This window comes from Cypionkella sp. TWP1-2-1b2 (genome assembly GCF_049896245.1).
Lineage (GTDB): Bacteria > Pseudomonadota > Alphaproteobacteria > Rhodobacterales > Rhodobacteraceae > Cypionkella.
In genome coordinates, this window is record NZ_JAFCTX010000026.1 from 9255 (window position 1) to 66925 (window position 57671).

Sequence of the window (57671 nt, forward strand, 5' to 3'; positions counted from 1 at the left end):
GCTGGGACTTCCCCAAAACGCTCGATAGGGCCGTGGTGGTCGCCGTTGGCATTGGTTCTCATCCGCGCCTCTTGCTGCAAAGACCGGGGGCTTCACGCCCCCGGACCCCCGTGGAGTATTTCTGCCAAGATGAATTGGCAAGTCGGGTTTAGGCCACGTCGAATTGCAGCGCTTTCACCGATTGGAACATGCCGGTGGATTCGAGGGTTTCCAGCACCTTGGGGTCGATGGCTTGGTCAAGATACAGGATGGCGATGGCCTGTTTGCCGATGCCTTCGCGACCAAGCGTGAAGTTCGCGATGTTGACGTTGTTTTTCGACATTGTCATGCCGAGAAGGCCGATGATGCCGGGCACGTCATCATTGGTGGTGTAAAGCATGTGTTCGCCGATTTCAGCGTCAATGTTGATGCCCTTGATCTGGATGAAGCGCGGCTTGCCATCGCTGAAACAAGTGCCTGCGACCGAGCGTTCGCGCTTTTCGGTCACCATGGTGACTTTTATGTAAGCGTCGAAGGTGCCGGTTTTGTCTTGACGGGTGGTTGAGATCTGGATGCCTTTATCTTTCGCCACGATGGGGGCCGAGACGAGGTTTACATCGGGGTTTTGGGTTTTCAACACACCTGCGATGACGGCGGAATTGAGGGCTGCAAGGTTCATGCCCGCGACTGTGCCGTCATAGAGGATGTTGATGGCTTTGATCGGTTCTTCGGTCATCTGGCCGATGAAAGCGCCCAAATGCGACGCGAGTTTGATCCACGGGCCCATAATCGCGGCTTCTTCTGCGGTGACATTCGGCATGTTCAGCGCGTTAGAGACGGCACCCGTCAGCAGGTAATCTGACATCTGTTCAGCCACTTGCAACGCGACGTTCTCTTGGGCTTCAGTCGTGGCCGCGCCCAAGTGCGGGGTGCAGACAACGTTGGGCATGTTGAACAGCGGGGAGGAGGTGGCGGGTTCAACCTCAAACACATCCAGTGCTGCCCCGGCAACATGGCCGGATTTAAGCGCATCGACTAGGGCTGCTTCGTCGATCAGACCACCACGGGCGCAGTTGATGATGCGCACACCCTTCTTGGTTTTCGCCAGATTTTCGGCGGACAGGATATTGCGGGTTTTATCGGTTAAGGGGACGTGCAGGGTGATGAAATCGGCGCGGGCGAGGAGTTCATCGAGGTCTACCTTGGTGACGCCGAGGGTCTTGGCACGGTCATCCGACAGGAAGGGATCGTAGGCGACGACCTTCATATGCAGGCCGACAGCGCGGTTGCAGACGATGCCGCCGATGTTGCCCGCCCCGATCACACCGAGGGTTTTGTTGAACAATTCCACGCCCATGAATCGGGATTTCTCCCATTTACCGGCTTGGGTGCTGGCGTTGGCTTCGGGCAGTTGCCGCGCCACAGCAAACATCATCGCGATGGCGTGTTCGGCGGTGGTGATCGAGTTGCCGAACGGCGTGTTCATCACAATCACGCCCTTTTTCGACGCAGCGGGGATGTCAACGTTATCGACACCGATGCCTGCACGGCCGATGACTTTCAGCTTTGTGGCAAGGCTGAGCAGCTTGTCGGTGACTTTGGTGGCCGAACGGATCGCAAGGCCATCGTATTGGTCGATGATCGCGGCGAGCGCGTCTTTGTCTTTGCCGAGTTTGGGCATGTAATCCACCTCGACCCCACGGTCGCGGAAGATTTGCACGGCGGTTTCAGAGAGTTCGTCAGATACGAGAACGCGGGGGGCCATGGGGACTCCTATGATTTGCGAGGGGGATGGCGGGGTGAGCCCCGCCCTACGGATTGGGTAGGGCGGGGTTCACCCCGCCATCCCGTTCAAACTTGCGCGGCGATTTCCGCATCAAAGGCATTGGCGATCCATGGCATCAGCGCCGTCACATCGGCGGTTTCCACCGTCGAGCCGCACCAGATCCGTAGGCCCGCGGGCGCATCGCGGTAAGCACCGATATCATAGGCGACCTTGGCCTGCTCTAATCGTTTGGCGACGGCTTTGGCGAAAGCCTCGCCGTCTTTGATACGGGGATCGTTGAATTTCAGGCACACGCTGGTCGTCGAGGCAATCGCGGGGGTTTCGGCAAGGTTTTGCAGCCAAGGGTTGGCGGCGCAGAAATCCCAGACCACTTTGGCGTTGGCGGTGGCGCGACCCACCAAGCCGTTCAGCCCGCCCACCGACTGCGCCCATTTCAGTGACACAAGGTAGTCTTCCACCGCGAGCATCGAGGGGGTGTTGATCGTCTCACCCACGAAAATGCCTTCAATGACTTTGCCCTTGCTGGTCATGCGGAAAATCTTCGGCAAAGGCCATGCGGGGGTGTAGCTTTCCAGCCGTTCCACCGCGCGGGGCGACAGCATAATCATGCCATGCGCACCTTCGCCGCCCAGCACTTTCTGCCAGCTAAAGGTGGTGACATCCAGCTTGGCCCAGTCGAGATGCATTGCGAAGGCAGCAGAAGTGGCGTCGCAGACGGTCAGGCCCTGACGATCCGCCGGGATCGCATCGGCATTCGGCAGGCGGCAGCCAGAGGTGGTGCCGTTCCAAGTGAACACAATGTCCGAATTGAAATCGACCGTGGCGAAGTCAACAATCTGGCCGTATGGGGCAATTTTGACTTTCGCGTCGAGTTTCAGCTGTTTGACCACATCAGTCACCCAGCCTTCGCCGAACGACTCCCACGCCAGCATTTCAACCGGGCGGGCACCCAGCAAGGACCACATTGCCATCTCGACAGCACCCGTGTCAGAGCCGGGGACAATGCCGATACGGTAATCGGCAGGAACGTTCAGAATCTCACGGGTCAGGTCAATCGCCTGTTTCAGCTTGGCCTTGCCAACAGAGGCACGGTGCGAGCGGCCCAAGGGCGCATCGCCAAGCATATCAAGGGTATAACCGGGGATTTTGGCACAGGGGCCAGACGAAAAGCGCGGGTTTGCCGGGCGCGTTGCCGGGGCGGTCAGATCGCTCATGGTATCCTCACAGATAAATGCCCTTCGTTGGGGAAGGGTGTCCCGCCGCCGCGCATATTGGCCCTGCCGGGGTGGCGCAAGCCAAATAATCGCGCTATTCCGGCGCGTCATCTGCAAAAACCGACACAAATCTCCACTATCGGAAACATGCCATGTTCGTAGCCACTTTGCTGACCAACCCCAATCGCCCTGTGCTTGACCGTGTGACGGTTGAATCTTTGCGCAATGCTTGGGGTGGTGGCGATGCGGTGTGGCTAGACCCCGGTGTGGCGGCGGAATTCTCGGTTGCGGCGATGCCTGTAAATCGGTGGGATGTCTGGCAGGGCTTGCAGGGCATCGGCGTTGATCTGGTGGTGCAAAGGGCTGAAGGGCGGCGCAAGAAACTGCTGATCGCCGATATGGACAGCACGATGATCGAGCAGGAATGTATTGATGAGTTGGCCGATGAGGCGGGCGTCGGGGCCTATGTCGCCGGGATCACCGCGCGGGCGATGAACGGCGAGTTGGATTTTGAGGATGCTTTGCGGGAAAGAGTAGGCTTGTTGAAGGGCCTGCCTGCCACGGTGATCGCCCAAGTGGTGCGCGACCGGATCACTCTTATGTCGGGGGGGCCGCAGTTGCTGGCGACGATGAAGGCCAATGGCGCGCATGCGGCACTGGTGTCGGGTGGCTTTACCGCCTTCACCTCGGCGATTGCCGGGATGTTGGGGTTTGATGAAAACCGCGCCAATATCTTGCTGATCGAGGACAATAAGCTGACGGGCCAAGTGGCGGAGCCGATCTTGGGGCGGGCTGCGAAGGTGACGGCGCTGGAGGAGATTTCGACGCGGTTGGGGATTTCGATCGCCGATGCGATAGCGGTGGGCGATGGCGCGAATGATCTGGGGATGCTCGGGCTGGCTGGGGCCGGGGTGGCGTTGCACGCCAAACCCGCCGTCGCTGCGCAATGCGATTTGCGGGTCAATCACGGTGATCTGACGGCTTTGCTATATATGCAGGGCTATAGCCGCGAGGAGTTCGTGGCATGATTGTTCGGCCTGCGACCGCACAAGATGCCGAAGCCATGACCGCGCTTCAGAATGAGATTATCCGCATCGGCGGCACCACCGCCTATCAACAGCCGCGCGCGCGTGGTGAAGTGTTGGAAAGCTACGTCACCGGACTCGCAGTGATTGGGTGTCAGTTGGCCGAGGAGAAGGGCCAAGTGCTGGGCTTTCAGGTTGTAGGCCGCTCGCCGGAACTGCCCGAAGGCTGGGCGGATATCGGCACGTTCGTGCAGCCGGGACTGCAAGCGCGCGGCATTGGGGCGGCGCTGTTTGCGGCCAGCCTGACGGCGGCGCGTGTAGCGGGGGTGCGGGTTCTGAACGCCTCTATCCGCGCCGACAACGTGCCGGGGCTTGCCTATTATGCCCGGCGCGGGTTTGTGGATTATGCCAGCAACCCGGATTGGGCGCTGGCAGATGGCCGCAAGGTGGGCCGGATCAGCCGCCGCTTTGATCTGTAAGCGGGGCGTTTGATGTTTGAAATTGCCACAAATCTGACCCTGTTGCTGGTCTGCGCCGCTTTTGTCGCAGGATTTGTCGATGCGATTGCGGGCGGGGGTGGGTTGATCTCGGTCCCTGCCCTGCTGCTGGCGGGGGCGTCGCCGATCGAGGCTTTGGCCACAAATAAACTTCAGGGCAGTTTTGGCGCGGGCACGGCAGTGCTGGCCTATGCGCGGGCGGGACATGTGAAACCCTTGCAGCAGTTGGGAATGGCGGCGGTTGCGGCGATGGCTGGGGGGATGGGCGCGCTGGTGGCGCATCTGATGCCCGCCGAGGTGCTGCGAATCATCATGCCGGTGATATTGGTCGCGGTGGCGCTGTTCTTTGCCTTCAAACCGGGGCTGAGCGATCTGGATCGGGTGGAGCGGATCAAGCCTGCGGTGTTTACTTTCACAGCTGTGCCTTTGATTGCCGCCTATGATGGCTTTTTCGGGCCGGGGACGGGCAGTTTTTTCATGCTGGCCTTTGTCATGCTGGCAGGGTTTGGGGTGTTGAAGGCGACGGCCCATACCAAGATGCTGAACTTCGCCTCAAACATCGGATCTTTGGCGGTGTTTGCGTGGAGTGGGGCGACTTGGTGGGGCGTGGGGCTGGCGATGGCTGCGGGTCAGGTCGCGGGGGCGTCTTTGGGGGCGAGGCTTGCGATGCGGATCGGGGCGCGGTTGATCAAGCCTTTGCTGGTGGCGACCTCGACAGCGATGGCATTGCGGTTATTGTGGCAGGCGTTTGGCTGATGGTCCCAACTCGGGACAAAATTTTGTTGTTTTATATCAGACTGTTGGCATAGGCGTTTTAAGGGATTTTTAACGTTTGCGCCTGTGCAGAGGTGGAACTGGGGGTTTCACACCCCCAGACCCCTGCGGGATATTTAGGAACAGATGAAACAATTTGACTAAAATTTGCTTTCACATTGGCAGAAATACTCCACGGGGGTCCGGGGGTGTGAAACCCCCGGCTTGGCCAGCCCAGCGCGCAAGCTGCTGGCTATTGACCCCAATCCGCCGCTTGCATTTCGCGCAATCGGCTGGCGGTGCGCTCGAACTCAAAGCTGCCGGAGCCTTCGATGTAGAGGCGTTCTGGCTCGTCTGCGGCAGAGCAGATCAGTCTGGTTTTCGCCTCATACAAAGCGTCGATCAGGATGACGAAGCGTTTGGCTTCGTTGTAGTTGCTGGCGGAAAGCTGCGGGATGTCCTCCAGGATCAGCACCCGCACGGCGCTGGCGATGGCGAGGAAATCGGCGGGGCCGAGGGGTTTGGCGCATAACTCCCAGAAGCTGGCGCGACCGATGCCATTGGCAAAGCGCGGCAGCACGGTTTCGCGGCCATTGACGGGCAGGCGCAGGGGTTCGCCTGCTGCCCCCCCGGTCAGGTCGCGCCAAATTGCATTGATCGCGTCTTTCGCGCGGCCTGCGGGGTGGAAATACACTTGCGCGCCAGTCAGGCGGTGTTGGCGGTAGTCGTTGGGCGAGGCGATCTCGGACACCTGCAGCCGTTCGCGCAGCATGGCGATGAAGGGCAGGAACAAAGCGCGGCTGAGGCCGTCTTTGTAGAGGTCTTCGGGCGGGCGGTTGGAGGTGGTGACGATCACCACGCCAGCGGCCAGCAGTTTTTCGAACAAGCGCCCCACAATCATCGCATCGGTGATGTCGGTGATCTGCATTTCGTCAAACGCCAGCAGTCGCACGTCGCGGCTGATCGCATCGGCCACCGGGGCTATGGCATCGTCAACACCGGTTTTACGGGCATCAAACATGGCGTGGTGGATTTCCTGCATGAAGGCGTGGAAATGCACCCGGCGTTTTTGTGGGATGCCGAGGTTTGCGTAGAACAAATCCATCAGCATGGATTTGCCGCGACCGACGCCGCCCCAAAGATACAGGCCCTTTGGCGGGGTTACAGGTTTGGCAAACAGGCCCGCGAACAGGCCAACTTTGCGGTTGGCGCTCGCTTCCAACCAGAGCCGCAAATCTTCCAGCAGCGGCAGCAAAGCCAGTTGGGCTGCGTCAGGGCTCAGGCGGCCTTTGGCCACTTCGGCGTTGTAAATCTCGGTCAGGGTCATTCGCATACCGTTGTATACCAGCGCCCTCGGTGCGAGGGAAGTCTGGGACAGCTTAGGGTGCAAAACCGATATGGCAATCTCGGGCTTGATCCGGCGCGGTTGCCGCTGCAAACTGCGCTAAAGTTTTTCCCTGAGGCCGCCGTCGTTTTTTCTAGGTGGCAGATTTAGAAGCGCTATTGTGGGCCTATGGCTCGGTAAATTGAGGTTGGCATGTCTTGGTATAGCAAGGTTGCGTGGAAGGAAGGGCTGTTCTTGCAGCCGCACCACTTGCAGCAAAGTGATCGCTATGTAGAAAAGCTGATCGAAGCGCGGGTGCGGCATGTCTCGCCCTATCCTTGGGGCATCGAGGAAATGAAGGTCAACCGCGACCGCTTGCAGCAGGGGCGGATTGAATTGGCCTCGGTGGCGGGGATTTTTCCTGACGGGACGCCGTTTGAAGCGCCGGGGATTTCGCCTTTGCCACGGGCAATTGAGGTGCCCGGCGGTTCGGATGGGCTTGGCGTGTGGTTGACTCTGCCGGATCAGGTTATGAACGGGCGCGAGGTGGCGATGGAGGCTGAGGCTGGCTCTCGCTATGTTCTGGGGGCTGAGACGGTGGCGGATAGCGCCTCGGCGTTGCGGTTGGAGCAGCAGATTGAGGTGGCATCGCCCCGGTTGGAGCTGGATGTGCGGGCGACGGCGAAGCCCGGCTATCAGTGCATCAAGATCGCGCGGATCGTGGAAGTGCGCGACAATGTGGTGATCTTGGACGATGCCTTCCCGCCGCCCCTGCTGACGATCTCGGCGCATGGCGTGGCTTTGGGCTGGCTGGACCGGGTGATCGGCTGGGTGGAAACCAAGCTGGATAGTTTGGCACGCTATGCGGCGGACCCTTCGGCGGCAGGCGGGTTGCAGGCGACGGATTACTTCATGTTGCTATGCCTGAACCGGCAGATCAACGTGCTGCGGCATTTGCGGCAATCGCGCTATGTGCATCCAGAGCGGCTGTATGAGGAGTTGCTGCGGTTCTCGGGTGAGTTGTGGACGTTTGATCAGGATAAGCGCTTGGCGCCGCCCTATGACGCCTATGACCATGCTGATCTGAAGGGCTCGGTCGAGCCTGTGGTGCGGGATATTCAGCGGTTGCTGAGCCGCGATGTGGGCCGGGCAACGCGGTTGGATTTGGTTCAGGTGCGGCAGAATTCCTATCTGGCGCAGGTGCCGGATAGGAATTTGTTCCGCGATGCGACGTTTGTGGTCGAGGTGGAAAGTTCGCGGGCGTTGACGCTGGTGCAGCAGCAGTTTCCTCTGCTCTGCAAGGTCGGCCCGAACACCCGGATGTCGGAAATTGTGAACAATAACCTGCCGGGGATCGAGTTGATCCATATTCCAACACCGCCAAGGCAAATCCGGGCGGTGTCGCGCAATGTGTATTTTATCTTGGAGAAGAACTCGCCGCTGTGGCGGGAGTTTTCGACCGCTCCGGCCATCGGGATGCACTTTGCCGGGGATTGGCCTGATCTGAAGATGGAGTTGTGGGCCATCGTGGAGACCAAGGCATGAGCGGCAGCGGCGATGGCAAAGACAAGACCGTCATTGGCGGCATGGGGATGCCGCAGCCTTTGTCGGGTGGGGTATCACCGATGCCGGGGGGGAAGCGGCAGGTTAGCCCCAATGAGCGAACGGTGATTGGTGGCGCGCTGCCGGGGGCTGGCGGGGCGTTTGGGCCGGGCGGGTTTGGGCCTGCTGCGGGGGGGATGCCTTCGGCTTCGTCGCCGGGGTTTTCGGGTGAGGCGGATGCTTGGGGCGTGCCTGCGCCTGCGCCCGCAGGTGGCGGTCAGGGCGGTTTTGCGCCGATTCCGTCTGCATCGACGCATCCGGGGGTGAATTCTCCGGGCTTTGGCGGGCAGCCATTTGGGCAAGCGCCTGCGCCGCGCCCAGTGGCGGGGGCGTTTGCACAACCAGATCAGTTTTTTCCCGATGCCTCGACTGCCCAGCCTACGAATTACGCCAATACCGGGCCGAAGATTGATCTGCGCAAAGCTCTGGTGGCCAAGGGTCTGGGGGCTGGCGGGCCAAAAAGCCCGATGCTGGCGGCAGCGGCCAACCTGTTGATTTTGTTCGGGCGCTTGCGGACTCAGATGGTCGAGATGGAGGCGGTTCCGTTGATGGAATACGTCACCCGCGAGATTGAGGGGTTTGAGGAGAACTGCCTGAAAGGCGGGGTGGACGCGCATCAGACGCAGGTGGCAAAGTACCTTTTGTGCGGCACGGCGGACGATATTGTGCAGAATATCCCCGGCACGGATCGGCATTTGTGGATTCAATATTCGATGGTTGCGCGGTTTTTCAATCGGCGCACCTCAGGCGTGGGGTTTTTTCAAGAGGTTGAAAAGGCGTTGCAGGCCCCGGCGCAGAATTTCCAGCTTTTGGAATTGGCGATGAGCTGTTTGTCATTGGGGTTTGAGGGACAATATCGAAGCGCCCCGAATGGGGCTGTGGAACTCGCGCGGGTGCGGGGGATGATTTATGACAGCCTGCGCCGGGTGCAGAACCGCCCCGATGATGATATTTCGCCGCGCTGGCAGCCGGTTATGGTCGGCGGGCGGCGGCGGTTTGGTGGCACGCCGCTGTGGGTGATCGGATCGGTGCTGGGGGTGGTGCTGATGGGCGCTTACTTTGGCCTCTCGACACTGATCGCGCAGGAAGGCTCTGTGGTGTCGCAACGGCTGTTGTCGCTGACGCCGACCTCTAAGATTAGCCTCGTGCGGGCGGTGGCGTTTACGCCGTTGGAGGTGGTGCCTGTCACCGAAAGCAGCCAGTTGGACCGTCTGCAACAGAAGATGAAAGACGATATCGCCAGTGGCTTGGTGGCGGTCGATATCAAGGGTGATTTCATCTTTATCCGCGTCAGCAACGCGGCGCTGTTTGCTTCGGGTAAGGCCGAGACCAAGAAAGAATTCAACGACTTGGCTGCGCGGATTACAGCGGCTTTGGATAAGGAGCCCGGGCCGGTTTATGTCTGGGGCTATACCGACAACGTGCCGATGTCGGGGCGCGGGCGGTTCAAAAACAACCACGATCTGTCGCAGGCGCGGGCCGAAGCGGTGCAAAAGGTGCTGGCGGTGGGTATGACTGATCCGAGCCGCTTTGAGGTTGAGGGTAAGGGCGAGGCCGAACCGATTGGCGACAATGCCAGCGATCAGGGCCGCAGTGCCAATCGTCGGGTTGAGATTATGATCAAGCGGGAAGAGACTTTGCAATGAAATGGCTAAAGTTGACGCTGATTTTGATCGGGTTTCTGGCGTTTTCTGCCGTGGTCTGGTTCGCCGGGCCGCTGATTGGCTTCGGCGAAGCACATCCGTTTGATCCGGTTTGGGTGCGGGCGCTGATCATTGGTTTGCTGGCGCTGGTGCTGCTGGTCTGGGGGCTGGTGGCACTGTTGCGGCGGCGCAAGGGCAGTGCGGCGCTGGAAAAGGCGATTGTGGTGGATGCGCCTGCGGGCGATGGGCGGGAACTGGCCAGCCGGATGACGGCGGCTTTGAGCACGTTGAAGAAGTCTGGTAATTCAAAGACTTATCTTTACGATATGCCTTGGTATGTGATCATCGGGCCGCCAGGTTCGGGCAAGACGACCGCCCTTGTGAACAGTGAAATCAAGTTTCCGCTGTCGGGTCAGCAGGGCGGTTTGCAGGGCTTTGGCGGCACGCGCTATTGCGATTGGTGGTTTGCCGAAGACGCCGTGATGATCGACACGGCGGGGAGGTATACCACGCAGGATAGTGATGAGGGCACGGATAAGGCGTCGTGGACCAGCTTCCTGAATTTGTTGAAGAAAAACCGACCTAAGCAGCCGATCAACGGGGTTATCCTCGCGATTTCGGTGGCCGATCTGATGAACGCGGGGCCGGATAAGATCACCGCCCATGCGGAAACGATCCGGGCGCGGCTGGGGGAAATTCACGAGACGTTGAAGGTCGATTTCCCGGTTTATGTGATGTTCACCAAGGCGGATCTGATCGCCGGGTTCCGCGAGTATTTCAGTTCTTTCGCGGCGGGGCGGCGGAAAAAGGTTTGGGGCGCGACCTTCCAGACTGAAAACCGCAAAGAGCAGACGTTTGATCGGGTTGCGGGCGAGTTTGATGCGCTGGTGGCGCGGCTTTCGGATGAGGTGATTGATCGGTTGTCGGAAGAACCCGACGGCGTGAACCGCATCGCGATTTTCGGACTTCCCGGCCAGATGGCGATGCTGAAGGACGAGGTGGAATCGTTCTTGCGGCAGGTGTTTGAGCCGACGCGCTATAAAACTTCGGCCATGCTGCGTGGGTTCTATTTCACCTCTGGCACGCAAGAAGGCACGCCGATTGATCAGGTTTTGGGCGCGATGAGCCGGTCTTTGGGCGTGCAGGCGCAGCTATCCGGCAAGGGCAAAAGTTTCTTCCTGCATGATCTTTTGACCAAGGTGATTTTTGGCGAACAGGGCTGGGTGTCTTATGATCGCAAGGCGGTGCGGCGGGCTTCTGTGCTGCGGATCGGGCTGACCACGGCGATGTTTTTGGCCTCGGCGGGTATTTTGGGGGCCTGGGGGTATAGCTATCTGAACAACCGCACGCTGGTGGCTTCGGCCCAAGCGGCGATGGCGGATTATGAGTTGGCGGCGACCGAGGATTTGCAGGCGATTGAGGTCAAGGACACCGATTTTCTGCGCATCAGCAATGAGTTGAAGCTGCTGCGCACCATGCCGTCGGGGTTTGAATCGCCCGAGGAGCCGGAAGGGGATTGGACGCGCGGCTTTGGGTTGTCGCAGCAGGGCGCGATCCGGCAGGCGGCGCGGGATTCTTATGCGCAGGCGTTGGAGCGGTTGTTGCGGCCTCGGTTGGTGTTGCGGGTCGAAGGCCAGTTGCAGCAGTTCGTTTTGGCGAATGAGCCGATCCCGATTTATGAGACGTTGAAGGTGTATAAGCTGCTGGGGGGGGCGGCCCCAGCGCCGCAGGATGATCTGGTGAAGACGTGGTTCCATGATGATTGGGAGCAGGTCTTGTTCCCCGGCATCAACGAAGAACCGGCGCGGGATATGCTGAACAAGCATTTGGCGGCGATGCTGGAGTTGGATGATACCACAGCGCCGACGGTGGAGTTGAACGCCGATCTGGTCGCCAAGGCCGAAGTGATCTTGGCGCGGATGTCAGTGGCGGATCAGGCGTATTCACTGATCGTCGCGACCGCCCCGGTGTCGGGTCTGCCGGATTTCAATGTGGTGGAACGGGCGGGGCCGGATGCGCGGCTGGTGTTTGAAACCGTGGACGGGTCCGACCTTGGCACGCTGACGGTGCCTGCGCTGTATACCTATGCCGGGTTCAATGATTTCTTTCTGGAGCAGTTGGCGGCGGTGGCGCATAAGCTTGAGACCGAACAATGGGTTATGGGCGAACAGGCGGCTGCGGCGAAGGTGGATGAGCAGTTGTCGCGGCTGGGCCCGCAACTGCTGGCGCGGTATCGTGAGGATTATCTGGCGGCTTGGGATGCGGTGTTGTCGAATATCAAGCTCGCGCCGATGGCGGCGGATAAACCGGCTTATATGGCGTTGTCGGCGGCATCCTCGCCCACGACCTCACCGATTTTGAAGCTGGTTGAGGGGATTTCGGCGGAAACCAAACTGACGCAGCCTTTGGTGCCAGAGGGTGCTGTAGAGCAGGCTGCGGGAGAGGCCGATGCGGTGGCAGGGGCGATTTCGCAGGCGGGCAGTGATGTGACGCAGATGATCGCCAGCCGGACCAGTGGCTTGCAGCGGATTGGCCTTGATATCGCGCTTGCGGCAGGCAAATCGCAAAAGCGCGCGGGGGCGGCTGCGGGCTCTGCTCCGACGATTCCGGGCGCGGATATTGAGGCGCAGTTTGCCGAGTATCACGCGCTGCTGGAAGGCACCCCGGGGACGCGGCCGATTGATGCTTTGCTGAACTCGCTGGGCGCGATCCAGCAGGGCTTGGTGATTGCGGCGGGGTTCAATCAGGCGGAAGCCAATGCGCAAATTCCGGCGCTGATCGGGCAGTTGAAGACGGCGGCCAGCCGTTTGCCGCCCGAGTTGTCGCGGATGGTGAATGAGGCGGTGGATAATTTTGAGGGCGATGCGGCCTCGACGGCGGTGGCGCAGATCAATGCCGATCTGACCTCGCAGGTGACGGCGGTGTGCGAGGGCATCGTTGACGGGCGCTATCCGTTCAGCAAAAGCCCAGGCAGGCAGGTGCCTTTGTCGGAGTTTGCGCAGTTGTTTGCCCCCGATGGCGTGCTGGATCGGTTCTTCAATGCCAATCTGGCGATCCACGCCAATATGGGCGCGGGGGATTGGACGTGGCGGGACGATAGCCCACTGGCGAAGAAGCTAAGCCTGCAAAGCCTGCGGCAGTTTCAGAAGGCGGCGGCGATCAGGGACGCGTTCTTTCCGGGGCGATCCCCGGTCGTCAAGCTGGATGTGACGGTGAACCAGATCACCGCGCATGACCGGATCAAGCAGTCGATTCTGGTGATTGACGATCAGCCGATCCAGATGCGCAAGGCGGGGAATACGCCGGTAACTGTGACCTGGCCGGGGGGGGCGGGGAACACTTCGGTGCAACTGCTGCCTGAGATGAACAACCGCGAAAGCCAGATCATGTATCAGGGGCCGTGGGCGCTGTTGCAGTTCATCCGCGATGGCAATCCGCGCCAGATCGGCGATGTGATGCAGGTGGATTATGTGATCGGCGGGCGCAACATCACCTATGAAATCCGGGTCAATGCGCTGGTCAACCCGTTCAACATGGCAGAACTGCGCGAGTTCCGCTGCCCTACCGGTTTGTAGATGGGGGGGCTTTAGATGCTGGCGCTGTATGGCAAACATCCGTCGAAGGGGGATTTCATCGGCGGCGGTTTGCCGGTTCAGACTGGGCTGGAGGGCTGGCTGGATTCTGTGTTGGCCGAGGCGCGGCATGGATTGGATGCCGAGTGGGAAACGGTTTGGGGATCAGCGCGACCCTTGCGATTTTGGATTGGGCCCAGTGTTTGGGGTGAGGCTTGCGCGGGGGTTTTAAGCCCGAGTGCAGATAAGGTCGGGCGGCGCTATCCGCTGCTGATCGCAGGGTTTGGCGCGGAGTGCCCGCCCTGCCCGGTGATTGATCCGGCGCAGGAGTGGCACGCAGGTGTGGAGGCGAAGCTGATCGAAATGCTGGCGGGCGAGACTGCCGAGTTGAACGGGTTTTCAGCCCCCTGCCCCGCCGCGTTGCCCGCTGGCCCACCGGAGTTTTGGGCCGCTCGGCCCGGTGCAGACGTTGTGGGGCTGCTGGAGGATATCGCGATCACCGACCATCATCGCGCCAGCCACCACCGCAGTTATTGGTGGATTGCCGGGGACGACTTCGGCCATAGCCAAGTTTGGGCGGGCGAAGGTTTGCCATCTGGCCATGTTATGGCGTGGTTTTTGCGGGGCTATGCTGAAAATGCTTAAGCAGGTTGGGGCTAGGCAGTTGCATAGGTTTCCGCCTAAGCTGGCCAAATGTTTTCAGCCCGCCTGTAATAAGCCCGGCGGGCAAGGTTGTTTCAAATGGGTGGGTCGATGATAGAGGCTCCATTTCAATTCGAGACTGGCGCTGCGACCGATACGGGCCGCGTGCGCGATCACAATGAAGACAGTTATCTGACGCTGCCCGAGGCCGGGGTTTGGGTGGTGGCCGATGGCATGGGCGGGCACCATGCGGGCGATTTTGCCAGCAAGGCGATTGTGGAAAGTGTGGGGTCTTTGGGCCGCCCGGTTTCCGCGCCGGATTTGCAGGCTCGGTTTATGGATCGGTTGCTGCGGGCGCATCAGTTGATTCAGGATCAGTCAGCGCTGCTGAATGGTGCGACAGTGGGGGCAACCTTGGTGGCCTTGCTGGCGTTTGATCAGCATTTCGCTTGTGTGTGGTCGGGCGACAGCCGGATTTATCTGCTGCGCGCGGGCCAATATACCCAAGTCACAGTGGATCATACCGAGGTCAATGAATTGCTGCGCACTGGTGCGATCACGGCGGAACAGGCGCTGACTTGGCCGCGCCGCAACGTGATCACGCGGGCGATTGGGGTTCATGCGACGCCGCAGACCGATGAGCGTTCGGGGGGGGTGGCGGATGGCGATGTGTTCTTGTTGTGCTCGGATGGGCTGACCGAACATGTTGAAGATCACGAGATGGCCGAGGCTTTGGGCCGCTTTGCACCGCAAGCCGCCTGCGATGCGCTGATACAAATGACGTTGGCGCGCGGGGCGCGTGATAATGTGACTGTGGTGGTGGTGAAAGTCAGCGCCGCGAGGGCGTGGCAATGAGCGACACGCCAAACTCTGGCCCAAACCATGCCACAACGGTTTCTTCCGGCACCCTGATCATGGGCACCTATGAGATTGAGCGTCTGATCAACTCGGGCGGTATGGGCGAGGTTTACCGGGGCCGTAATATCCACAATGACGAGCCTGTGGCGATCAAGATCGTGCTGCCATCGTTGGCGCATGACCCAAAAATCGTGGCGTTGTTCCAGAAGGAAAGCACGACGCTGTCGCGGCTAAGCCACGAAGCGATTGTGCGGTATCATGTGTTTACCGTCGATCCGACCATCGGGCGGCCTTGCATGGTGATGGAGTTTGTCTCGGGCACTTCGATGTCTGACCGCATCGAGCAAGGGCCGATGCCGGTCGACGATGTGCGGGTGATGCTGCGGCGGGTGGCCTCGGGGTTGGACAAGGCGCATCGGGCCGGGGTGGTGCATCGGGATCTGTCGCCGGACAATGTGATTTTGGAAGACGGCCATGTCGAGCACGCCAAGCTGATTGACTTTGGCATTGCGAAAAGCACCGCTTTGGGGGCGGGGACTTTGTTGCAGGGGCAGTTTGCCGGCAAGTTCAACTGGGTGTCGCCCGAGCAGTTGGGCGCGTTTGGCGGCACGGTCGATGGGCGGTCGGACATATACTCGCTGGCTTTGGTGACGGCGGCGGCGAGCAAGGGTGAAGTGCTGCCGATGGGGGCGTCGATTGTCGATGCTGTCGGCAAGCGGTCGGCTGTGCCGGATTTGAACGGCGTGGATGAAGCGCTGGTGCCACTGCTGTCTTGGATGTTGCAGCCCGATCCGGCGTTGCGGCCTGACAGCATGGCGAAGGTGATGGCGGCGGTGGATAACCCGGCTTTGGTGCCGCAGATTGCTGCGCCTGCGCCGAAAGCGCCCGATCCGAACCGCACGGTGATCGGTGGGGCATTGCCGATCCAACAGCCGAAGGTGGTTTCGGTCGCCCCCGTTGAGCCTTCGGTTTCGGTGGCTCCGGTATCCGTGGCGCCTGTGGTGAATACTTCGGCTCCGGTTGCGGCGACGGTGATTGCTGCGGTGACGCAGGCCCCGGAAAGCGAAGATGTCAGCCCGTTTGGTGCGCCGGGAATGGCGGCTGCGGTGAAGCCTACGCTGGCCGAGCCGCTGGTGGTGAAGAACAGCAAAAGCGGTTTGATCGCGGTGGTGGCGCTGCTGGCTTTGGGCGGTGGGGCTGCGGCGGCGTATTTCGGCGGGGTGTTTGACGGCAAAGTGGTGCCTGTGGCGGGGGAGACTCAGGCAGACGCCGAGACGCGGGTGAAGGCTGAGACGGCTGACGCGGAACGGGCTGCTGCCGAGGCGAAAGCGGCAGCGGATGCTGCGGCGGCGAAGGCTGCCGAGAATGCGGCGGCTATTAAAGCTGCGGCGGATGTTAAAACCACAGAGGACGCGGCCAAGCAGGCCGAGGCGGATGCGGCAGCGCGGAAGGCGGCGGACGAGCTTGCCGCGCAAAAAGCCGCTGATGAAGCGGCGGCGAAACTCGCGGCGGATCAGGCGGCGGCGCGGAAGGCGGCGGACGCGGCAGCGGCGCAAAAAGCCGTCGAGGAAGTCGCGGCTCAGCAAACAGCAGCGCAGAAGGCTGAGGCGGATGCGGCAGCCAAGCAGGCTGCGGATGAAGCCGCCACGAAACAGGCGGCAGATGCGGCAGCGGCGCAGAAGCTGGCCGAGGAAGCGGCGGCGCAAAAGGCGGCGGATGAGGCAGCGGCTAAGCAAGCGGCGGAAGCGCAACGGCTGGCTGACGAGGCGGCGGCTAAGCAGGCGGCGGACGAAGCGGCAGCCAAGAAAGCTGCCGATGAGGCAGCGGCAAAGCAGGCGGCGGAGGCTGAAGTTGCTGCGGCGGAGGCTGCGGCGCAGAAGGCCGCCGAGGAAGCCGCAGCGGCACAGCAATTGGCGGATGAGGCGGCTGCCAAGAAAGCCGCTGAGGAAGCTGCGGCCAAGGCCGATCCCGTGGCGGCTCAGTTGGCTTATTTGGCGGGCGTGAAGCCGCCGCTGTGTGCGATGGTGACGCTGAAGGATGCCAAGGCCGCAGGTTTTGGGCTGGACGGCTATGCGGCGGACGCAGCGGCTTTGGCCAGCTTTGCGAAAGACTGGCAGGTGGCCACGCAGACCACGCCAGACCTTGCCGTGCATGCAATCAACGCGGCTCAATGCCCGCTGATTGAATTTGCCTCGCACTACCCCGCGCCGGATGTTGATCCCTTGGCGGTGGTGATGCAGACACCCGGCGAGGTGGTGAAAAGCGGGGCCAATGTCAGCGGCAAGGTCGAAGGGCTGGAGGGGCGGAATTTTGCGCTGTTTATCTTCTCGGAGGGCGGCGGCGCGACCAACCTCAAGCCTTGGACCACGATGGGCAGCGATGGCACCGCCAATTTTGAATTCAATCTGACGCTAGAGGCAAACGCCCCGCCCGCGCCGCAAATTCTGCTGGCGATGGTGACAGACAAACCACTGCCTGCGCTGGATAAGGTGCCAGCGGGGGTGACGGCACAATCGCTGATGCCGTTCCTGGAAAAACAGTTGGAGAAAGCCGGGGTGAAGCCGACCCTTAGCTTCGCTTATTTCCGGCTGGAGAACTGAACGGGATGAGCGCGCGCAGCTTTTCTTGCCAGATTGGCGTGGCTTGATGTAACGTTGCAGGTATCCGGGGTTATTTTCCCCAGCCTGACCGTTTTACGCCTATTTTTGAAAGCGATATCCAGATGCCCACAAGCTTTTCCCAAGACAATCGCATCGGTCGGATGTTCACGCCTTTGCAGGCGAACGACTTGGTGCTGATTGAGTTTTCTGGCAGCGAGGCGGTTAACGCGATCAGTCAGTTTCGCGTCAAGGCGCTGTCCGCCAAACCGATTTCAGAGATCGAGCCCTTGCTGGGTGAAGCGATCGCGGTTCAGATTGTTACCCCCTTGGGCGATGTGCGCGATTTTCACCAGATGGTGGATGCGATCCGCTATCTGGGGCCCGAAGGCCAAGAGCATGTCTATGAGTTTGAGCTGCGGCCGTGGTTCTGGCAGTTGTCACGGCGGATCAATTACAGGATTTTCCACGAGGTGAACGTCGTCGATGTGATCCGAAAAATCGTTGACGAATATGGCAATTCGGATGTGGCGGGCTTTATTGACCTGACCGTCGGCAACTTTCCTGAAATGGAATATGTCGTGCAGTACAACGAATCCGATATGGATTTCCTGTGCCGCCTGATGGAGCGGTTCGGCATCAACTACCATTTCCAGATGGAGCCGACGCGGCACACGTTGGTGCTGACCACCGGCGCGGATGCGTTCAACGATGCCCCAGCCTCGCCGCGCGCGTTCAGCCCTTTGGGCAGCCGGGGCGATGCCACGGCAGAGCATTTTGATGCCTGGTCGCCACAACGGCAGCTGACCACCGGATCGGTGCGATTGACCGATTACAACTTCAAGACCGTCTCGGCGCAGATGGAAGTCACCCGCGAAAATTTGCGCGGCTTTGTTAACGCGAATATGGAAAGCTTCGGCTATCCCGGCGTCTATCTGACCACAGGCGAAGGCAATCCGATTGCGCAGCGACGTTTGGATGGCTACCGGATGGGCGATGCCACCGTGCGCGCGAATGGCAATGCCGCAAGCCTTGGCGCGGGGATGAAGTTTCAGCTTTCGGCCCATTCCGATGCCGGGCAGTTGGACGAATATGCGGTGCTGGCGGCACAGCATTTTGTCTCGAACGGCACGTTCCGCTCGGGGGGCGGCGTGTCGGCTGACACCGCCTATCAAGGGGCTTATGTGCTGACCCGCAGCACCAATCCGATTGCACCGCAGCGCTTAACCCGGCCACCGCGTATTTCCGGGCCACAAACGGCGCTGGTGGTAGAGGGTGCCGAGGGGAACATCGACGAATTTGGCCGCATCAAGGTCAAGTTTTTCTGGGCCCCGGATGATGTGTCGATGTTTTGCCGCGTCTCGCAAATCTGGGCGCATGAAAATTGGGGCACGATCTTTGTGCCTCATGCCGGGATGGAAGTGATTGTGGAGTTTCTGGACGGCGACCCGGATAAGCCTTTGGTGACAGGCTGCGTCTGGAACGAGAAGAACGGCCCGGACATGCCGGCAAATCATCTGACCAGCGGCTTCAAGACGGTGCGCAACAACCAACTGTTCTTTGACGACACCGAGGGTCAGGAAAAGATCTACATCCGGGCGCAAAAGGATATGACGCGGGATGTGATGCACGACGACAAATCCACCACCCACGGCAAGCAGACCCTGAAGATCGACGGCAGCAAAAGCGAAAGCGTCGGCGGCAGCTCATCGTCCTCGGTTGGCGGCGACAAGTCTACCTCAGTCAGCGGCGCTGAAACCCATAAGGTGAAGGGCAGCCTGTCAATCGAATCCAAAGAGAAGATCGAGTTGAAGGTGGGGAGTTCCAGCATCACCATTGATCAAACCTCGATCAAGATCAAAGCCTTGACGGTAGAGGTCGAAGCCACCGCCGAGCTGAAAACCAAAGCGGGCGCGATGGCCACGCATGATGGGGGGGCGATGATGGTGATCAAAGGCGTTCTGGTGACGATTAACTGATGGGCAGCGCATCTGATACCACTCCGCCCGTCACAATCGCCGCCGCACCCGGTCTTCGGGTGCAACTGGGGCGTCAGCTGTTCGGCACCATGCCGGAAATGGCGGATGATATTGTGGCAAGGCCGGGGGAAGGTGAGCATGTGTTCGACTTTTGCCGTCGCCTGCGCTTGGGCGAGACACCAGAGGAGGCGATCTCGCTGATGGCTTTTGCCTTGCAGCCGCGCCCTGCGGTGTGGTGGGGGCATGAATGTCTGAAGGCAGCACCCGATCTGCTGACCGATCAGGACCATGAGATGATGCAGATTTGTGCGGCTTGGGTCGGTGAGCCGAGCGAGGCCAACCGTTATCTGGCACTGGATGCAGGGCTGCATGTGGCGGTGCGGGGGCCGGGGGCCTGGCTGGCATTGGCGGTGGGCTGGGCTTCGGGCTCGATGGCACCGGAAGGTTTGCCGCCTGCGCTGGTTCCGATGTTTGCGATTGGGCGGGCGCTGAACGCCGGGGTGTTGACGGCGCTGGCGCGGGTGCCGCAGGACAAGCGGCGGCGCATGCTGGATCATTACGTTGGGATGGCCGAGGTGCTGGCAAAAACCGTGTAAGCCGCCTATCTTAGGTCTAGTCCCTGTTGGAATACCCCGAAATGAAACTGACCCTGCGGATTGAGAATTTGGATAGCCTGCCGGATGGTGGGCCGCTGGAGTTTTCGGCCGTGGCGCGCGGCTTTGAAGTGGGCCGCGATTCGGCGATGGATTTGTCTTTGCCCGATCCGAACCGCCATATCTCAAGCCGGCATTTTGAGGTGACGTTTCGCGATGGTCAGTTCTGGCTGAACGACATTTCCACCAATGGCACCTTCATCTATGGCGCGGCGATGCGGGTGTCGTCGCCGTTGGCTTTGACGCATAATGAGCGGCTGCAAGTTGGGCAGTACATCATCCGGGTGTTGGTGGTGGACCCGGCAGCCTCGGCCTTTGCCGCGCCGCCACTGACTGCCCCGGTGTCAGATCCATGGAGCCTTGCGCCAAGCCCCTCGCCGATGCCGCAGTTTTCAACCACGCCTTTGCCGCCACCAACGCGGGCTTCATCGGCGCTGGCAGGGCAGTTTGGCGACAGTTTTGTCGAAAACCCGCGTCCCGCCAGTTTTGTGCCCACCACGCCGCCGATGGATGCGCCGATTGCCCCACTTGCCAGCCCTTTGCCGCAAGCGGTAACAACGCCGCCTGCGCTCGCGACCACACCGCCGCCTGCCCCGCCCGCCTCTGAACCGTTTCCGCTGCGGCCCGTTCCCGCGCAGATAGAGGCCCCGGCAGACGCTTTGCCATTGCTGGACGCGATCTGCAAAGGCGCGGGGCTGCCTGCGGGAACTCTGTCGAAGGTCGATGTCACGCAACTGGGCGAAGACATTGGCAAATCTTTGCGCATCGCGGCCGAGCAGTTGATGGCGCTTTTGGGTGCGCGGGCGGCTGCGAAGCAATTTGTCAAAAGTTCTAGCCGGACGATGATCGGCGGGATCAACAACTCGCCCTTAAAGTTCAAGCCCAACCCGACCGAGGCGCTGAGCACGATGTTCGGCCCGAAAACCGAAAGTTATCTGGGGGCAGTGGCCGCGTTCACCCAAGGCTTTGACGATGTAAAGCGCCACCAAACGGCGGTTTATGCGGCAATGCAGCCTGCGTTGGCGCGGTTGCTGGAAGACCTTTCGCCCGAGTCGATTGAAGAACGATCCACCGGCGGAATCATGTCATCGAAAAAGGCGCGGGCTTGGGAATTATTCGTTGAACGCTGGGATGCCAAGACACATCCTTATGAAAACGGCATGTTGGATGTGTATTTAGCCTACTTTTCCGATGCCTACGACGAAGCGGTGAAGTCCGCCACCCCGAAAAACGGCGGTTGACCATGCCGCAGCGCGGCGGTAGCCTTCACATAAGTTTTGCAAAGGACCGACAATGACTGCTGCATTGATCACCCTTCTACTTGGCACTGGCGTGATGGGCCTTGGCCTGCTGGCAGTGCTGCCGAAACCGCAGCCCGTGCGTGTTGCTGCAAACCGCAAGTAATCTTCCAAAATGCGGCTGGATGATCTGATCAAGCCGATCTCGCCGGATGCGCCCTGCGGTGAAGACCTGCTTGCGCTGGATGACGCGGATTATTGCGATTATTACTTCAACGTCGAAGACCGCCTGCCCACCAGTTATTTCAACATGGTGCGCGGCACGCTGTTTGACCCGAAATCTGTCGATCAAAAGGCCGAATCAGCGCAGCTTGACGCGCTGCTGAAACGCAGCCGCGATTTGCGCCTGCTGGGGCTGGAGGCGAAATTTCAAATCCTTGCCGGACGCTTCAAAGGCTTTGCCGATGCGGTGATGGGTTTCGCCGGGCTGATCGAGGCTTATCCCGGCGAAGTGCATCCGGTGGACCGCGTGGATCGGCAGAATGCGATTGAGGAACTGAACGCGCTGGCCACCATCGCCGCGCCGCTGGACTATGCGATTTTGCTGACCGACAAGCGGGTTGGCGACATTATCTATCGCGGCTACGGCACCGCCTCGGGCAAAATTCCGACGCGGGAAGGTGAGCAACCGGGCGACGTTGGCAGCATCACTGGGGCGCTAAGCTCATCTGAGAACGCCAAGACGGTCGATGCTTTGTACGAGCAGCTTACGGGCCTGCGGGGGGCGCTCAAGACCATCATTCAGCTCTGCCAATCCAGCACGCCGCCGTTCTCGCCGAAGCTGGACCGGCTGGATGATAAGCTGGCTGATATTCTGGCGATGGTGGTTTCCGCGCGCGGCGATCTGGGGGCAGAGGCGGCCCCGATTGTTGAGGGGGCCGAGGGCGAGGCTTTCGCAGCAGGTGCGCCGGGTGCTGCCACCACGATCACGGTGCAAACCGGCACGGCCGAGGTGCCAAACCACCGTGTCGCCTATCAGCTGTTGCGAGCGGTAGAGCGGTATTTTGCCACCACCGAACCTGCGTCTTTGGCCTTGGTTCTGGTCACGCAATCGCGGTTGCTGATCGGGCGGCCCTTGGTGGAGGCGTTGGACGCTTTGCTTGAAAACTCCGCGGGTTACGCCTCGATCAGCTTTGGCACCGAGACTGGCTTTGCGATTTCGATGGCGCGGATGCGCGATCTGTCGGGGCAGGCGAACATCACTTCGGATGATTTCTCGACGCCCGGTGAAAATGATCCGCCCGCCCCCGAAGTGGTCAGCCGCGATCATGCCGGGCAGATTCTGAAGCAGATCGAAGATTTCTACCGGATGCGCGAACCGGCCAGCCCGATTCCAATCCTACTGTTCAAAGCCCGAAATATGCTGTCTAAAGACTTCCATGCGCTGGTGCGCGAATTGATTACGCCTTCCTGATTTTGTCTAATTTCGCTTGACTGACCACGGTTTCCTTTGACCAAATGCCCGTTTCGGGCGCAGAGTTGAAATCTGTTGACTTGTAGCGCCGGTGCGGCTTTTCTTTTCGTATTTAGAACAGGAGAATTGTTATGGCATCTTCCGATTCAGCCACCGGCTTTATCAAGCGCAATCGCCCGCCGCGTGTGCAAATTTCATACGCCGATCCGATTGAAGCCAACAAACAGGTCGAGCTGCCGTTTGTGATGGGCATCATGTCGGATCTGTCAGGCAACGCCAGCAAGGTTGAAAAGCCCCCCGTTGCCGACCGTGAATTTACCGCTGTGTCCTCGGATACGCTGGATGACTATATGGAAAGCGTCTCGCCCGGTCTTGCGATCAATGTGGATAACAAGCTGGACGCGGAACAAGGCGGCAAGCTTTCGGTCAACCTGAACTTCAAGAAAATGGCCGATCTCAGCCCCGGTGAGATTGCCCGGCAAGTGCCCGCGCTGAACAAACTGCTGGAAGCCCGTCAGCAGCTGGCGAACCTTGCCCGCTATATGAACGGCAAATCCGGTGCCCAAGAGCAGTTGAAGCAGTTGCTGGCTGACCCGGCGCTGATGGCGGCCTTGGATGAACGCCGTGCTGCCGCCAAGCCCGAAGGCGAAGAATAATCCTGAATGGCCGCCGTTGCAGGCTGCTGATTACACAAGACATTTTTTAGGAAATCGACATGGCAACTGAACTGCAACAAGACGGCGGAGCCGGTGGCGCCCTGCACGAGCTGGATGAATTCTCAGCGATCCTGAAGCAAAACTTCAAACCTCGCAGCGATGTCGCCGCGCGGGAAGTGGAGAATGCCGTAGGCACGCTGGTGCGTGAGGCTTTGGCCGACGAGACGGTGATCACCGACGATATTCTGGACACCATCGACAAGATGCTGGCCAAGATCGACGAAAAGCTGTCGCAGCAGGTCAATGAGATCATCCACAACGCCGAATATCAAAAACTGGAAAGCGCGTGGCGCGGCTTGGCTTACACGGTGAACAACACCGAGTCGGATGCGACGCTGAAGCTGCAAGTGATGAACATCTCGAAGACCGAGCTGGACAAGGAACTGCGCGGCTATCCGGGGGCGAAGTGGGACCAAAGCCCGCTGTTCAAGAAGATCTACGAGGCCGAATTTGGCCAGTTGGGTGGCCAGCCCTTCGGCGCGCTGGTGGGTGACTTTGCGTTTGACCACTCGTCATCGGATGTGCGCCTGCTGCGTGATCTGGGCAAGATTGCCGCCGCAGCCCATGCGCCTTTTATCACCTCGCCCGCGCCGACCCTGATGGGGATGGACAGCTGGAACGAGTTGGGCAACCCGCGCGATCTGTCCACGGTGTTTGATACGCCGGATTATGCAGGCTGGAACTCGCTGCGCGATTCAGAAAACTCGCGCTATATCGCGCTGGCAATGCCGCGGGTGCTGGCACGCTCGCCCTACGGTCAGAACGGCGAGCCGGTGGAGGAGTTCAACTTTGAAGAAACCACCGACGGCCATGAAGGCAAGCAATACGCTTGGATGAACGCCGCGCATGCGATGGCGGTGAACATCAACCGCGCGCATAAGGAATATGGCTGGACGGTGCAAATTCGCGGTGTCACCTCGGGCGGTGAGATTGCCGCCCTGCCGGTGCATAATTTCGATACCGGCGATGGCTCGACCGATATGAAATGCCCGACCGAATTCGCGATCAGCGACCGGCGTGAGGGCGAGCTTTCCAAATCGGGGATCATGCCGCTGATCCACCGCAAGAACACCGACCGCGCCGCATTCTTGGGCGCGCAATCGTTGTACCGACCGAAGAAATATCAGAACGAAGAGGCCACGGCCTCGGACAATCTGTCTTCGCGCATCCCCTATATCTTCGCGATTTCGCGTTTCAGCCATTATCTGAAATGCATGGTGCGCGACATGGTCGGTTCAAACCGCGAACAGGCGCAGTTGGAAAAAGAACTGCAAAACTGGATCAACCAGTATGTTCACGGCAACCCTGGCACCGCATCCGAGCGGGAAAAGGCTCTGATGCCTTTGGCTGCGGCCAAGGTGGAAGTGATCGCGGACGAAGAAAACCCCGGCTACTACGTCGGAAGATTCTTCCTTCGTCCGCACTACCAGTTGGAAGGCATGGATATCGGGATGAGCCTGGTCTCCAAGCTGCCGTCCGGCAAATAAGTCGCGGTCTTGGGCGGGTGTCCAAGGCAGCTAAAGTTACATTCAAAGGAGAGTACAGATGGCCGGAACAGACATTTTTCTGAAGGTTGGCGGAAATATCAACGGTGAATCCACCGATGACCAGTTCAAAGAGCATTTGAACATCGACAGCTATGGTTGGGGCGTGACGCAGCAAGGTACGTTCAGCGCGGGTTCAGGCGCTGGCGGTGGTGCTGGCCGTTCGATGGTGCAGGACATGCATTTCACCAAGCTGATCTGCAAAGCCTCACCCGAAATCATGATCGCTTGCGCCACTGGCAAGCACATCCCGGATGCGACGCTGTTCGTGCGCAAAGCCACTGGCGACAAAGCGATGGTTTATTTCCAGTTTGAGATGAAAGACGTGCTGGTATCGTCGTATCAGACCGGTTCGGGCGGCGGCCAAGGCGCTTTGATCAACGAGCAATTCTCGTTCAACTTCCGCGAATTGACCCTGACCTACTGGCAGCAGACCGCAGCTGGTGGCCAAGGTGCGAAAGTGCAGAAGAAATACGACCTCGCCACTAACAAAGGCTCCTGAGTGCAAAGGCCGGGCGAGCGCGCTTGCCCGGCCTTCCCCTTCGATCACCGCTTGACCTATCACCGCTCTCAGGCGACCTGATCCTAAGAAAGTCGGCCTATGGCAGAGCGTGACGGTATTTTCCAAGTCTCTTTGATGAACGTGTTCCGCCAAGCCGCGCGCGAGCGGGATGCTTCGGCGCGTGATGATGTGGTGAGCGACGGCGATGGCCGGGTGCTGTCGGCGCGCAGTATTGAGCGCCGCGAGGGCGCGGGGCAGGCGACATTGCGCGATCATCTGGCGATTGATCTGGGCAATCTGATCGCCACGGTGCATCTTGAGGCCACTATCCCATTGCATGGCTTGGATTATGTGAAGAAGTCGATTTTGAATTACGGTATCCCCGATATGTCGCGGCTGACGGTGGACGATCACCGCCATAGCCAAGTCGCCCGCGATCTGCGCGACGCCCTGCTTGCGCATGAGCCGCGTTTGATCGCAGAAACGCTGGTGGTGAAAATGCGCCGTCCCGAGGCGGATGCCGCCCAGCGCATTGCCTTTGACATCACCGCCGAGATGGCCGCGCGCCCGGTCGATGTGCCGCTGGAGTTTGTTGCCGAGATCGACACCGGGGCGGGCAAAGTCGCACTGTCAAGCCTTGTGGTGCGCGGATGAACCGGGGGTTTCTTGAAGCGTATAACCGCGAACTGGCCCTGCTGTATGAGGGTGCCAAGGAATTTGCCGAGGATTTTCCGGGTATTGCCGAGCGTTTGGGCGGGCTGACGCAAGACAATCTTGACCCGGCTGTGGCGGGCTTGCTGGAAGGCGCGGCGTTCATGGCGGCCCGCGTGCAGTTGAAACTGGACACCGAATTTGAGACGTTCACCGGGGAATTGCTAGACCAGTTATTGCCGAATTTCATGGCTCCAACGCCCTCGGCGATCCTCGCCCAAGCCGATCCGAACTATGCCGAGGATGAGTTGGAGAAGGGTAAGAATTTCCCTGCCGGTGCCTATCTCGATGCCCGCTATGTCGATCGCGATCAGCGGATTTCCTGCCGTTTTCGCCTGTCGGCCCCGCTGACATTGTGGCCGCTGCGGCTGACCACGGCGCGGTTTGCCTCTGGCCCTACCGGATTTCAGGCTTTGGGGCTGGATGTTGGCGCAGATACCGCGGGCGGGCTGATCCTGTCGTTCCTGCGGCCCGCGTCCGTTGCGCAAAAAGACAAACCCGGCAAACCTGTAAGCGCCATTCAGGCTGATACGCTGCCGATCTATCTGACAGGCGATCTGGGCGAGCAAATTTCGGTTTATGAGCATCTGTTCACCAACACCACCCGCGCCACGATCCGATATCTCGATGCGCGCGGCGATCCGGTTTTTCTGCGGCTGGAACCCGGTTGGCTGGAACAGATCGGCTTCGAGGATACCGAAGCGATCTTCCCGGAAGATACTCGGGTGTTCCGGGGTTTCACCCTGCTGCGCGAGTTTTTTCTGTTTCCGCAGAAGTTTTTAGGGTTTCGCCTGCAAGGTCTGCGCAAGGTTCTGCCCCGCATTCCGGCGGCGGGCTTTGATCTGATGATCGAGATGAACGCGGTGCGGCCCAGCCTGCCTGCCCGCATTACGGCCGAGAATTTCCGCCTGTTCGCCGCCCCCGCGATCAACCTGTTTGAAGAAAACTGCGCGCAGGTCAAACTCGACACTTTGCGGCATGACTATCTGGTCAGCGCTGATTCCAGCCCCGCCTCGCATTACGAAGTGCACCGCATCACCGAGGTTTTTGCCTATTATGCCGGGGTGAAAACCAAGATCCCGGTGCATCCGCTTTATGGCCTGCCCGCCGATGTGATGGCCCCGCGTGAGGCGCTTTATTACACCGCAAAGCAACGCCCCCGGAGATTGACGGCGAAAGAAAAACGCTTCGGGCAGGTGCAGGGCTATACCGGGACCGAAAGTTTTATCTCGATTTATGAGCCCGGCCATCTGGACAGTGCCGAGCGGGTGAAGCGGTTGCAGATCAAACTGCTCTGCTCGAACCGTCATCTGCCGCAGTATCTGCCGATTGCCCAAGGCGGCGCGGATTTCCGGCTGAACGACGACACCGCGATCCCGCTGCGTTGTATCGCGGGCCCGACCAATCCACGTGAGTCGGTGCTGGAACTCGATGAAAGTGCTGCGCATCGTGCCAAGGCGGGCCCGGTGCATTGGCGGTTGATTTCCTTCCTGTCGCTGAACTTTCTGGGCTTAGATAATCGCGGCAGCCGGGATGAAGCAGCGGCGCTGCGCGAACTTTTGACCCTGTTTGCCGATGTCTCGGCGCAGATCACCGAACGGCAGTTGCAGGGGCTAAAAGCGGTGACAAGCCGCCCCGTCACCCGCACCATCCAGCGCGCGGGCGGCTATCATGCGGCGCGGGGCACGCAAGTGACCCTGCGGTTTGATGAGCGGGCGTTTGAAGGCTCGGGCGTGTTTTTGCTCGGCGCGGTGCTGGATCGGTTTTTCGCCGAATACGCCAGCATCAACAGCTTTACACAACTGGTGCTGGCCTCTGACCAGCGTGGCATGATCAAAACCTTCCCGCCGCGCACGGGGCAAGGACCGCTGCTATGAGCGCGCGCCGCGATGATCTGAAGGCCGACCCTGCCGGCTTTGGCTTTCTGGCGCTGATGCGTGAGGTCGAACGTGGTCAGCCCGCGCGGCCAAGGATCGGGCGGAATAGCAATCTGCCCGAGGAAATCGTGCGGCTGGGGCAGGAACCGTTTCAGGCTTTCCCGGATCGCAACGTCAGCCAAGTGACGGAAAGTGCTGAGGGAAAGCTGCGGGTGCGCTCGAATTTCCTTGGCTATTTCGGCCCGCAGGGTGCTTTGCCGATGAACACCACGGCGGAAGTGCAGCAGTGGTACATGTTCAAGGACGAGGCGTTTGTCCGGCTTGCCGATCTGTTCACCAATCGGTTTCAGCAGTTGTTTTTCCGGGCTTGGTCGGATTCGCGCGGCATCACGCAATATGACCACCCCGGTGATGATCGGTTTCAGGGCTATGTGGGGGCCTCGGTGGGGCTGGCCTCGCCGTCACTGCAAAGCCGTGGCACGGTGCCGGATATGGCGCGGCTGCCCTTGGTCGGCATTGCGATGGCGCGGGTGAAAAGCCCAGTGCGGTTGCGGCAGATTTTGGAAAGCCTCTGCGGCGTGACGGTGGAGATTGAGGAAAACGTGCCGGTTTGGCTGGGGTTTGAAGCTTCGGATTTGACACGGCTGGGGGCGGCGAATTCTGGTCTTGGCCGCGATTGTCGGCTGGGGTCACGCGTGCAATCGGTGAATGAGAAAATTCGCGTGGCGGTGAAAACCGAAAGCCTGCCGGAATATCAAAGCTTTCTGCCCGGTGGCTCCAGCTTTCAGCGGCTGACCGAATTGCTGTTCAGTTATCTGGGGCATGAGACAGAGGTGGAAATCGCACCGTCTTTGCCCGCCGATCAGATCAAGGGCGTCGCCTTGGGCAAGGGCGGCGCTTTGGGCTGGACGGGGTGGATCGCACCGCCCGCAGCCCCGCCCGGAACCTACCGATCCGACGCCGTTTTCGCCTCGGACCGCCGCACAGCCTGACTTCGCCCCACCTGACTTCACACAGCCTGCCATTTGAAAACTGATTTGAAGGGAAACACTATGGCCGATATTAGCCTTGAGACCGTCGCCGGAAAGCTGAACCGGGTGGGCTATGATGCGTTTTTGCAATCTCTGCGCCACGCCAAGAACGAGGGCAACCGCAATGTGGAACTGTCGCATTGGCTGTTCCACATCGTGCAAAACCCGAAATCGGATATTTCCGCCACGCTGAACCATTTCAAACTGGATCGCGCAAAGCTGGAAAAAGATTTGGCTTTGGTGATCGACAGTTTCCGCAAAAGTGCCACCGAAATGCCCTCGGTTTCCGAGTCGATGACGACGGTGATGGATCACGGCTGGCGCTATGCGACGCTGCTGTTTGGTGAGGCACAGATCAGAACCGGGCATATCTTGATTGCAGCGCTGAAGGACAAGGAGGCGCGCGCCAAGCTGGTGCAGATGTCGAAAGTGTTCGGCGAGATTAACCCGGATACTTTGGTGAATGAGGCGCGGGGGGCGTGGAAGGATTCCGACGAGGAAGACATGCGCCCGATGGATGGCACCGGGATTGGCCGCGCTCAGGCAGGCGCTGCGGCGGCTGGCGGGGCTACCGGGACGACCGCGCTGGACCGGTTTGCGGTGGATATGACCGCGGTTGCCGCATCGGGCAAGATGGACCCGATTGTCGGGCGCGATGAGGAAATCCGCCAGATCATCGACATCCTGCTGCGCCGCCGTCAGAACAACCCGATCCTGACAGGTGAGGCTGGGGTGGGCAAAACCGCCGTGGTCGAAGGCTTTGCGCAGCGATTGGCTGCGGGCGATGTGCCGCCGAAATTGCAGGGCAACAAGCTGTTCATGCTCGATCTGGGGCTGATGCAGGCCGGGGCCAGCATGAAGGGCGAGTTTGAGCAACGCCTGCGGAGCGTGATTGACGAGGTGCAGGGCAGCCCGGTGCCGATCATCCTGTTTATTGATGAAATCCACACGCTGATGGGGGCCGGGGGCGCAGCAGGTACAGGCGATGCGGCGAACCTGTTGAAGCCCGCTTTGGCGCGCGGCACCCTGCGCACCGTGGGGGCTACGACATGGATGGAGTATGCGAAATACTTCGAGAAAGACCCGGCGATGACCCGGCGTTTCCAGCCGATCACCATTGACGAGCCGTCGATTGACCGCGCCTGCTACATGCTGCGCGGCATCTTGGCCCCGATGGAAAAGCACCACGGCGTGCGGATTTCGGATGAGGCCGTGGTGGCGGCGGTCAACCTGTCGGCGCGGTATATCCCGTCGCGGCAACTGCCGGACAAGGCGGTGTCGCTGTTGGATACGGCCTGCGCGCGGGTGGCGATCAGCCAATCCACCACGCCCGCCAAGGTGCAGGATTTGCGGGTGAAGATTCAGGCTTTGGCGTCAGAGATCGCCGCCAAGGAATCGCAGCGCGATCTGGGCGAGGTGAACGAGGACCGCATCAAGGAAGCACAGGCCGAGCAGGCTGTGGCCGAGGGCGAACTCGCGGTGACCGAAGCGATGTATAGCGGCGAAAAGGCGATGGTTGATGAGATTTTGGCCCTGCGCGCGTCACTGACCGAAGACGGTGCCGATACCGTGGCGCTGCGCGGCCAACTTGCGGGCAAGATGACCGGGCTGGAGGAAACCAAGCCGGATGACCGCATGGTGTATTCCCATGTGGATGAGCAATCCGTCGCCTCGATCATTTCCGACTGGACCGGGATTCCGGCCGGGCGGATGGTTTCGGACGAATTGCAGATGATCTTGACCTTGGGGGATCGGCTGAAAGAGCGGGTGATCGGGCAGGATCATGGGCTGGAGATGATTGCCAAGCGGATTGAAACCTCAAGCGCCAAGCTGTCGAACCCGAACAAGCCGATTGGGGTCTTTATGCTCTGCGGGCCTTCGGGTGTGGGGAAAACCGAAACGGCTCTGGCCTTGGCCGAAGCGGTTTATGGTGGTGAGCAGAATATCATCACGATTAACATGTCGGAATTCCAAGAGGCGCATACCGTGTCGCTGCTGAAAGGCGCGCCCCCCGGCTATGTCGGCTATGGCGAAGGCGGGCGGCTGACTGAGGCGGTGCGGCGCAAGCCTCATTCGGTGGTGCTGCTGGATGAGATCGAAAAGGCCCATTCTGATGTGCATGAGTTGTTCTTTCAGGTGTTCGACAAGGGCATCATGGAGGATGGCTCTGGCCGGCCGATCAACTTCAAGAACACGCTAATCCTGCTGACCTCGAATGTCGGCACCGAGGTGATCATGGATATGGCGGAAAAGGGCGAAACCAAGCCCGCGGTCGAAGATCTGACCGAGGCGATGAAGCCTTACCTGACCCGCGTGTTCCCGCCTGCTTTGCTGGGCCGCATCGTGACGATCCCGTATTTCCCGCTGTCTACCGAGGTTCTGACGGGCATCGTGAAGCTAAAACTAAAGGCGATCGTGCGCCGGATGAAGGAAAACCATGGCGCGGTGATGACAGTTTCGCCCGAGGTGATGGCGTATATTGTCGAGCAGTGCAAAGACCCGGATTCGGGTGGGCGGATGGTTGATAACATCATCACCAACACCATTTTGCCGGGTCTGAGCCGCGAAGTGTTGTCGCGGATGGTGTCGCAGACCGAGATGAAAACGGTGGAAATCGTGATGAAAGACGGCAAGATCGGCTATGAATTTAGCTAGTGTGTGGTGCGTGCAAGCACGCGCCTTACCTGCCGTCTGTTGTTCCCAGCGGGGAATGACTTGTGTGGTTTGATAGTGTGCCCACACCATGTTGTGTCCCCCAACGCCAGCCTTTGCAAGGGCTGGCGTCTTGGCTTGCGTGAAAACCCAGCCGCGCGGGCCTGTTTTGGCCAACATGACGCGAAATGGATGTTCACAAAATCAAACCCCAGACTGCTCTCAATCGCGCATACACACAACATCTTGTGGAAAATCCCTCTGAAATCGGTCAAAACCACAAACCTCTCCCAGCGGGGAAAGTGGCTAAAGTGCAGCCGCATCGTTTCAGATCAAAGCCATCCCGCTTTAGATCGGGGTGCCCAGCAATCCCGCGATGATCTTCTGATAGGCCAAAACCTCGGGCGGGGTGGCGGCGACGGCGGGCAGGCTGGCGCCGCCCTTGCGGCTCATCTTCAACTCGGCCCATTCCTTGACATAGGCAATCGTGCGCCCGGCAAGGAACGGGTTGGCTTTGACCACCCCACCCCCCATCACATCGGCGACAAGCTGATCGTCCTGCGCGCTCAGCACCATATTCGCGCCTTCTGCCCCAAGGAAATGGCACAGATACAGTCGCCCCGCCGTGATGTCATGGCCGCGCGCGCGCAGATAGCTTTCGCCTTCGCGCGCAAGGGCCGTGACCATATCGCGGCTGATGGTGGGATCGGTGCGCAGCGCCAGAAGGCTGGCGCGGTCCATCGTGCTGGCCAGATCGGGCCGGTATTGCTGCATCATCCGCAACCATGTGCTTTCGATAAACTGGCCTAAGCCCACCGCGCTGGACAGCGGATTGGCCGCATCCGCCTTGCCGCCCGATTCCACCCGGATGATCTGATCGACCAGCACTTCCACCGCCGAGCCGCCACCATCCGCCACCACAGTCACGCCCCCTACCAGCGGATCAACCGCCACGCCGTTCTCATACAATTCAAAATGCAGATGCGGCCCGGTGGATTGCCCCGTGGTGCCGATATAGCCGATCAACTGGCCCGCCGTCACAGCCACCCCCGCCTTGATGCCATCGGCAAAGGCCGACAGATGCGCGTAGCGGGTTTCCAGATTGCCGGGATGGCTGATCTTGATCAGGTTGCCATAGGTGCCACCATCGCCCGCAGCCAGAATGGTGCCACCAAAGGCCGCAACTACGGGCGTGCCAACCGGGGCGGCCCAATCGGTGCCCTTGTGCAGCTTCAGCACTTTCAGGATCGGGTGCATCCGGGGGCCGAAACGTGAGGTCAGCACACCCTTGGCGGGCGTCACAAACCCGGCGCGCAAAGAAATACCGCCGCCCGCAGCACCGCCACCGCTGTTGGTGCCGGGACCAAAGCAAGTATAATCCTCTTTGCCAGCGGGCTTGTAGACATGACATTCCAGCACCTTGCCCTCGCCCTTGATCGCGGCATAAAGCACCTGACCGGGGCCGGAACCGCCGCTGCCTGCATCGCGGGAATAGAGCAGCGTCATCTTATCGCCGGGGGCGGCGAAGCTATCCATGTCGAAGGCTTGGCTCATCATCACGATGGTTTCAGCCACCACCGCCGAGGGCACACCATTGCGGATGGCCGCCGAATAGAACGCATCCAGCATGCGGTATTTGCGGCTGGTATCGACATTGGCCGCCACCTGATCGCCCGCAAAGCTGAACAGATCTTCTTCAACCCACGGGTCGGCGGAAGTCACAACTGTGCCCGCGTCATTCAGTGCCACCGCGCCGAAATAGTCGGTCTTGGTGTAAAGCGAAGCCTGCACCGGCACCATCACGCCGCTACGATTCGCCGCCCGCATCGCAAGGATTTTCCCCGGCCCAAGGGTGCCAAACTCCGGCACCAGCAGGGCTGCCGCATCGGCAAAGCGCTTGGCGGCAGCGGCGTCCATGCCATGCTCCACCATCAAACCCGTCAGATCGGTGGTGTCTTTCAGCCGCAGGAATGTGTCCTGATAGGGCGGCTTGCGCTGGGCCTCGGGCAAGATGAAATTGACGCTGGTGGTGTTCTCGATCCGGGTTTTGACATAGGTTTCCGGCGTGGTGGTGCCGTCCATATTCTCACCCCAACTGGCATCACCATCAGCGACCACCACCGTCTCGGCGGGCTGTTCTGACGGCTGCTGCGGCTTCGGGAGAGCGGTGGGGGCCGAACGCTGGGCTTGGAAATAAGCGAAATCCTCGCGGCTGGAGGGCAGCGTGGTGATCAGCTTTTCCTCGCCCGTGATCAGATCATCGCTGAGCAGCGACAACTCGTCCCCGGCACGATCCGCAGGAATATCAACGGGTCGCAGCAGCAGCTTGGTTTTCTGTGCAGCCCCGGTATCAAACCGCAGCAGCATCGGATCGCCCGCAAGATCGACAAAGGCCGAGACATAGGCGGCAGGTGGCGTGTCATCGGCCACATCCACCGGATCTTCCGGCGTGCCGACCGTCACGACGCCGCCCAGATACAAGGCCACCACCACGCCACAAACCGCCACCAGCCCCGCGATCCATAGCACCGCGCGCACCGCAACCGCATTGCTGCGCCGCTGCGCAGATCGGTCGCGCGCCGCTTTGAATCGGGGGTCGATTTCCATGCTGACCTTGCCGGGAATACGCTGAAATAACTGCCAAGAACTCCGCCAACCTAGCGCAGCGCAAACCCACTGGCTAGCGGCTCAAAAACCCTTAAAACTTGTCTAAAAGTGTCATCCTCTCTGCTCAAATATCCTCGGGGTGAGGCCGCAGGCCGAGGGGCGGAAAGCCCCTACTGCGTCGCCGCCAGAAACAACGTCCACCTTTGCGTCTTCAACGTATCGACCTCAATAAACCCCGCCGAAATATCGCCGCGCGACCAACATTCCGAAATCCCCCGGATCGAAAACTTGCGTGGTGAGACGCACATCTGCGTCGTGCCGTTCAGGATCGGCTGACCGAACACGTCTTGCGCATAAAGATAGATGTAACGGCTGCTCAACTCCTCTTTGATCACGTTGGCGCATTGGTTCGGGCCAATGGTCCACCAGCCTTCGGTCTGAAACTCGCCGTCAACATCCTGCCCGATGGCGACGTTCACCACGTCGAAACTTTGATTGCAGACGGCAAATTCCGCCTGCGCCGGGGTGGCGAGGCAGAGGCCGACGAACAGGGGCAAAGCGCGGATCATCCTTTCAGCATAGCCGCCCCGGGCCCTGCCGCAAAGTGGCAAGCGGCGACTTAATCTGTCGCAAACGCACCCGACAGCGCGCCGATCCTGCGCCACCCTAGCCACAACCAAGGAGCCGCCATGCAGATCAAAGCCATTCGTGCCACGCCCGTGCTGATCCCGCTGGAAGCGCCGTATCTGTGGTCATATGGCGCGCTGGATGGCTTTACCAAGACGATTGTAGAGGTAGAGACCTCGGACGGTCTTATCGGTATCGCCGAAGCGCCCAGCCATGGCTCTGCTGCGATCATCGCGCGGATGGCCGAGGCTTTGGTCGGCCATGATCCGCTGGATATGGCGGGACTGGAGCGGCGGGTTTTGCCATCGATGCCCGCCAATCATTCGGTGACGGATTACGCGACGCGGGCGGCTTGGGGCGGGATTGAGATTGCTTTGTGGGATCTGCGTGGCAAGCTGTGGGGGCAGCCAGTGGCGAACCTGCTGGGCGGGATTCAGCGCACTGAGATTGCCTTCACCGATTACTTTTCTTACCGCCTGCCGCAGGATGGCAAGGGTGGCGAAGCCAGTATTCAGGATGTGGTCGATTACTGTCTATCGCTGCGCGAAGCCCATGGTACGACATGGTTTGAGGGCAAGGTCTCGGACCCCGATCTGAACGCCAATATCCGGCTGATGCAGGCTTTGCGGGCGGCTTTGGGCGAGGATTCCATGCTGCGGATCGACAGCAATCAGGCGTTCTCGCTGCCGTCCTGCTTGCATCTCGCCCCCGCGTTTGAGGAATTGAATATCCGCAACTGGGAAGACCCAACCCCGGATTGGACGGCGATGAAACGGCTGCGGGCGCGCACGACGATTGCGTTTTCGGGGCATAATACCGACATCGGCAAGGCGGTGGCCTACGGCGTGCCGGATGCGATTGTGTCGGATGTGGCGGGGTTTGGCGGCTTCTCGGCGATGCTGCGGTTTGTCAGTGCTTGCGCGGGGGCTGGGATTGATTTCTGGTGCTATTCTGGCGGATCGGGACTGGAAACCGCCGCCTATCTGCACGCCTGCGCTGCTCATCCGCATATCCGCGAGCCGAACCAATCTTTGCTGCGCCAGCAGCCGCATGATGTGATCGCGGAAGGGCCGTTCAGCCCGAAGAACAATCACCTTCCCCTGCCGAAAGGCCCCGGTCTGGGCGTCACGCTGGATGCCGACCGCATCGCCCATTGTGCGCGGCTGTTGGTGGAAAATGGCGTGCCAAACAAATACCGCGACCCGGATGCGCCGGGGCAGATGCGGCGGATGCCGCTGGTTTGAGGTGTCGGCGCAGGCCGAAGCGCTGGCTTGAGTGGCAAAAATCGGCTAGGCTGTGCGGTATTATTGACATGAGGTATTGCGATGGCCCCCCGGATCGAGCTTAGCCGTCGGCAGGTGTTGCTAACGGCATCTGTTGTGATGCTACCGCTGCCGATCCGGGCAGCCGCTGATGTCGGCGTGGTGGAAACCACCAAGGGCAAGGCTTGGGCTGCGGGGTCGCCCACCCGAGATCTTGTGGCGCAGGCGGTGGTGTTTCTGGGTGATGAGATTGGCACCGGGGCGGAGTCTCGTCTTGCCATGCTGCTTGCGGGCACCACGCGGATTCTGATGGGGCCGCAGACCACGCTGACCATCGACCAATTCACCGCCGAAGCGGGGGGCGAGTTGGTGCTGGGAGACGGCGCGATGCTGTTTGACCGCGATGAGGGTGCGCAGAAAACGCCTGTGCAACTGAGCACCGCGTTTGGCCTGATTGCGGTGCGCGGCACTCGGTTTTTTGCGGGGCCAAGCAAGGGCAAGTTCGGCGTGTTTGTCGAGCGTGGCGAAGTGCGTCTGTCGGGTGGCGGGGGAGAGGTGGCACTTTTGCCGGGGTTTGGCAGCGATATTGCGGCGCCCGGACAGCCCCCGTCGCAGCCAGCAGCTTGGAAGCAGGCGCGAATTGAAGCGGCAATGGCCTTGGTTGGGGGTTAGCGGATGGGCGGAAGCGTGTAGGCGGCAACCGCACCGAAGCCGCGCAACTCGACCTCTCCCATGCTGCGCCATGGCAGCGCGGGCAGTGCTGCCCGCAAGCCAGGCCCGGCCAAAAGCGTGACGCCAAGGCTTTTACCTGCCTGTTCCAACCGTGCTGCGATGTTCATGGCGCGGCCATGGGCGGTGTAATCCAGCTTTTTTCCCGCCCCGACATCGCCGACCACCAGCACGCCACATTCCATCCCGACGCGGGTGATGCCGAGGCCTTGGTTCTGCGGATCAGCGGCAAATGCAACGCCGTAGGCCTGCAACGCTTGGCCCGCCTGCACCGCGCGGGCGCAGTGGTCGGGCAGATCGAAGGGGGCGTTGAACAGCACATGCGCCGCATCGCCGACAAACTTGTCCACCATGCCGCCCTGGGCGTGGACGATCAGGGTCAGCCCGGCGAAATAGCGGTCGAGAATGGCGATCAGATCGGTAGGCGACAGAGCATCGGCATAGGGCGAGAAGCCGGCGATGTCGGTGAACAACGCGGTGATCTCACGCGCCTCACCGGGCAGGCGGGACAGGCCCGGTTGCGCCGCGATTCGCGCCACCACGGCAGGCGAGAGGTGCCGCTCAAACCGCCGCCGCAGGACTTGGGCATGACGCCGCGCGGCCAGCATCGCGGCGGTGGTGGCAGTCAGGCCAGTGGCGAGCGGCAGCAGGGCGGGGTTGATCGGGTCAAGTGCAAGGCCCGCGCGCAACCAGAGTGTTGTGGCGATGACGGCCCAGAGCAAGGGGAGAGTGAGTGTCACGGCCAAGGCTATGGTCGCCAAGCCACGCGCGGCGATCCACAGCGCCAGCAAGGCCATCGCCACAGCGGCCACAATCTCGGCCCATGCCGCCCAAGCCGGACGCAGCAGCAGGTGGCCCGAAAGCATGGTTTCAAGCGCATCGGCCTGAATTTGCACCGAAGGCGCAAGCGGGGTGACAGCCGTAGGGCGCAAGGAGGCCGCCTGCGGCGCGCTGAGGCCCAGCAAGACGATTTTTGCGGAAAAATCGTGGTCTTGGGACAAAGCTTGCGCCAAGCTGATGGTCCGGTTGCTCCATTTCGCGGGATCGGTCGGGCGGATGCGCAGATCGGCTTGGGTGCCGAGGGGCAGCACAATCGCACCGAGGCTCAAGTTGCCCTGCCCGATACGCAGCGTGCTTGCGCCTTGGGCCAGTCGCAGCACTTCGGCGGCAAAGCCGGGAGCTGCGGTTTCAGCGGCCAACAGCAGCAGCGGCACACGGCGCACCCTGCCCTGCGCCTCACCGCGCAGCGCACTGATGCCAAGCCCTGCGGCAGTCAGGGTCGAGGCTTCTAAGCCATTGGCAGACCATGGCTGCGTCGGCACGGGCGGGCCAGACGACAACAGCGGGGCCAGCGGCGGCACCGGGCTGGCCTGATCAGACAAAGCGGCGGCGAGAACCGTTGGCACGCGGGACAAAACGATTTGCAGTGCGGCATCGCCGTCAGTCAGGGCCGTACCGCCCGGTACATCGGCCAAGGCCAGCGGTCCGGCAGGATCGGGACCGGAGAGCACAAGATCAAGGCCCAGAACGGCGGGGCTTTGCGCAGCAATCTGATCCACCACCCGCGCCAGCCTTGTGCGGGGCCAAGGCCAGCGGCCAAGCTGCGCCAAATCTTGTGCCGTGATCTCGATTACCCGCACCTGACCTGTGGGCGCTGCGGCGGTCGCGGCCAGACCCGCATCAAGCGTCGCCTCGCGCAGATCACGCAAGCGGTCGGGCAGGATCAAGGCCAAAGCACCTGCGATCAGCAGCGCGGCAAATCCGGCGCGCAGGGCGGCGGGTTCAATCCGCATCGGGTTCGGCCAAGGCTTGCAGGGCGGGAATGTCGCAATCCCAACCATGCGGGCCTTTGTTCAACGCGCCCGCTTCGGCCAAAGCCAGCAGCGCGCGGTTGACCTTGGGGCGGCTGGCCCCCAGCACGGTGGCAAGTTCGGTCTGGCTGATCTCTAGCCGCAAGGTGGCGCGGCTGGGCAGATCAAGGCCGTTCAACTGCCGCAAGGTGAACAGCAGGAACCGCGCGGCACGGGCTTCGAGCGGGTAAAGCGCGATGGATTCCAACTGCTCGGTGGTTTCCCGCAAGCGGCGGCTGAGGTAGCGCGCCACGCCCATGGTCAGCGCCGGATGCTTGCTGGCCAGTGCCTCGTAGCTGCGCCGGGCGAGGACGTAGCCTGTGGTGTCCAGCACCGCTGTCGCATCCGCCGAGCGGGGGTCTTGATCAAACAGCGCCAATTCGCCCAACGTGTCGCCGGGTTCGGCGTGGCGCAGGGTCAGTTCCCGCCCGGCTTGGGTGATCAGCGACAACCGCACCCGCCCGGATTTCAGCGCCAGCAACCATGCACCCGCATCGCCGCGCTGAAAGATCACTTCCGCCGCCGCCCAGCGTTGCAGGGTGGCTAGGGCGTCAATGTCGGCCAGCACCGCATCTGGCAGATCCTGAAACAGCGGGAAAGACCGCCAGAAGCTTGGTTTTTCGCGTGGGGGCGGTGCAGGGCTCATCCGGGCTCCGTGGCTTTTGGCAAACTTCGCCTGCCCGGTGATTTCACGCAAGGGTTTGCACACATCTCCCCTGTTCCGCAGGGAACAGCCGCCCGTGCCGCCGCATGGCATTCAAGCCATACGACGGCAATCACGCCGCGTGACACAGTTTTGATGGAGATTAAAATGGCATCCCTTTTTGGCAAATCCGGCACCTTGGGCAATGACTCGGAAGTCACCGATGGCACTTTGGGCGTCTTGAATGATGTGATTTCCGGTCTGACCGGCAATGATACGCTGTTTTCCTACGTTGGCGATGACACGTTATCGGGCGGCGAGGGCAATGACGTGCTGCACGACGAGGCTGTGTTGGGGGTTTCCGGCAACGACAACCTGAACGGCGACGATGGCAATGACACGCTGTTTGGCGGGCTTGGCAATGACACGCTGAACGGTGGCGCGGATACCGATACCGCCACTTACAGCAACTCGACCGCTGCGGTGAATGTCGATCTGAATCGCACCACGCAAATTGGTGGCTATGCGCAGGGCGACCGTCTTGTCAGCATCGAGAATGTGAATGGTTCGGGTTTCGGCGACCGTCTGGTCGGCAACTCGGCAGCCAACCAGATGCAAGGCTTGGCGGGCAATGACGCCATCTTTGGTGGCTCGGGCGCGGATAGCCTGTTTGGCGGCAGCGGGCGTGATGCTTTGGATGGCGGCAATGACAATGACCTGATCGACGCGGGGTCTGACAATGACAGCGTGTCTGGCGGTGCGGGCAACAATCAGATGTTTGGCGGTTCGGGGCGCGATGCGATGAGCGGCGGCAGCGGCAATGACCGGATGGATGGCGGCACCGATGCCGATACGATGGCGGGCGATGCCGGCAACGACAGCATCACCGGCGGCAGCGGCAATGATGTGCTGACCGGCGGCTTGGACAATGACTCGCTGGACGGCGGCGCGGGTGATGATCGGCTGGATGGTGGGTCGGGCAATGATCTGGTGCGCGGCGGCATTGGCAACGATACCGTGCTGGCAAGCGCAGGCGACACGCTGTTTGGCGACAGCGGCACCGACACGCTGGATTTCACCAATATGTCGACCCGCTTTCCGGTGATCGGGGCCAATAACCAGATCAACCTTGTGACTGGCACTTTTGGGACCACCACTTTCTCGGGGTTTGAGAATGTGATTGGCACCAGCAATGTGGACACCATCACCGGCAGTTCAGTGGCAAACCGGCTGGAGGGCGCGGGCGGCACTGACACCATCCTTGGCGGCTTTGGCAATGACAGCCTTTTGGGCGGTGATGGCGCAGACAGCCTCGACGGCGGCTTTGATGCCGACCAACTGTCTGGCGACGCAGGCAACGATCTGATCTTCGGCGGCAGCGGCAGTGACACGCTGGACGGCGATGCAGGCAATGATGTGCTAAGCGGCGGTTCCAGCAATGATCGGTTGAACGGCGGTTCGGGCGATGATCAGATGCATGGCGACAGCGGCAACGATGTGATGAACGGCGGCACAGGCAATGACGTGATGGCAGGCGATAGCGGCAATGACGCGATGACCGGCTTTCTGGGCAATGACACCATGACCGGCGGCGAGGGCAACGACACCATCGACGGCAGCTTTGGCGATGACCGGGTAGAAGGCGGCGCGGGCGTCGATCTGCTGAGCGGCGGCGTGGGCAATGACGTTCTGATCGGCGATGCCGGGGCGGATGTGCTGACTGGGGGCAGCGGCGCGGATGTGTTTGTGTTCCGTGCCAGCACAGACTCGCTGAACCAACTCGGCGGGGCGGATCTGATCACCGATTTCCAGATTGGCATCGACAAGCTGGATTTCACCGGGCTGGACGCCGATGCGGTTGCTGCCGGAGATCAGGCCTTTGCCTTGGTGCTGGGCGGCAATGCGGCAGGCACCATCCATATTGAGAAGTTCGGCGCCGGGGCCGATGCGATCACCCAGATCGCGGTCAATCTGGATGGCGACGGCAACCCCGATCTGATCGTGCAACTGGCCGGAAACCTGAACTTCGGTGCAGGTGACTTCCTGCTCTGACCCCCGCAAAATGCAAACACAACGCCCCGGTTTGGTCCGGGGCGTTTTTTTTGGTCTGAGCAGGCCTTAGACGACCAAGTATCCTTCAAGCGTCTGGACCGAGTCATATCCTCCGGTCAGCAGCACGCCGCCGACCACAACCGAAATAATCGCGTTGAAGATTTAGGATTTCCGTCGATGCAGATCCGAAGCTTTACCGCTCGGCGTCTCGGGTGGGTCAGATCATGGCGCTTGAAAGGTCCGGCCCGCCGCAATCTTGCGGGGCCGGATGGCGGGTGAAAGTTTAGCGGAACCCAGCCGCAGCACCAGCGATGGTGGCGTCACCATTGGCGGTATCGGCAATGCTCGGACCGGTCAGCACCAAAGCGGTGGCAATCGCGGTGCCAAAGCTGACATAGGCATCCGCCATCGACACGGCGAGAAAGCCTTGCAGCCATGGCTGTTGATCGACCGCAAACAGATGCGTGCCCGCCTTGATCCGGTCCAGCCCCGCACCGTCCATATCGAAGGACGCGAGATGCACCTTGCCGGTCAGGGCGGCCTGTTCGATCCCGGTGGCCGCCGAATTGGCATCTGCGACCGAGATGGTGGCCACGCCATTGATCGTGGGGGTTTTCATCAGCGTCGCCTTGATCGCTTCGGCCACAGCCGTCGGGTCGCCAAAACTAGACGCTGGCAGCGGCAGTTGCGTCGATACGCCGCCTTCCTTGGCGATGCCGTCCGCCACGCATTTGCAGCGATCCTCTAGGTTCTGCGCGCCCGGAACCGTATTCACACAGTTCACGTTCTTGAAACCATGGCTGCCGAAATAAGCGCCTGCTACCAAGCCTGCCGGATATTCTTCGTTGCCGATGTCGTTGATCGCACCCACCTCTTTGGCTTTGTCCGCGCCACCCGAGTTATGTAGCATCACCGGGATTCCGGCATCCAGTGCAGCCTTGATCGCCTCATCTTCCGCATCGGGCACCCAGTTTGGCACCGCAATCACCGAAGCCCCTTATGAGATCGCCGTGCGCACCAGATTGGCCGCATCGCCGCAGATCTTGTCATAGTTTTGCAGCATCAGATAGTTGACCGTGCCTCCATAGGCCGCCACCACCAATGTGGCAGCATCAATGCCGTTTTTGACCTTGGCAAAGAACGGATCGTCTGCCTTGCCACCGACCGCCGCAAAGCTGGCGTTTTCGGCCAGTGCGGCTTGCGCCCAAAGGCCAGAACCGTTGCCAGCGGGGCGGTTTTCATGGTCAGTTTCGGGAATTTCATTGTCGCATCTCCTCCGAGTTGCCGCCGTTTTGAGCGGATATTGGGTGTTTTGCGTCACAGGGCGCTAAAGGATCTCCCCGCCTCCCGCAGCGCGTTTGGCGGGCTTTAACGGCCCGTCGTCGCATTGGTGTTGTTCACCTTTGCATTGGCTTTTGCGCGGGTGCGTTGGAACCGCGCTTCCATCCGGGCCTCGCCATCAGCCGAGCCGTCGTGCCATGTGCCAAACCATTGGTCGAAGGGCACCATGCCGTCGGAATAGTTCACCTCAAAATACTTGTGGTGCAGGTAGTGGGCATAGGCGTGGCTATCCAATCGCGGCCTCTCCCGCCTCGATCTTGTCAAAGCCGATGTGACCGACCACCGCCCCCGTGCCAGTGACTTGCAGATGATGCAGCATCAACAGCGGATGCGACGGCAGCACCAGATGGATCAGGATATCCGACCAATACAACAGGTGTTCGACCGGATGCATTGACAGGCTGGACCATGGCGAGGGGTTGACCGCGTTGTGATGCACCGAATGTACCCATTTATACAGAAACGGCGTGTGGATCAGGCGGTGGATGCAGAAGAAATGCGCCTTCTGAAACAGCGGGATGATGGCCAGCAGGGCGATCAGCGCCCAAGGATGGGCTTCAAACGTGGTCCAAGGGCCAAAGCCATGCGCCCAAGCATAAAGCATCCCGACTTCGTAGGCGGTCCAGATCGGCACGCCGGTGCCAAAGCTGCGCAAAATGTTGTCGATGTTCTGGCTTTTGAACATGACCACATCCGATTTCTTATCCGCCGGGAACAGCCCGTTGAACTTAAACCGGTTTCCCTGCGCGCGACGGATATACAGCCGCAGCTCCAACGCGCCACAGAACAGGAACACAAGCGCTGCATTGCGCAGCAGAATGAATGCGATCCATGTCCAATGCAGGGTTTGCAAGGTTTCCTTGGAAGGTGTCAGATAGAACCAGATCACCGCAGCAAAGCCCATGAACAGCGCGTTCCATGGCAAGATGTAATGCGGCAACCAAGCGAACAATTTCAGCGGCTTTGGCGGTCACACGATGATCGGGGCCACTTGCAACGGTGTGCTGGGTGAAAAATCCCGGCGCTTGTTGCGCTTGCCAAACTTCAGATCGTCCATCCATCCCCCCCCGTGTTAAACCATGCTTTGGTGCCTGTCTTGCATCCAGCGCTTGGCCAAATGCTTCGGGCCGTTCTAGAACCGTTTGACATATTGTCGCAGGGGAGAGTTGATTGAAAACCATCAGGCTTGCTGCGCTTGTGGTTCTTAATCCCTAAGCTGCTGGAATTATGACCGAAAATAACCGACCCCCTCGCATCACTTTGGCCGATATGGCCCAGCTTGCGGGGGTTGGCAGCGCCACGGTGGACCTTGTGATCAACGAGCGGGGCAATGACTCGGATATGGTGCGCCAACAGGTTTTGCAGGCGGCGCGCAGCTTGCGGCTTAGGCGGATGCTGCCCGTCAGCCATCACCGCATGGTGCGCATCAACGTCATCCTCGCCCGCCCCGAACTGCCGCCGATCCGCCGCATGGGGGTGGAGTTTCGCCGTTTGTCTGACCGGATGGACCATTCGGTGGCGATCCATCGCACCACGCTGGAAAATGAGGCTTCGGCGACGATTGCGCAGGCGCTGTTGTGCAGCCCCTGTGATGCCGCGATTGTCTATGGCCAAGATCACCCGCAGATCCACGTGGCCATCGCTGAACTGGCCGCGCGCGGCGAACCCGTGGTGACGATGATTTCAGACTTGCCGGGGTCGGCGCGTCTGGCTTATGCCGGATAGCGCCCGCATATCTGCGGGGCCGCGTCATCGAGTGTGGGTCATTCCACTGGCTGCGCCTTGGTGGCGACGTAAATCTTGCGGCCAGACCATGTGTGCAAGGCGCGCCCGATCACCACTTCGGAATGGCCGTTGCCGTAGATATAGGCGTCATCCACCAAATTGATGCCGACTCAAAACCATGGTGAAGCCTGCGGATCGACGCCGCATCATCCACAGCCCCCAATCACCACCCGACTGCCACGCGCCAAAGGCGATCTCGCTGACCTTCCACCCGGTGCGGCCAAAGTGTCGGTACTGCATCAACCCCTCCCCCTCGCGTGGCCACGTTAGGCTACAACGTTGGGTTGGAAAGCGTGATGCCGATCGTATTCCATCCCAAGGGGCAATCGAAACCCCAAGCGGGCGTTCAGGGTTTTGCGATGATCTGGGTTTTGACCACCTGACCCGGACCTTGGAGCGGTTTGCGTTTATCTTGACTCACAATTCGCGCCAAGACCTGCGCGAATTGTGATCAATCTGCGTCAGATAAAACGCAAACCGCTTTAATGGCGGCGCACCGAGTTTCCACCGTGGATGATTTTGTTGATCAGTGCTGACACTGCTGCATGGGTTGCGGCAGAAATATCGCCGGCTGGCACATTTTCATGCGCAGCGGCGGCGTCTTTGAGGACTCCCACAATTTCAGCTTCAGGAAGTACTTTGCGATCGTTCAGCGCAAGCATCAGGGATTCGCAGATTGCAAGGGCGGCAAGTCCAGCAACGTCGGGGACAGCGGACATCAAATTTAACTTTCTGTAGGGAGTCTGTGGGGCTACCACGTTTTGAGCAACCCCGTGGATATCTTTACGGTTAAACCGAATAACGTGCTAATCTGCATCAGTATCAAGGGCCCTCATATGTAGAACATAACTGCGGGTTGGTTTTGGCCCGCAGTGGCAACCCAAAGGGGTAAGGTATGGCGGAACAAAGTTCTGGGCTGTCGATTTTGGACAGCCCCTTTGCCCGCAAGCTGACAGCGTTCGTTCAGTTATCGCAGGACGATTTGTCAGTTTTGTCAGATGTTTATCGTCGCAGGCGCAGCTTCGCGGCTGGTCGCGACATGATCCATCAGGGTCAAGCAGACCAAACCGCTTATATCGTCGCCTCGGGCTGGGCCTGTTCTTACAAGCTTCTGCCGGGTGGCACGCGCCAGATTGTTGACGTCCAAATTCCGGGCGATTTCCTGGGGCTTCGGTCGGTTTTGTTCCGCACAGCTGATCACAATGTCGAACCGATCACCCGGGTTCAGGCTTCAGAGGTCAAAGAACAAGATCTGCTGGCAGCTTTTACCCAAACGCCGCGTTTGGCCACTGCCGTGCTTTGGGCCGCATCGCGCGATGAGGCGATGGTGGTAGAGCATTTGGTGGGCTTGGGCCGACGCAATGCAAGCGAACGCATGGCGCATTTCTTGCTGGAACTGGGTGCGCGCCTGAAACTGGTGGGGCTTGCGGATCGCAAAGGCTTTAGCTGCCCGCTGTCACAATATCAGCTGGCGGATGCGCTGGGGCTCAGCGCGGTGCATGTCAACCGTGTGCTGCGCGAGTTGCGCGAAGAAGGCTTGCTGACCTTCCAAAAGGGTAAGGTCCAGTTTCTAAACTATGAGGCTTTGGTCGAGCTTTCAGGCTTTGACCGCGCTTATCTGGATCACGAAGGTCCGCTGCTGCGGTGATCTTGGTGCTTTGGTAGCGCCTGTAAGGTGCCGTGAAACGCCAGAGCCCACGAGGAATCGGCCGATTTAGCGCCAGCGTTTCACTGCAGTTTTCATCAAAACTGAACCGCACTTAGTCACAGTTCGGGGCCAAATCTGCCACTCAAAATGCGCCGTAACACTGATCCAAGTTGGCGTTTGCACATTTTTCACTGCGAGATAGGGGTGTTTACCTTCTGCGGTTTCGCTTGGACACAATCAGTTTCGTTTTTGAAAATGCGGGCCGCTGACTGATCGTAGTTAGTGCGGAGGCTTGCTTCAAAGGCCAAGTTGATCGCAACCCGATGGTGCCGTTTGAGCCACGCCCATGCTGCGTTTTTCATGATAAGGAGCCCGACAATGGCAGACGAAAATGCTGTTTTGCCTGCCCCGCATGTCGATGCTGGCGGCAGAGACAGTGATGTCACAGAATACGATATCCTGGTCGCTGAGATGATCTCTGTGCGAGACGATATGGTCAAATTTGCCCAAAGCTTGCAATGGGTTGCAAACCCCTCGACCGACAGTTTGGACAATGACCTGCTATTTGGCGCAACCAACACCCACAGACATTTGGGGCGTGAAGGCAAAGATGCACAGACATGCTTCACAGCTGCGACGGCGAGGAAGGCTTACACTGCGGCTGTCACATTGGAACTTGCCGCTGAAATAGGCAATTTGCTTGGTACTTCGGGCAGATAGTGCAGTCAGAGAATCTGATGATCCGGCATTTTGCAATCTTGGGTTGTGATTTGGGCTAGAATGTGATGGGCTGTATCAGTGGCTTGGCAGTTATTGCTTGCCACCGATGGGCGCGACACCCGCTTACCCCCGCCCGATGCCCACGCCCGGCATATGTCAATGCAGGTCTAAGCACCCCGTTAAAGTAGTGGCCGTGCTCAACTTGGGCCCAAACAAAACATCGCGCGATGGGAACGATTGCCTCTCGTACGAGTTGTATTTTTATGTTTGCCAATCTTGAAAGGAAAGCCGATGAGCTGGGATCAGATCGAAGTCAAATGGGCAGCGATGGCCCGTCGGGTGCGGTCCGATTTGCCGCAAAATACCCGGCTTGGACCAAGCCAAGTAAAGCCCCTCACGCAGCCAAGTGACCTGCCCGAGCCGCAGCCAGCAGAAGTTAGCGCGGCGACCGCCAGGTGACGGGGCGGTTGCGCCTTGTCGGCTGGCTGCTTAGCAAGCCCGCCGATAAGCTGTGGAGTGATAAGGCACCGATCCGCTCTGATCTGTTTGGGATCGAGCGGTTAGAGCATCATGCGGTAAGCTTGGCAGCGGCGCAACCGATCAGCCAAGGCCGCCCGGTTGCGGTGTCCAGCCTTCTGGTGCGGGTGAAAGATAATGCCAAGGCTTTGCTTGCCGCCTACAGGTCGGGGGCGCAGGCGCTGGATGCAGGCCAACCGATCACCCCCGCCGCAGAGTGGTTGTTGGACAATTTTCACATCGTCGAGCAACAGTTGCGCCAGATCGAAGACGATCTGCCGCCCGGCTATTATCGGCATTTGCCAAAACTCGCCGATGGTCCTCTGGCCGGCTATCCGCGCGTGTTGGGATTGGCTTGGGCCTATGTTGCGCATACTGACAGCCTGTTGTCTGAGACGGCACTTTTGCGTTTTGTCCAAGCCTATCAAACGGTTCAGCCGTTGACGATTGGCGAGTTATGGGCGGTGGCGATCACCCTGCGCATCGTGTTGGTCGAGAATATGCGCCGCTTGGCAGAGCAGATCACCGAGGCAAACCGCTTGCGCCAAGCGGCAGATGCTTTCGTCGATCAGGTCTTGGCCTCCAGCGCTTCCGGTGTTTCGGCCCATACGGTTCTGGCCGGGCTGGATGGCGTTGATCTGCCCGAGATCATGGCGGCACAGGTCGCCAAGCGCCTGCGCGGCACCGATCCGGCAGATACGCCGCTGGCGGGTTGGCTGGACGCTCGCTTGCGGCATTTGGGGCTGTCGGTTGAAACGGTGGTTGCCAGTGCGCAAGCGCGGCAGGGTGCTTCGAATGTCACCATGCGCAATATCGTCGCCTCGATGCGGCGGCTTTCCGAAATGGATTGGGCCGAGTTTTTTGAGGCGGCCAGCTTGATCGAGGCACGCTTGCGCGCAGCTTCGGGCTATGGCGAGATGGATTTTGCCACCCGCAACAGCTACCGCACCGCCATTGAAATGCTGGCCCGCCATTCCGGCCATGACGAGGCTGCGGTAACGGAATCGGCTTTGACCATGGCGCAAACGGGCGATACGCCTGCCGCGCATGATCCGGGTTTTGCGCTGCTTGGCGCGGGGCGCGATGCGTTGTGTCGCGATCTCGGCTATGCGCCGCCGCTGCCGATCACCTTGGGGCGGTTGTGGCGGCGGTTGGGGTTACCGGGGTATTTGGCCGCGATTGCCTTGGCTTCGGTGCTGTTTCTGACGGCTGCCTTGTGGTTGACCGGGTTGCACAGCGGAGCGCTTATCCTCAGCGGCGTCTGGCTGGCGGTTGAGGCCGGAACGGCGCTGGTCAATTTGATGATCACCCGGCTGGTCGGGCCAAAGCCGCTGCCGGGCCTGTCGCTGGAAGACGGCATCCCCGCAGATCTGCGCACGCTTGTGGCCGTGCCGGTCTTGCTGGCCAATGTACAAGACCTGATGCAGCAGATCGAACAGCTAGAGGTGCATCACCTCTCCAGCGTCGGTGGGGCGCTGCATTACGCGCTGTTGTCCGATGGCCCGGACGCGGCCAAAGCCACCACGCCGCTTGACACCGCTTTGATCACCACCGCGCGTGCGGAGATTGCCAAGTTGAACGCCACCTATCCATCCGACGATGGCGACAGGTTTCTTTTTCTGCATCGCGAGCGGCAATGGAACCCGTCCGAAGGCGTTTGGTTGGGGTGGGAGCGTAAGCGTGGCAAGTTGATCGAGCTGAACCGATTGCTGCGCGGTGCTGCGGATACCAGCTTTTTGCCCGGTGCTGTGGTGCCGCAAGGCGTGAAATTCGTCATCACACTGGACGCGGACACCCGGATTTTGCGCGACACCGTGCGGCGATTGATCGGCAAAATGGCGCATCCGTTGAACCGCCCGATCATCGACCCTGCCACTCAGCGCGTGACCTCGGGTTATGGCATCTTGCAGCCGCAAGTCACCCCCGCCCTGCCGCTTGGAATGGACGGCTCGCTCTATCAGCGGATTTCCTCCAGCCCTGGTGGGATTGAACCCTACGCAGCGGCAAGTTCGGATGTGTATCAGGATTTGTTCGCCGAGGGGTCGTTTACCGGCAAAGGCATCTATGACGTTGATGCTTTCATGGCAGCTATCGAGGGCCGGGTGCCGGACAATACCATGCTGAGCCATGATTTGTTCGAGGGCAGCTTCGCGCGCGCCGGCCTTGCCACGGATATTCAGGTGGTCGAGGATTTCCCTGCCCGCCAAGACGTAGACGCCCGCCGCCAGCACCGCTGGGTGCGTGGCGATTGGCAGTTGTTGCCGTGGATCAGTGGCAAGCGGAAAACCACGGGCGGGATTTCGGCGGTCAATCGCTGGAAGATGCTGGACAACCTGCGCCGCTCTTTGCTGGCCCCGATGACGCTGCTGTCGCTGTTTGTGGGCTGGCTGTTGCCGCTGCCGCAGGCCTTGGCGTGGACGGCGGCGGTGCTGGTCTTGCTGGCGCTGCCAAGGCTGATCGCGCTGCCGTTGGCCATTCTGCCGGGGCGGGCGGGGATCACCGCGCGCAGCCATTTTCAGGCGTTGCTGGCGGATGTGAAACTCGCGTTTGCGCAGATCGGTCTGACCGTCGCGCTGCTCGCGGATACGGCGGCGCTGATGCTTGATGCGATTGTTCGCACGGCTGTTCGGTTGCGCAGCGGCACGCATCTGCTGGAATGGCTGACAGCGGCGCAATCCAGCGGTGGCGGGCTGCCCAACTTTGCCCGCTTCTATATGCTTAAAGCGCGCGGCGTGGCGCTTGGGCTGTTCCTGTGCGGCGCAGCTGTTGCGCTGAACGCACCGATCTGGCCTCTGGCATTGACCTTTGCTGCCATTTGGCTGGCCGCCCCTGTCCTTGCACGCTGGATCAGCCTGCCGCGTATGGGTCGCACCGCGCCGCCGCTGACCGCCGCTGAACGCACCGAACTGCGCCTGATCGCCCGGCGCACCTGGCGCTATTTTGAGGCCTTTGTGACCGAGGCCAACCATTTCCTGCCGCCCGACAACTTTCAGGAAACCCCGCGTCCGGTGGTGGCCACCCGCACCTCGCCCACCAATATCGGCCTGTATCTGCTGTCGGTGACAGTTGCGAAAGACATGGGGTGGATCGGTCAAGCCGAGGCTGTGACGCGGCTGGAACAAACCCTGACCACCATGCAGCGCCTGCCCCGGTTTCGCGGCCACCTTTACAACTGGTATGATACTTCAGACCTGCGCGTGCTGGACCCGGCCTATGTCTCCAGCGTCGACAGCGGCAACCTTGCGGGCCATCTGATTGCCGTCGCACAGGCCTGCCAAGAATGGCAAACGCGCCCTTCGGCCCCCGATCTGCGCGGGCTGCACGATGCGCTGGCTTTGGCGCTTGAAGCGCTTTCGGCCAACCCAGAGCCGCAACTTTCTGCCCTGCTGGAACAGGTAGCCAACCACCCGGTTCGCGCGGCAGAGGCTGCAATATTGGCAGAGGCCCATGCCGGAGCAGGTTCAGAACTCGCGTTCTGGACCCGTGCGATTGCCGCAAGCCACGCCAGCCAACTGGTTGACCCCGCTTTGCCCGAACGCTTGCGCGCCGTGGGCGATCAGGCGCGACAGTTCGCGATGGAGATGGAATTTGGCTTTCTGATGCAGCCGGAAAAAAAGCTGCTTTCCATCGGCTTTTCCGTCTCGACCAACACGCTTGATGCCAACTGCTACGACCTTCTGGCGTCAGAGGCCCGGCTTGCCAGTCTGTTTGCGATTGCCAAGGGCGATGTGGAAACCCGGCATTGGTTCCGTCTGGGTCGCGGGGCCACCCCGATCGGCGCGGGATCGGCGCTGATTTCGTGGTCGGGCAGCATGTTTGAATATCTGATGCCCTCGCTGGTGATGCGCGCACCTGCGGGGTCGGTGTTGGAGGAGACCAATCGCCGGATCGTCGAGCAGCAACAGGCCTATGCCGCAAGTCTGGGTATTCCATGGGGCATCTCGGAATCCGCATACAATGCCCGCGATCTGGAAATGACCTATCAATATTCCAACTTCGGTGTGCCGGGGTTGGGGCTGAAACGCGGGCTTAGCGAAAACCGCGTGCTGGCCCCCTATGCCACTGGGCTTGCCACCATGGTCGATGCCCAGGCGGCACTGCAGAACTATGCGGCTTTGGCTGATCTGGGCGCAGAGGGCCGCTTTGGCTTTTATGAAGCGCTGGATTTCACCGCATCCCGACTGCCCGAAGGTGCAAGCAATGTCGTGGTGCGCAGCTTTATGGCGCATCATCAGGGTATGACCATCACTGCCATTGCCAACGTGCTGCATCATGGCCTGTTGCGCGACCGCTTCCATGCCGAGCCGATCATTCAAGCGGTCGAGATGTTGTTGCAAGAACGGGTGCCGCGCGATGTGCCCATCGCTCCGCCCCGCGCTAAAGAAGTCTTGGTGGCGGCGGTTGAAACCCTGTCCGCCGCCGTTGTGCGTCATTTTGACAACCCGGTCACGGTCATACCCACCGCGCATCTGCTGTCCAACGGCAGCTATGGCGTGATGCTGACCCCCACTGGCGCGGGCTTTAGCCGCTGGCGCGATCTGGCGATCACCCGCTGGCGGGCCGATGCAACGCAGGCGCAACATGGCGGCTTCATCTATCTGCGCGATGTGCGCTCGGGCGGGCATTGGTCGGCGGGCGTGCTGCCCACCGGGTACGATGCAGGCCTGCACCGCGCGGTGTTTTGTGAGCATCACGCCGCCTTCACCCACACCGCCCGCCATCTGCTGACCCATACCGAGGTGGTGGTTTCTGCCGAGGATGACGCCGAAGCCCGCCGGGTGACGCTGACCAACACCGGGCGGCACCCGCGTGAAATCGACGTGACCTCTTACGCCGAATTGGTGCTGGCGGCCCCCTCTGCCGATCTGACGCATCCGGCGTTCTCGAAGCTATTCGTTGTCACCGATTATCTGCCCGAACTGGGTGTGCTGATCGCCACGCGGCGCAAGCGCAGCCCGTCTGATCCCGAAGTGTGGGCCGCGCATGTGGCCGTGGTGGAAGGGGATGAGACCGCACCGCTGCAATACGAAACCGACCGGGCGAAATTTATCGGGCGCGGCCAGATGCTGAGCAATCCTGCCACTGCCGAGACCCCGCTGTCCGGCAGCATCGGCACTGTGCTGGACCCAATATTTTCGCTGCGCCGCAGGGTGTTGATCCCCGGTGGTGGCCGCGTGCGCGTGACATTCTGGACCATGGTGGCCGACACGCCCGAGGCTTTGCTGGATCTGGTTGAACGCCACCGCGACCCTTCCGCATTTGGCCGTGCAGTGACGCTGGCGTGGACGCAAACCCAGGTTCAGCTGCGCCATCTGGGTGTCAGTACCACCACTGCCTCCGACTTCCAAAGGCTGGCCGGTATGTTGGTGCGCGGCGATGCCCGCCTGCGTGCCAGCGCGGCGCAAATCCGCGCCGGGGCCGGGCCGCAATCAGACCTCTGGGCCTTGGGGGTCTCGGGCGATCTGCCCATCGTGTTGTTCGTGATCAGCGATGCCGAGGATATCGGACGGCTGCAAGAGGTGCTCGCAGCGGCGGAATACTGGCGGATGCGGCAGTTGGCCGTCGATCTGGTGATCCTGAACGACCGCGCCTCGTCTTATGCGCAAGACCTTCAAATCGCGATTGACGCCGCCGTGCGCTCGTCGCAAGCGCGCCCCAGCACGACGGGGACCGGGGGCAGGATCTACACGCTGCGCGCCGATATGACCCCACCCGAGACCCGCGCCCGCCTGATGGCTGCAGCGGCGATGATGCTGATCGCCAGCCGGGGCAGCATCGGTGCACAGCTTGATCTGCTGCCCGCCACCCCGGCGTCTGCGCCGCAAAAACTTGCTCTGTCGGCCCTGCCCAGCGCAACAATCACTCTGCCGCAGTTGGAGTTCTTCAACGGAACCGGAGGTTTTGATCTGGATGGCCGCGAATATGTCACCGTGCTGCAAGACGGCCAAACCACTCCCGCGCCATGGATCAACGTCATCGCCAACCCCAGTTTCGGCTTTCAGGTTTCCGCCGAGGGCAGTGGGTTCACTTGGGCTGAAAACAGCCGCGAGAACCAGATCACGCCATGGTCAAATGACCCGGTCAGCGATCCGGCGGGCGAGGCGATTTATCTGCAAGACCTAGAGACCGGGCAAATCTGGACCCCCACCGCGCTGCCGATCCGCAGCAAGGGCAGCTACATCGCCCGCCACGGCTTTGGCTATTCCCGCTTTCAGCACGCAACCAACGGTATCGACGCCGATATGGTGCAGTTCGTGCCAATGGATGCCCCGGTCAAGATCACCCGATTGACCCTTCGCAACACCTCGGACCGCAGCCGCAGGCTTTCGGTGACGGCCTATGCCGAATGGGTGCTTGGCACCTCGCGCGGGGCGACGGCGACCGCCCTGATCACCGAGATTGACGCCGAGACGGGGGCAATTCTGGTGCGCAATCCGCGCGGCATGGCGTTTCCGGGCCGGGTGGCCTTTGCCGATCTGGGCGCGGATACCACCAGCCGCACCGCGGATCGGGCTGAAATTTTAGGGAGAGCCGGGTCGATGGCTTCCCCTGCCCGGCTCAGCGAGCTGTCCGGCAATGCCGGGCCAAAGTTCGATCCCTGCGCCGCTTTGCAACGTGAGATCACCCTCGCTCCGGGGCAAAGCATTGATGTGACCTTCCTGCTTGGCCAAACCAACAGCCTAGAGGACGCCCGCGCGCTGATCCTTGCCACCCGTGCCCGCGATCTGACGGCGGTGCTGGACGAGGTAAAGGCGTGGTGGGCAGACCTGCTCGGCACCGTCCAAGTGCGCAGCCCGGATCGCGCGCTGGATATCATGCTGAACGGCTGGCTGATGTATCAAGCCCTCGCCTGCCGCATCTGGGCGCGGGCTGGCTTCTATCAGGCCAGTGGCGCTTATGGCTTCCGCGACCAGTTGCAAGACGGCATGGCGCTGACCGCTCTGCGGCCCGAGATGACGCGGGCGCACCTGTTGCGCGCGGCGGCGCGGCAGTTCCCCGAGGGCGATGTGCAACACTGGTGGCTGCCACATTCCGGCCAAGGCGTGCGCACGCGGATATCGGATGATCGGGTCTGGCTCAGCTATGCCGTGGCGCAATATATCAGCGTCTCAGGCGATGCCACGGTTCTGGATGAGGTTTTGCCCTTCCTCGAAGGGGCCGACCTGCGCCCCGGCGAGCATGACAATTTCTTCCAGCCGGGTATTTCGGACACCACCGCCACGCTGTTTGAACATTGCGCGCGTGGCTTGGATCAGGCGATTGACCTGACCGGGTCGGACGGGATGCCGCTGATCGGCACTGGCGACTGGAACGACGGGATGAACCGCGTCGGCGAGGCTGGACAAGGCACCTCTGTCTGGCTGGGTTGGCTGCTGATCGCCACGATCAACGCCATGCGCCCCTTGGTTGAGCCCCGCGACCCCGCCCGCGCCGCCCGCTGGCAGGCCCATGCCGAAAGCGTTCGACTGGCGATTGAGCGCGACGGCTGGGATGGCGCTTGGTATCGCCGGGGCCACTTTGACGATGGCAGTCTGCTGGGGTCGTCCAGTTCGGCGGAATGTCAGATCGACTCTATCGCGCAATCTTGGGCGGTGTTGTCGGGGGCGGCTGATCCAGACCGTGCCGCTACCGCGATGCAGTCGATGACCGATCACCTGATCAAGCCCGATGTAGCCCTGCTGTTTACCCCGCCGTTTGATCACTCGATGCCCGATCCCGGCTACATCAAGGGCTATCCGCCCGGCCTGCGCGAGAATGGTGGTCAATATAGCCATGCCGCGATGTGGGCGGTGCTGGCGCAGACCCGGCTGGGCAATGGCGACGCAGCGGGCGCTTTGTTTGCCCTGCTGAACCCGATCAACCACGCCCTCACTCCAACCGAGGCCGCGCGCTACAAGGTGGAACCCTATGTGATTGCCGCCGATGTCTATTCTGTCGCGCCGCATGAAGGGCGCGGCGGTTGGACATGGTACACCGGCTCTGCTGCATGGATGTACCGCGCCGGGATTGAAGGGCTACTGGGCATCACCCGCCACGGCGACGCCCTGCGCTTCGCCCCGTGTTTTCCAAAGGCATGGCCGCAGGTCGATCTGCGGCTAAACCTTGGTCCTGCGCCCTGTAATGTCAAAATTCTGAACCCACTTGGTCTTGGCACAGGCCTAGAAACTGCGCGGCTGAATGGCGAAGACATGGCTTGCGAGGCGGGCGTTCTGATGGTGTCGCTGGATCGGCTGCAAGGGGAGTTGATCCTTGAGATTGGGTAAGGCAGTTCCCCGGTTTGGCAGGCGAAACGTGACCATCGGGGGAGGCTACGGCCTCCCCCTACTTTATCGATGAACATTGAATTCAGTAGCCTGTCAGTTTCGCACTCAGGGCCGCAGCCGTAAACGCCGCCCGCAACTCTGCCGTACCAGCAGACAACAAACCAACATCACTGCCCACGGCGACAAACCTGGCCCCAAGATCAAGATAGCGTTGCGCCAAGCCGCGATCAGAGGTCAGGATGACCGTCGCTTTGCCGCGCGAGATAATCTGCTTCAACGCGTCTTCGACCGCCGCCTGCACCTCTACCGCCGCCGGATTGCCCAGATACCCCATATCAGCCGCCAATCAAACCCGGCATTGGCGCACAGACCCGCCGTGATCGGATTGGCCAGACCCAGCCACAGACCGATTTGCGGGCGGCCTGCGGCAAGACCCGCCTTGAAGGTGTTGAATGGGGCAGGCATCGCGTTCCCTCAGGCGAAGAAGCAACCAACCGTCCCCAGCGGGCCGAAATCGGCAAGAATGGTATCGCCATGACGCGCCTCAATCGGGCGAATGAACGAACCTGAAAGCACGATCTGCCCGGCCTCGACGCGCTGGCCGTACTGCGACAGGCGATTGGCCAACCACGCAATGCCACGCGCGGGTTGGTTCAAAACACCCGCGCCAAGCCAGGTTTCTTCAACCTCGGCATTGCGCATCACGATGGCCCCGGCCCAGCGCGGATCAAAACTGTCGGGCCGCATCGCCCGCCCGCCCGTCACGATCCCCGCATTGGCTGCATTGTCCGAGATGGTATCAACGATGGTGCGCGGCTTGCCAGTGCTCGGGTCCACCCGCAGGATACGCATGTCCAAAATCTCCAACGCGGGCAAGATGTAGTCAGTGGCGTTCAGCACATCGGTCACCGAAACGCCCGGACCTTGCAGCGGCGCTTTCAGCACAAAGGCCAGTTCGGCCTCTATCCTCGGTTGGATAAAACGGTCCGCGGGGATGGTCGCGCCATCCTCAAACACCATATCATCCAACAAAACGCCCGAATCCGGGGTGGCGATGTTCAGCGCAGATTGCATCGCCTTCGAGGTCAGGCCGATCTTCCAGCCGATGGTGCGACGCCCCTCGGCATGGCGTAGCGCCACATAAGCCGCCTGCACCGCATAGGCATCATCCATCGTCATGTCGGGGTGCAACAGTGACAACAGCCCGATCTGCACGCGGGTTTTCTCTGCCACTACAAGGCGCGCGGCGGCGGCGTCAATTTCAGGTTTCAACAGCATCACAGAACCTCATCGGCGATGGTGTTGTGCAGAATACCGATGCCATCAGCCTCAACCTCTACCACATCGCCGGGCTTCAGCCAGATCGGCGGATCAAACCGCGCCCCCGCCCCGGTGGGGGTGCCGCAGACGATGACATCACCGGGAACGAGTGTGGTGAAGGTCGAGATATAGGCGATGATCTGGCGGAAGCCGAACATCATCCGACTGGTGCGATCCGATTGCCGCACCTCGCCATTCACCCGCGTTTGCAGGGCGATGTCGGCCAGTTGCGCCTCGTCCATATAGGGCACGATCCACGGCCCGATAGAGCCTGAGCGATCCCAGTTCTTGCCCTGCGTCACATTGAATTTGGCATGACGCACCCAGTCGCGGATGGTGCCTTCGTTGCACAGGGTCAGGGCGGCGATATGGCCTAGCGCATCGCGTTCGGCAATCCGACGACCGCCTTTGCCGATGACGATGGTGACTTCACCCTCA

At 60.7% G+C, this 57671-nt stretch carries 45 protein-coding genes (1 of these 45 only partly in view); 27 read left to right on the forward strand and 18 right to left on the reverse strand.

Going from position 1 to position 57671, the window contains the following annotated elements:
- Positions 1 to 148: 148 nt before the first annotated feature.
- A complete protein-coding gene (serA, locus tag ACP7AP_RS16280) occupies positions 149 to 1744 on the reverse strand; it encodes a phosphoglycerate dehydrogenase (RefSeq protein ID WP_426035649.1) in 1596 nt (531 codons plus the stop codon).
- Between the two features lie 86 nt (positions 1745 to 1830).
- Complete coding sequence (locus ACP7AP_RS16285) at positions 1831 to 2979, reverse strand: phosphoserine transaminase (protein ID WP_426035651.1); 1149 nt, start codon at positions 2977 to 2979, stop codon at positions 1831 to 1833.
- Between the two features lie 152 nt (positions 2980 to 3131).
- Here ACP7AP_RS16285 and serB point away from each other — a divergent pair, with 152 nt between their 5' ends.
- The 3 genes from serB to ACP7AP_RS16300 are packed head-to-tail and all read left to right on the forward strand — an operon-like array spanning position 3132 to position 5257.
- Complete coding sequence (gene serB / locus ACP7AP_RS16290; RefSeq protein WP_426035653.1) at positions 3132 to 4007, forward strand: phosphoserine phosphatase SerB; 876 nt, start codon at positions 3132 to 3134, stop codon at positions 4005 to 4007.
- Positions 4004 to 4483, forward strand: coding sequence for a GNAT family N-acetyltransferase (locus ACP7AP_RS16295; protein ID WP_426035655.1), 480 nt, complete (start codon positions 4004 to 4006; stop codon positions 4481 to 4483). The genes serB and ACP7AP_RS16295 overlap by 4 nt, the downstream gene beginning before the upstream one ends.
- Positions 4484 to 4495: 12 nt before the next feature.
- Entirely contained in the window at positions 4496 to 5257 is a 762-nt protein-coding gene (locus tag ACP7AP_RS16300; RefSeq protein ID WP_426035657.1) for a TSUP family transporter, read from the forward strand.
- Positions 5258 to 5507: 250 nt separating this feature from the next.
- Here ACP7AP_RS16300 and zapE read toward each other — a convergent pair whose 3' ends face one another.
- The gene (gene zapE, locus ACP7AP_RS16305; RefSeq protein ID WP_426035659.1) at positions 5508 to 6587 is read right to left on the reverse strand and encodes a cell division protein ZapE; all 1080 of its coding nucleotides are present in this window, start codon (positions 6585 to 6587) and stop codon (positions 5508 to 5510) included.
- Between the two features lie 204 nt (positions 6588 to 6791).
- On the opposite strand from zapE, the gene tssK reads away from it, so the two are divergent.
- The 17 genes from tssK to tssH all read left to right on the forward strand — a co-directional run bounded on the left by tssK (position 6792) and on the right by tssH (position 31872).
- Complete coding sequence (gene tssK / locus ACP7AP_RS16310; protein ID WP_426035661.1) at positions 6792 to 8123, forward strand: type VI secretion system baseplate subunit TssK; 1332 nt, start codon at positions 6792 to 6794, stop codon at positions 8121 to 8123.
- A complete protein-coding gene (gene tssL, locus ACP7AP_RS16315) occupies positions 8120 to 9826 on the forward strand; it encodes a type VI secretion system protein TssL, long form (protein ID WP_426035663.1) in 1707 nt (568 codons plus the stop codon). The genes tssK and tssL overlap by 4 nt, the downstream gene beginning before the upstream one ends.
- A complete protein-coding gene (tssM, locus tag ACP7AP_RS16320; protein WP_426035665.1) occupies positions 9823 to 13398 on the forward strand; it encodes a type VI secretion system membrane subunit TssM in 3576 nt (1191 codons plus the stop codon). The genes tssL and tssM overlap by 4 nt, the downstream gene beginning before the upstream one ends.
- 15 nt (positions 13399 to 13413) lie before the next feature.
- Positions 13414 to 14040, forward strand: coding sequence for a type VI secretion system-associated protein TagF (gene tagF, locus ACP7AP_RS16325; RefSeq protein WP_426035667.1), 627 nt, complete (start codon positions 13414 to 13416; stop codon positions 14038 to 14040).
- A gap of 108 nt (positions 14041 to 14148) precedes the next feature.
- Entirely contained in the window at positions 14149 to 14892 is a 744-nt protein-coding gene (locus ACP7AP_RS16330) for a PP2C family protein-serine/threonine phosphatase (RefSeq protein WP_426035669.1), read from the forward strand.
- Entirely contained in the window at positions 14889 to 17495 is a 2607-nt protein-coding gene (locus tag ACP7AP_RS16335) for a serine/threonine-protein kinase (RefSeq protein WP_426035671.1), read from the forward strand. The genes ACP7AP_RS16330 and ACP7AP_RS16335 overlap by 4 nt, the downstream gene beginning before the upstream one ends.
- 122 nt (positions 17496 to 17617) lie before the next feature.
- Positions 17618 to 19471: a type VI secretion system Vgr family protein gene (locus ACP7AP_RS16340; RefSeq protein WP_426035673.1), complete on the forward strand. Its 1854-nt coding sequence runs from the start codon at positions 17618 to 17620 to the stop codon at positions 19469 to 19471.
- Positions 19471 to 20067 carry a DUF6931 family protein gene (locus ACP7AP_RS16345; RefSeq protein WP_426035675.1) on the forward strand — a complete coding sequence of 199 codons (597 nt, stop codon included), beginning with the start codon at positions 19471 to 19473 and terminating at the stop codon, positions 20065 to 20067. Before ACP7AP_RS16340 ends, ACP7AP_RS16345 begins: the two co-directional genes overlap by 1 nt.
- Before the next feature lie 41 nt (positions 20068 to 20108).
- Positions 20109 to 21365, forward strand: a complete 1257-nt coding sequence (tagH, locus tag ACP7AP_RS16350; protein WP_426035677.1) for a type VI secretion system-associated FHA domain protein TagH — start codon at positions 20109 to 20111, stop codon at positions 21363 to 21365.
- A gap of 172 nt (positions 21366 to 21537) precedes the next feature.
- A complete protein-coding gene (locus ACP7AP_RS16355) occupies positions 21538 to 22836 on the forward strand; it encodes an ImpA family type VI secretion system protein (protein WP_426035679.1) in 1299 nt (432 codons plus the stop codon).
- A 131-nt stretch (positions 22837 to 22967) separates the two neighbouring features.
- The gene (gene tssB / locus ACP7AP_RS16360; protein ID WP_426035681.1) at positions 22968 to 23492 is read left to right on the forward strand and encodes a type VI secretion system contractile sheath small subunit; all 525 of its coding nucleotides are present in this window, start codon (positions 22968 to 22970) and stop codon (positions 23490 to 23492) included.
- A 59-nt stretch (positions 23493 to 23551) separates the two neighbouring features.
- A complete protein-coding gene (gene tssC, locus ACP7AP_RS16365) occupies positions 23552 to 25039 on the forward strand; it encodes a type VI secretion system contractile sheath large subunit (protein ID WP_426035683.1) in 1488 nt (495 codons plus the stop codon).
- A 58-nt stretch (positions 25040 to 25097) separates the two neighbouring features.
- Positions 25098 to 25598, forward strand: a complete 501-nt coding sequence (locus tag ACP7AP_RS16370) for an Hcp family type VI secretion system effector (protein WP_426035685.1) — start codon at positions 25098 to 25100, stop codon at positions 25596 to 25598.
- 99 nt (positions 25599 to 25697) lie between these two features.
- On the forward strand, positions 25698 to 26252 hold the full coding sequence (gene tssE, locus ACP7AP_RS16375) for a type VI secretion system baseplate subunit TssE (protein WP_426035687.1): 555 nt from the start codon (positions 25698 to 25700) through the stop codon (positions 26250 to 26252).
- Entirely contained in the window at positions 26249 to 28186 is a 1938-nt protein-coding gene (tssF, locus tag ACP7AP_RS16380) for a type VI secretion system baseplate subunit TssF (RefSeq protein ID WP_426035689.1), read from the forward strand. The genes tssE and tssF overlap by 4 nt, the downstream gene beginning before the upstream one ends.
- A complete protein-coding gene (gene tssG / locus ACP7AP_RS16385; RefSeq protein WP_426035691.1) occupies positions 28183 to 29178 on the forward strand; it encodes a type VI secretion system baseplate subunit TssG in 996 nt (331 codons plus the stop codon). The genes tssF and tssG overlap by 4 nt, the downstream gene beginning before the upstream one ends.
- A 60-nt stretch (positions 29179 to 29238) precedes the next feature.
- Positions 29239 to 31872 (forward strand): type VI secretion system ATPase TssH, encoded by a 2634-nt coding sequence (gene tssH, locus ACP7AP_RS16390; protein WP_426035693.1) that lies wholly within the window; start codon positions 29239 to 29241, stop codon positions 31870 to 31872.
- Between the two features lie 345 nt (positions 31873 to 32217).
- Here the strand turns inward: tssH and ACP7AP_RS16395 are convergent, their stop codons facing one another.
- Entirely contained in the window at positions 32218 to 34476 is a 2259-nt protein-coding gene (locus tag ACP7AP_RS16395; RefSeq protein WP_426035695.1) for a peptidoglycan DD-metalloendopeptidase family protein, read from the reverse strand.
- Between the two features lie 170 nt (positions 34477 to 34646).
- On the reverse strand, positions 34647 to 35045 hold the full coding sequence (locus ACP7AP_RS16400) for a DUF1036 domain-containing protein (protein ID WP_426035697.1): 399 nt from the start codon (positions 35043 to 35045) through the stop codon (positions 34647 to 34649).
- A 120-nt stretch (positions 35046 to 35165) separates the two neighbouring features.
- On the opposite strand from ACP7AP_RS16400, the gene ACP7AP_RS16405 reads away from it, so the two are divergent.
- Together ACP7AP_RS16405 and ACP7AP_RS16410 are read left to right on the forward strand one after the other, a co-directional pair.
- Entirely contained in the window at positions 35166 to 36347 is a 1182-nt protein-coding gene (locus ACP7AP_RS16405) for a mandelate racemase/muconate lactonizing enzyme family protein (protein WP_426035699.1), read from the forward strand.
- Positions 36348 to 36428: 81 nt separating this feature from the next.
- On the forward strand, positions 36429 to 37037 hold the full coding sequence (locus tag ACP7AP_RS16410) for a FecR family protein (protein ID WP_426035701.1): 609 nt from the start codon (positions 36429 to 36431) through the stop codon (positions 37035 to 37037).
- On the opposite strand, the gene ACP7AP_RS16415 is transcribed toward ACP7AP_RS16410, so the two are convergent.
- Together ACP7AP_RS16415 and ACP7AP_RS16420 are read right to left on the reverse strand one after the other, a co-directional pair.
- The gene (locus ACP7AP_RS16415; protein WP_426035703.1) at positions 37034 to 38887 is read right to left on the reverse strand and encodes a CHASE2 domain-containing protein; all 1854 of its coding nucleotides are present in this window, start codon (positions 38885 to 38887) and stop codon (positions 37034 to 37036) included. The genes ACP7AP_RS16410 and ACP7AP_RS16415 overlap by 4 nt on opposite strands.
- Positions 38877 to 39590 (reverse strand): Crp/Fnr family transcriptional regulator, encoded by a 714-nt coding sequence (locus ACP7AP_RS16420; protein WP_426035705.1) that lies wholly within the window; start codon positions 39588 to 39590, stop codon positions 38877 to 38879. Before ACP7AP_RS16420 ends, ACP7AP_RS16415 begins: the two co-directional genes overlap by 11 nt.
- A gap of 165 nt (positions 39591 to 39755) precedes the next feature.
- Between ACP7AP_RS16420 and ACP7AP_RS16425 the strand changes: the two genes are divergently transcribed.
- Positions 39756 to 41639, forward strand: coding sequence for a calcium-binding protein (locus ACP7AP_RS16425; RefSeq protein ID WP_426035707.1), 1884 nt, complete (start codon positions 39756 to 39758; stop codon positions 41637 to 41639).
- Positions 41640 to 41922: 283 nt separating this feature from the next.
- Here ACP7AP_RS16425 and ACP7AP_RS16430 read toward each other — a convergent pair whose 3' ends face one another.
- The 4 genes from ACP7AP_RS16430 to ACP7AP_RS16445 are packed head-to-tail and all read right to left on the reverse strand — an operon-like array spanning position 41923 to position 43932.
- Entirely contained in the window at positions 41923 to 42627 is a 705-nt protein-coding gene (locus ACP7AP_RS16430) for a substrate-binding domain-containing protein (protein WP_426035709.1), read from the reverse strand.
- Positions 42628 to 42636: 9 nt separating this feature from the next.
- On the reverse strand, positions 42637 to 42960 hold the full coding sequence (locus ACP7AP_RS16435; RefSeq protein ID WP_426035711.1) for a hypothetical protein: 324 nt from the start codon (positions 42958 to 42960) through the stop codon (positions 42637 to 42639).
- A gap of 47 nt (positions 42961 to 43007) precedes the next feature.
- Complete coding sequence (locus tag ACP7AP_RS16440; RefSeq protein ID WP_426035713.1) at positions 43008 to 43214, reverse strand: hypothetical protein; 207 nt, start codon at positions 43212 to 43214, stop codon at positions 43008 to 43010.
- A complete protein-coding gene (locus ACP7AP_RS16445; protein WP_426035715.1) occupies positions 43207 to 43932 on the reverse strand; it encodes a sterol desaturase family protein in 726 nt (241 codons plus the stop codon). Before ACP7AP_RS16445 ends, ACP7AP_RS16440 begins: the two co-directional genes overlap by 8 nt.
- A gap of 275 nt (positions 43933 to 44207) precedes the next feature.
- On the opposite strand from ACP7AP_RS16445, the gene ACP7AP_RS16450 reads away from it, so the two are divergent.
- Positions 44208 to 44705 (forward strand): LacI family DNA-binding transcriptional regulator, encoded by a 498-nt coding sequence (locus tag ACP7AP_RS16450; RefSeq protein ID WP_426035717.1) that lies wholly within the window; start codon positions 44208 to 44210, stop codon positions 44703 to 44705.
- A 38-nt stretch (positions 44706 to 44743) separates the two neighbouring features.
- On the opposite strand, the gene ACP7AP_RS16455 is transcribed toward ACP7AP_RS16450, so the two are convergent.
- The 3 genes from ACP7AP_RS16455 to ACP7AP_RS16465 all read right to left on the reverse strand — a co-directional run bounded on the left by ACP7AP_RS16455 (position 44744) and on the right by ACP7AP_RS16465 (position 45484).
- Positions 44744 to 44860 (reverse strand): hypothetical protein, encoded by a 117-nt coding sequence (locus tag ACP7AP_RS16455; RefSeq protein WP_426035719.1) that lies wholly within the window; start codon positions 44858 to 44860, stop codon positions 44744 to 44746.
- Positions 44853 to 45005 (reverse strand): hypothetical protein, encoded by a 153-nt coding sequence (locus tag ACP7AP_RS16460; protein ID WP_426035721.1) that lies wholly within the window; start codon positions 45003 to 45005, stop codon positions 44853 to 44855. The genes ACP7AP_RS16455 and ACP7AP_RS16460 overlap by 8 nt, the downstream gene beginning before the upstream one ends.
- A 242-nt stretch (positions 45006 to 45247) precedes the next feature.
- Entirely contained in the window at positions 45248 to 45484 is a 237-nt protein-coding gene (locus ACP7AP_RS16465) for a hypothetical protein (protein WP_426035723.1), read from the reverse strand.
- Positions 45485 to 45660: 176 nt separating this feature from the next.
- Between ACP7AP_RS16465 and ACP7AP_RS16470 the strand changes: the two genes are divergently transcribed.
- The 3 genes from ACP7AP_RS16470 (at position 45661) to ACP7AP_RS16480 (ending at position 55913) form a co-directional block, all read left to right on the forward strand.
- Positions 45661 to 46413 carry a Crp/Fnr family transcriptional regulator gene (locus tag ACP7AP_RS16470; protein WP_426035725.1) on the forward strand — a complete coding sequence of 251 codons (753 nt, stop codon included), beginning with the start codon at positions 45661 to 45663 and terminating at the stop codon, positions 46411 to 46413.
- 378 nt (positions 46414 to 46791) lie between these two features.
- Entirely contained in the window at positions 46792 to 47133 is a 342-nt protein-coding gene (locus ACP7AP_RS16475) for a hypothetical protein (protein WP_426035727.1), read from the forward strand.
- A 455-nt stretch (positions 47134 to 47588) separates the two neighbouring features.
- Positions 47589 to 55913, forward strand: coding sequence for a GH36-type glycosyl hydrolase domain-containing protein (locus tag ACP7AP_RS16480; protein WP_426035729.1), 8325 nt, complete (start codon positions 47589 to 47591; stop codon positions 55911 to 55913).
- 82 nt (positions 55914 to 55995) lie between these two features.
- On the opposite strand, the gene ACP7AP_RS16485 is transcribed toward ACP7AP_RS16480, so the two are convergent.
- The 4 genes in view from ACP7AP_RS16485 to ACP7AP_RS16500 are tightly spaced (at most 9 nt apart) and all read right to left on the reverse strand, a layout consistent with a single transcriptional unit that may run on beyond the window.
- Entirely contained in the window at positions 55996 to 56247 is a 252-nt protein-coding gene (locus ACP7AP_RS16485; RefSeq protein ID WP_426035731.1) for a hypothetical protein, read from the reverse strand.
- Positions 56217 to 56378 (reverse strand): hypothetical protein, encoded by a 162-nt coding sequence (locus ACP7AP_RS16490; protein ID WP_426035733.1) that lies wholly within the window; start codon positions 56376 to 56378, stop codon positions 56217 to 56219. Before ACP7AP_RS16490 ends, ACP7AP_RS16485 begins: the two co-directional genes overlap by 31 nt.
- A 9-nt stretch (positions 56379 to 56387) precedes the next feature.
- Positions 56388 to 57191, reverse strand: coding sequence for a 2-oxo-hept-4-ene-1,7-dioate hydratase (gene hpaH, locus ACP7AP_RS16495; RefSeq protein ID WP_426035735.1), 804 nt, complete (start codon positions 57189 to 57191; stop codon positions 56388 to 56390).
- Positions 57191 to 57671, reverse strand: partial view of a fumarylacetoacetate hydrolase family protein gene (locus tag ACP7AP_RS16500; protein WP_426035737.1) — the 3' portion only. The gene runs 380 nt beyond the window's last position; the window shows 481 of its 861 coding nt (coding positions 381–861); its start codon lies off the right edge, out of view — the gene reads right to left on this strand; its stop codon occupies positions 57191 to 57193. Before ACP7AP_RS16500 ends, hpaH begins: the two co-directional genes overlap by 1 nt.

Excerpts from the sequence above, each read along its gene's own strand:
- serA (WP_426035649.1), bottom strand. The coding sequence starts at position 1,744 with ATGGCCCCCCGCGTTCTCGTATCTGACGAACTCTCTGAAACCGCCGTG.
- ACP7AP_RS16285 (WP_426035651.1), bottom strand. The coding sequence starts at position 2,979 with ATGAGCGATCTGACCGCCCCGGCAACGCGCCCGGCAAACCCGCGCTTT.
- serB (WP_426035653.1), top strand. The coding sequence starts at position 3,132 with ATGTTCGTAGCCACTTTGCTGACCAACCCCAATCGCCCTGTGCTTGAC.
- ACP7AP_RS16295 (WP_426035655.1), top strand. The coding sequence starts at position 4,004 with ATGATTGTTCGGCCTGCGACCGCACAAGATGCCGAAGCCATGACCGCG.
- ACP7AP_RS16300 (WP_426035657.1), top strand. The coding sequence starts at position 4,496 with ATGTTTGAAATTGCCACAAATCTGACCCTGTTGCTGGTCTGCGCCGCT.
- zapE (WP_426035659.1), bottom strand. The coding sequence starts at position 6,587 with ATGCGAATGACCCTGACCGAGATTTACAACGCCGAAGTGGCCAAAGGC.
- tssK (WP_426035661.1), top strand. The coding sequence starts at position 6,792 with ATGTCTTGGTATAGCAAGGTTGCGTGGAAGGAAGGGCTGTTCTTGCAG.
- tssL (WP_426035663.1), top strand. The coding sequence starts at position 8,120 with ATGAGCGGCAGCGGCGATGGCAAAGACAAGACCGTCATTGGCGGCATG.
- tssM (WP_426035665.1), top strand. The coding sequence starts at position 9,823 with ATGAAATGGCTAAAGTTGACGCTGATTTTGATCGGGTTTCTGGCGTTT.
- tagF (WP_426035667.1), top strand. The coding sequence starts at position 13,414 with ATGCTGGCGCTGTATGGCAAACATCCGTCGAAGGGGGATTTCATCGGC.
- ACP7AP_RS16330 (WP_426035669.1), top strand. The coding sequence starts at position 14,149 with ATGATAGAGGCTCCATTTCAATTCGAGACTGGCGCTGCGACCGATACG.
- ACP7AP_RS16335 (WP_426035671.1), top strand. The coding sequence starts at position 14,889 with ATGAGCGACACGCCAAACTCTGGCCCAAACCATGCCACAACGGTTTCT.
- ACP7AP_RS16340 (WP_426035673.1), top strand. The coding sequence starts at position 17,618 with ATGCCCACAAGCTTTTCCCAAGACAATCGCATCGGTCGGATGTTCACG.
- ACP7AP_RS16345 (WP_426035675.1), top strand. The coding sequence starts at position 19,471 with ATGGGCAGCGCATCTGATACCACTCCGCCCGTCACAATCGCCGCCGCA.
- tagH (WP_426035677.1), top strand. The coding sequence starts at position 20,109 with ATGAAACTGACCCTGCGGATTGAGAATTTGGATAGCCTGCCGGATGGT.
- ACP7AP_RS16355 (WP_426035679.1), top strand. The coding sequence starts at position 21,538 with ATGCGGCTGGATGATCTGATCAAGCCGATCTCGCCGGATGCGCCCTGC.
- tssB (WP_426035681.1), top strand. The coding sequence starts at position 22,968 with ATGGCATCTTCCGATTCAGCCACCGGCTTTATCAAGCGCAATCGCCCG.
- tssC (WP_426035683.1), top strand. The coding sequence starts at position 23,552 with ATGGCAACTGAACTGCAACAAGACGGCGGAGCCGGTGGCGCCCTGCAC.
- ACP7AP_RS16370 (WP_426035685.1), top strand. The coding sequence starts at position 25,098 with ATGGCCGGAACAGACATTTTTCTGAAGGTTGGCGGAAATATCAACGGT.
- tssE (WP_426035687.1), top strand. The coding sequence starts at position 25,698 with ATGGCAGAGCGTGACGGTATTTTCCAAGTCTCTTTGATGAACGTGTTC.
- tssF (WP_426035689.1), top strand. The coding sequence starts at position 26,249 with ATGAACCGGGGGTTTCTTGAAGCGTATAACCGCGAACTGGCCCTGCTG.
- tssG (WP_426035691.1), top strand. The coding sequence starts at position 28,183 with ATGAGCGCGCGCCGCGATGATCTGAAGGCCGACCCTGCCGGCTTTGGC.
- tssH (WP_426035693.1), top strand. The coding sequence starts at position 29,239 with ATGGCCGATATTAGCCTTGAGACCGTCGCCGGAAAGCTGAACCGGGTG.
- ACP7AP_RS16395 (WP_426035695.1), bottom strand. The coding sequence starts at position 34,476 with ATGGAAATCGACCCCCGATTCAAAGCGGCGCGCGACCGATCTGCGCAG.
- ACP7AP_RS16400 (WP_426035697.1), bottom strand. The coding sequence starts at position 35,045 with ATGATCCGCGCTTTGCCCCTGTTCGTCGGCCTCTGCCTCGCCACCCCG.
- ACP7AP_RS16405 (WP_426035699.1), top strand. The coding sequence starts at position 35,166 with ATGCAGATCAAAGCCATTCGTGCCACGCCCGTGCTGATCCCGCTGGAA.
- ACP7AP_RS16410 (WP_426035701.1), top strand. The coding sequence starts at position 36,429 with ATGGCCCCCCGGATCGAGCTTAGCCGTCGGCAGGTGTTGCTAACGGCA.
- ACP7AP_RS16415 (WP_426035703.1), bottom strand. The coding sequence starts at position 38,887 with ATGCGGATTGAACCCGCCGCCCTGCGCGCCGGATTTGCCGCGCTGCTG.
- ACP7AP_RS16420 (WP_426035705.1), bottom strand. The coding sequence starts at position 39,590 with ATGAGCCCTGCACCGCCCCCACGCGAAAAACCAAGCTTCTGGCGGTCT.
- ACP7AP_RS16425 (WP_426035707.1), top strand. The coding sequence starts at position 39,756 with ATGGCATCCCTTTTTGGCAAATCCGGCACCTTGGGCAATGACTCGGAA.
- ACP7AP_RS16450 (WP_426035717.1), top strand. The coding sequence starts at position 44,208 with ATGACCGAAAATAACCGACCCCCTCGCATCACTTTGGCCGATATGGCC.
- ACP7AP_RS16460 (WP_426035721.1), bottom strand. The coding sequence starts at position 45,005 with ATGCAGTACCGACACTTTGGCCGCACCGGGTGGAAGGTCAGCGAGATC.
- ACP7AP_RS16465 (WP_426035723.1), bottom strand. The coding sequence starts at position 45,484 with ATGTCCGCTGTCCCCGACGTTGCTGGACTTGCCGCCCTTGCAATCTGC.
- ACP7AP_RS16470 (WP_426035725.1), top strand. The coding sequence starts at position 45,661 with ATGGCGGAACAAAGTTCTGGGCTGTCGATTTTGGACAGCCCCTTTGCC.
- ACP7AP_RS16475 (WP_426035727.1), top strand. The coding sequence starts at position 46,792 with ATGGCAGACGAAAATGCTGTTTTGCCTGCCCCGCATGTCGATGCTGGC.
- ACP7AP_RS16485 (WP_426035731.1), bottom strand. The coding sequence starts at position 56,247 with ATGGGGTATCTGGGCAATCCGGCGGCGGTAGAGGTGCAGGCGGCGGTC.
- ACP7AP_RS16490 (WP_426035733.1), bottom strand. The coding sequence starts at position 56,378 with ATGCCTGCCCCATTCAACACCTTCAAGGCGGGTCTTGCCGCAGGCCGC.
- hpaH (WP_426035735.1), bottom strand. The coding sequence starts at position 57,191 with ATGCTGTTGAAACCTGAAATTGACGCCGCCGCCGCGCGCCTTGTAGTG.